The following is a 42,628-nucleotide window of genomic DNA, read 5'->3' as shown; positions in this document are numbered from 1 at the left end:
TGTTTTTTTAAGGAAAGTTGTAAGTGTTTAAAAATTCGCCGGATTTAGAGTTGCTTGAATGCATTTATAACCACTATCTGGCAGAGTTCGCACTGTATGATTCAGATGAGACAATTAGGGCTGGAAAAGTGTATGTGCCTATCGACTGCAAGCTCATTGCTGGGAAGTTGGGTGCAGATCCAGAATTGGTGTTTGGTCGATTGTACTACCACTTAGCTAATGTCTATAGATATCAGCAATCCAAAGGTGTTGAGGTTAAGTTGTTTGAGTTTGAAGTAGATAAACAGCTTCACTGTATACAGTTTCCTGTTTTGGCGCCAGCTGTAGCCAATCTAAAAGCTGAACACCAGCGCTATAAACACACGCTAATAGCTTCAATATTTGCGGTAGTAGTAGCTGTCGGTGCTGCAGCAATAACGGCATACGACGTATTTGGCTCCAAAACATAACAAACTGTTCAAGAGGGATTCGCAACGCGTGGCATTTTCACTACGCGTTGATTCTAGTGTTTAAGGTGGTATGCGGTCGCTTGGGTATTGCGTTGCTCCTCCCTAAACAAGGCATTAAATGTCTTTGGTTTATGTATAACAATCAGGAGGAGCAATGGCCCTAAAAATAACTGATGTAATGATCAAAAATTACAAGTCATGCATCAATACCAGTTTGCAACTTTCAGGGTTCACCCCTTTGGTTGGCTATAATAATGCTGGTAAATCAAATTGTTTGTCAGCACTACAATGGTTACTTCGAAAGTCGAGCTTATCTGAAAAAGATTTCAACGATACTGCCAATCCAGTTGAAGTTGAGGCGGATATTCAAGGTGTATCTCAGGTTTTGTTAGATAGCATGCCTGAAAAGCAAAAGAAATCGATCGAAAAGTACGTTGATAATGGTGCTCTGAGTATCAAACGAGTGCAGTTAGTACCAGCAGCTAAAGCTGCTGAAATCAAGCTATCAGTAAAAGATCCTGCGACTGGTCAATGGGTTATTAACCCAACAGGAATAGACAATGCTATTAATGCATTGCTTCCTGAACCTATCCGCATCGGAGCAATGGAAAACGCAGCCGAAGACGCATCGAAATCTAAAAATACTACGACGATCTGGTAAGCTATTAGCACAGTTTCTTGAACCTGTTAGACAAGCCCATGAGCAAGACCTTAATACTCATTTAACTGAGGTTAGCAGAAGAATCTCAAGCGATGGTGATTTGAGGTTTGGGGAGTTGTCCAATATCGACACTAGCGTAAACGCTAAGGTTACTGAGTTGTTCCCCGGAATGAGTGTAAAGTTACACTTCGAAACTCCTACGATTGATGACTTAATCAAAGCTGGGACACTAAAAGTATTTGAGGGACAAGGTGACGGTCGAGACTTTGCGTCTTATGGACACGGTGCACAGCGTTCTATCCAAATGGCATTAGTTCAATACCTCGCAGAAGTAAAACGCACTGTTCCTGATTTAACCACTTTGCTATTAATCGATGAACCAGAGCTATATTTGCATCCTTTTGCTATAGAACAAGTTAGAGAGGCGCTATCTACGTTATCAAACTCAGGCTATCAGGTAGTTATTACGACTCACTCAGCACAGATGGTAACGCCTGAACTCGCTGAAACGACATTACTTATGCGTAAGAATGATCAGCAAGGTACATATACTAGGTTGCGCCTATCTGATGCAATTCAACAAGTTGTGCCAAACTCAGTTCACCAAATGGAACAGTTGTTTAGTCTTTCTCACTCAACTCAAGTTCTCTTTGCTGAAAATGTTGTTCTTACCGAGGGTAAGACAGAACTTAGGCTACTCCCATTCTTGTTCAAACAAGCCTGTTCGAAAACGATGGGACAAGAGAAACATGCGTTGGTCGCTCAAAGCGGCGTAAATGATACTAAGAAGTCATTAGAAATTTTGGCTGCAATGGATTTACCCGCGAAAGCAATCTGCGACTTAGACTACGGGCTAACAGGTGCTATCCGAGATGGTTTTGTTGATGCTATATCACCTGAAGTAGTTGCAATTAAATCGCGTCTAGCTCAAATCGCTCCTGCAAACAACATTACTTTAAATGGCGTTGGTCTTCCTAAGAAAAATAATCATTGCACTGCAGCACAGGCGTTTGAGATTTTGGCAAATGATGCTGTTGCTAAGCCTGAAATATTATCTCTACATAATACCCTAAAAGCTCAAGGGATTTGGCTTTGGACTTTAGGTGCAATCGAAGCTCATATAGGTATTCAATCGAAAGATGAAAGCGCGTGGGCTCAGTTTAAGAATAATGTAAATCAAAATGGTTTAGCTGCGTCATGCCCAGATCACCAGTCAATATTAGATTTGGTCGAGTGGGTACGAAACTAGACATTCAACAAGCTGTTTAAGGTTGATTCGCAACGCGTGGCATTTATACCATGCGTTGTCTTTAGTGTTTAAGGTGGTATACGGCAGCACCGGTATTGCGCTGCTCACCCGTTAATAGAGCGTTATGTTTATAGGAGATTACCGTGAGTGGGGTAAAGATTCCATTTGGCTATGATTCCAATCGAAACCAAGTAACAATTCTAAACTACTTACCTTTTGGAAGACCTGATCCAATATTTTGTGGTGGTAAAGGCTGTGAAGCAGAGCTTTCGTATGTTTCAGCTAGTCAAAGGGTAGGTAGGTCAAAGACAACACAAGTTCCAGCTTATTTCAGATTGGCGAAGTATGAGGATCATTCAGTGACTTGTTCATTTGCTACGAAAGGCAAACAAGTTATTGATGCAGCAGGTTCAACCAATGAAGTTCATACTGCTCTCGCTAATGGTAGCCGGGTTTTTCGTATCCATTTGATGGATGATAATGACCAAGTAAGAATGAAAGGTAAGGAAAATGATTTTTTAAAAAATCATAACCATGACACTGTAAAACGAACCTATAAAACTCGTGGTAGAAAGTTACCTTATGTAAATAACCTTAATGGCTTATTTGAGCTTTACGAATATGGGCGTAAGAATCCAACGATGCGTCAGTTGATCTTCGTTATGGTGGATAAAGAAAAGTTAAGATGGGATGAATTCTTCTTTGATGTTAAGCATTATGATGAATTACACCAAAAGGTACTTGCTAGTGGTACAGTTAAAGCTGCAGTTATAGGTCAGGTCAATAAAGTTAACTTCAGTAGCCCAACTAGGCGCTTCTCATCGGCAGAGCTTTCCCCAAAGTTTCAAGGTCAAGGGAATAATATTTACCCGATCGCGCGCTTAAAATTTGGTTTAAGCCATAGCTTCATTACGCCCGGTAAGAAAGTATTGTGCTTTGGCTCGTTTAAGTTAGAGCATGATGTATCTAAACGTATAGTACCTTCTAATATAGGACATGAATTAGTTATGGGCTTAGCAGCACCATATCAGTGGTTAGAAATATAAATATAAATATAACAAGCATTTAAGAGTGATTCGCAAGGATTGTCAGTTTCGCTTGCTCAAGTATAGCCAAGCGTCGTCCACACCTTAATACGGTGTTAGCCGGATCATTATTTTGGAGTATTCATTAACAAAATGATAAGAATTTTATTAGATACTAATATATTACATCAGGAAGGCTTGCAGTCATCACGATTTCAAGTTTTGCAGAGGTTGATCAAAAGTAATGAAGTTTGCTTGTTTATTCCTGAAATGGTTTTAAAAGAATATAAAAGCAAAAAGCTAGATCAGGCTGAAAGCGAACTAAAGAAGATTAGCTCGGCTTTGGAGAGCTTGAATAGAAAATCAATTATAGATAAAGACAAGTTTGTCGTTCGGCAATTCACCAATTTTTTATCATCGTCTATAAAAGAAGTAAATCGTTCTGTAGATAGTTGGGTAGCAGAGAATAAGGTTGTCGTCCCTTTAATTGCGGAAACTTCAATTGAAGATATTTTCAAATCTTACTTTTCCGGTACGGGTGCGTTCCGTAACAAAAAGCAAAGAGAGGACATTCCGGATGCAGTAATCCTAGATGCTATAGCAAAATTGGCAGAAGAAGGCGAGTTGCTTGTTGTTGCGAAAGATGGAGCGTTAATAGAAGCAATTAAAGATATCGACAACGTAGTACTTTTCAAGGATCTCACAGAAGTCATCGATATTCCTCAGTTGAAAGAAACCCTTGCTGAATTAAATGCGAGTGAAAGGAAGGTCACATCTATAATAGAAACTCTTTCGACATATGATTCAAGCTATGAGATTTCTGAATATCTTACAAATAATTACATGGTCGAAGTTGAGGGCTTCTATGGTGAAGACTTTGTTGAACTCCCTTATGACCTAAGCAACATCAGCTTAACCGAGCATGAAGTGCGTGTTGTCAATCTAAATGATGTGTCAATCGACTCCCCAAGGTATTTAGGTAACGGAAAGTTTGCGTATGCTCTCTCTGCTGACTGTGATGCAGAGCTGTCCTTCTATTGCGAAAATGACGCGTATGAATCTCTGTCTTATGAATATCGAAAGGCACTTTCTAAATCGGAGGTGGAAGGTTTAAGCGATGTTAAGGTGACAGGTAGTGTTGAGGTTACCTTCAAAGGGGTTGTGGAATTAACTGGCATTGAAACTGACATTGAGACTAGTCAACTTCAAGTTCATTTGTCATATCTAGGTGCAGAGCAAAGCCACATTAGTTGTGATGTCAGTTTAGAAAAGCTAGAGGTGCAGGATATTTACTAGATTCGCCTAACAAACTGGTAAGAGTGATTCGCAGCGCATGGCATTTTTCCTATGCGTTGGGTGTAGTGTTTGAGGTGGTTGCAGAAGCACCGGTATTGCTTTGCTCACCCTTAACTGAGCGTTATATTTTCTAGGAGAGCTAGTTGGAAAAAAAAGATGTAATTGAAGCATTTAATACTTTGGTTGAGGTAATACGTTTAGCTAAGGAGCAACCGGATGCAGCTCTAGTTGCCGCCCAATATACAGTTTACGGTATGCTCGGTGTTGCTTTTATAACTTTACTTGGGCAATTAATATCAACACGGTTGTTAGTAAAGTCTGAAATGCGGAAAGCAATTGCACAAGTTTCGGCGGAGCGAGAAGCCGAGTTTAATATTGCATGGACCAAGTCAGTTCAAGAGCTAGTTACAGATCTTCTTATATATACAGACCCTGAAATTGCTCAACCAGAGGACTGTAAACGAAATATTGTACGATGCGCTCATAGCCTTAACCTTTTGCTAAATCAAAATAACCCAAAGCATAAAGAGCTGGATAAAGCGGCTACAACTCTAGCTTTAAGTTACAATGGTTGGGCGCAAACTGATACCGTTCTTAATCTTCATGACAGAGTGATCTCTGCCGCTAGAGAAGTGATATATCAGCCACAAATATAACAAACTGTTTTAGATTGATTCACAATGCTTGGCAGTTTCACCACACGTTGCTTTGTTGTTCAAGGTAGTTTGCTCTGGCTTCGATATTGCGTTACCTACTCGTCAACAAGGCGTGAGTAACGCAATTTGTGGTTTGTGTCATAGGTTGCATAATCTAGCTAAGTGTATGTTTACCATCATGTTAAAGTAACTCGTATATATCAAACTACGGGTAACCTTATTATGAAAAAAGTTCTATTAGCACTTACTTTTGCTTTGTCAGCAACATCATTCAACTCATCGGCTGCATTTGGGCTAAGTGATTTAAAGCAAGACAAGATCTGTCATTTTGCTAACGGTGATGAAGCGAATGCCAAATGTAAAGATGGTGATGTAGCTATGTGGACACCAAATTCATTCGGTAACGAACAGCTACCAATTTTGTATATCTCACTGTTTTGTGATTTTGAAGCTCCAATTACTCATACCGTGGGTGGTGTTTCTTGTATTTTTACCACCAAGCGTAAAGCTCAATGGAGTGATTTTGGTATCACAGTTAAGTAACAAAGCGTTATAACCCGCACTTAAGAGTAGAACCCAACGGCAGCAATCTATCGTTGGTTTTTTGTATTTCTAGAGTAGCGCGTTCTTGGATGATGATTTCTGGCTTGGAGGTTAGTATTCATTACCAAAACAACGTATTCGCTTATTTGGCTATTAAGGAAATAAAACCATGAACATGAAGGCGTTTTCTAGCTTGGTGGGTTTGTCGGCTCATACGCTTAGGTACTATGAAAAAATCGGTTTGCTTAAAAATGTTCAGCGTAATAGCAGTGGGCACCGAGTGTATACAGCGAAAGACGTAAAGTGGCTTGAGTTTGTCATTCGACTAAAAGAAACGGCCATGCCACTCGAAGAGATATTGGAATACGCTCGATTAAGGGAGCAGGGCAGCAGCACGGTACTTGAACGTCAAACTTTGCTAGAACAGCACCAACAGAGTTTAAAAGCGCATATTGCGCAGCAGCAATCCCACCTTTCCGCTCTGGAAGACAAAATTGACCTGTATAAAGATGGAAAAGTGCGTTGACTTAGAGTGAACTCTAACTTGTATGCTGCGCTCCTATTCAATACATAGGAGCAACACAATGAACACGTCACGTTTTGAAAAAGGGCTAGAGCTACTTAACCAGATTGATGGTGAAGCTGGGCAAAATGTTATCGAAAGCCTGCAAGACATTTGCCCCGATTTAGCCAAATACACCATCGAGTATCCTTTTGGTGATATCTATGCTCGCAAAGGCTTGGATTTGAAATCTCGCGAGATTGCGACGGTGGCAGCGTTAACCGCACTAGGCACCTGCGCCCCGCAACTTAAAGTGCATTTGAATGCGGCGCTTAATGTGGGTTGCAGTGAAGAAGAGATCAAAGAGGTGATCATTCAGATGTCTGTGTACGCTGGTTTTCCTGCTGCGCTGAATGGGATGTTCGCATTCAAAGAAGTGCTCGCTGAACGAACGGCTAAACACGACAGTGGACCTGATGCTTGATACTTGACACTTGGAGCTTAACAATCTGCACCTAACATCAGTGCCAAGTGGTGTTTTCATGAAGGTCATTTTAAAGGGCGCCATTAACGGCGCCCTTTGTGTTAGTTGGTAACGCTGTATGTGTCGTGGCCGCGTAGTAAGAAGAGTGCAGTACGCTGTGAGAGGCGGTTTTCGGCTTGCCTTTTTAACCGTTGGGTAAAATAAATACAGAACAAGCATAAAAAACACAGGCGTGACGCTCGGTTTTTAATGGAAGACATTGAAGTCATAGAGAGATAATTAAATTTTTAATTGAATAATTCAGTTGGAAATAGAATTAATACTCTAAATAATACCGTTTTATACATGACTCTTTCCCATGAATAAATTGTGACTTTAATTCAAAATAAAAATAAAACCCAACTTGGAGTTGGTACTGTTATTTTAATTTAAACGTCATATTAAAAGTTGGTATTTAGATGGGAGTTAATGATCCATGAACCTTTTTTAGCGAAATAGACTTCATGGTTCGTATGAGAGTTATTCTTTCTATAGGTGCTTTTAGATGAGTGGTTTTCATTTAAGTGATTGTTATATATTGATTTGTATGTGATTTTCTTTGTCTGTTAGTTATGCCGCCAAGACCCTTTCTTATCCAGGTTAATTTAATTATTTTTACCTTTTCTAAATTAGTCCAACCTAATTTAGTTCATTCTAAGTGGGCGGTTTAAAGGGGCCTTACATAATTGTATTTTCCGAAATTTTGGGCTTTATCTCATAATTAAATAAATTTTGACATTTATTCAATAAGTAAAAGTTTAATTCCTTGTTGGTTAATTTCTTGTGTAAATTAAGTGTACTTGCAAGGGGGGGATGAATTTCCAATTGCAGGTTTATTACAGAAATAAAATAATTAATATAAAGCTAAGGAATCAAGTATGTATCTAAGAAAGAGCAGTGCTAAACAGATTCACTCTTTTGGATATCGCGCGTTAGGGCTAACAATGCTTTGCTCTGGCTTATTGTTGAATCCAATTTCACAAGCCATGGCTAGTGAGTTCAGTACTGATGCGGTAGCTCAGTCAGAAAGTGAATACTGGAGCACCTATAAGCTAGATATCACAAACACGGGCTCAGATAGCGCAGACATGCGTGAAGCCGTGATCGAATTTTTATTGCCAGTAGCGATTAACGAGATCAACTGGGCGTCGAACCATCTTTCTTACCCATCATGGGAAATCTCTCATACGACGCAAGCGGATGGGGTATTGAACGCCGTGACGTTGACGTTCCCGGAAGGCTCTTGGGTTGATAGTGAGCTGGCCTCAGGTGAATCTGCGGCATTGACTATCTCTTTCGGTGGCGAACTGACAGATCTGAATGCGTTTGAGAATTCTGTTGTGGTTAAAGTGGATGGCGAAGTTGTTCCTCCACCAGAATTTTCACTGGATATTTTAGCGCCTGCTCAAAACTCAGTGGTTTACACAGGTACGAATGTTGACATCATTACGGGTGTCGAAGGTGAGGGTGCAAGCAAACTCGAGTTCTGGGCAAACAGTACCAAATTGGGTGAGCAAAACGTTGTAGAAGGTACAACAGAATACCAACAAGCTTGGCTTCCAAGCGAGGTTGGTGCAGCATCGATCACTGTGATGGCTTTCAATGACAGTGGCGATAAACTCACAGAAAAAGCAGTTCAAGTGACGGTAGAGTCAGAATCGACGGCGCCAAATCCACCTGTGATTGAGTTTATCTCGCCAGACGCAGGCTCTTCTCACCAAAAAGGTGACAGCATCACAATTTCAGCGCATGTAACAGATGCAGATGATGACTTAGCGACGGTTAAGTTCTTCGCTAACGATTCAGAAGTGTGTTCTCTTGATGCGAAAACGACCCAAGATTTCTCTTGTGACTGGACAACGCAAACGGCAGGCTCTATTACGCTTCGTGCGGAAGCAAAAGATGACGAGCAACATGTCTCTAGTAAGAACTTAACCATCACGGTGACAGATACAAGCACCAGCTGTGGTGACATACCTCAGTACCAAGATGGTGTGGCCTATAACGTCGGTGATGAAGTCACTAACATTGGCAATATCTACTCATGTACGGTAGCGGGTTGGTGTGGTAACCCTGTATGGACACCAGGAACCGGTCATCCAAGTTATCCTGATGCGTGGAAAGATGCATGGGATGAAGCGGGTGAGTGTGATCCGAACCCTGTGCCAGTGGTGGACGTTCAATCACCGCAAGATGGACAGAAAATCGCACCTAACCAAGCATTTGAAGTTGTAGTCGATGCATCGGATGATACTGAAGTTGCTCGCGTTGATGTTCAATTGAATGGTCAAGTGGTTGCGACATCAAACACGCCTTCACAAGGAGATACTTACACCATCACGGTGCCTGCCCAAGTTGAAGGCCAATACACATTGACGGTTGTTGCCTACGATGACCAAGGTGCGAGTGCGGAGGCGGCGCCAATTTCTTTAGCGATTACCGATAAAGACTTGGTTGTTTCTTTAGCATCTCCTGTGGATGGTTCAAGCTACTTCGAAGGTCGTGCGATTTCGATCAAAGCAGACGCGAAGAGTTACGAAGGCGATATTTCCTCGGTAAGCTTCATTGCGAACGGTAACGAGCTGTTTAAAGACACGGAAGCACCTTATGAATATGAGTGGCTAGGTGCTCAGCAGGGTACATATGCTGTCACGGCAAAAGCGGTGAATACGGCCAACCAAGAGCAAACCTCTGCAACGTCTAACATTACAGTCAAAGAAAGCACAGGTGGTGGCGGCTTAGTCGATAACCCTGATCGCTCTATCAGTTACCTAACGTCTTGGGGGTTGAATGACTACCAAGAGCTGTTCAACTCAGAAGGTGATGGTTACTTATTGTCATTTGGTAAGTGGGACGCGAGCGGTAACATCACGATCTCTGATGGCATGCTAACACCACCGAATTACAATCCGGACTGGATGCCAACACAGTACCTAGCATGGTCAACGCTCAAGCATGACAACGAAAATGCGACTATGATGGTTGCGTTTGGTGGTCAAACTTACGAGAGCATTTGGTCGGCGATCAGTACGCCTGAAAGCCGTGAATCGGTTGCGAATGGGTTAGTTGATTTGGTGCATACGCCATTCCCTGTGTACAAAAAGAACCTAAAACCTGAACAGGTGGAAGGCGAGTGTCTTGCAACAAACTCTGACGGTAGCTGTGATTACAGCAAGTACCAATTAGCGGGTTACGTGCACATTGATGGTCTGGACTTTGACTTTGAGAAAGCGGCACGAATCACAGACAAAGAGAACCAAGACTTAACGGCTTTGATCAAGCTTATCCGTGAGAAGGTGGGCAATACAAAGGTTCTTTCTCTGACGACTTACCACGTAGGCGCGGATCCTGTTGAATGTATGGATGCAAGCGTGTTTGAAAACTGCTCTTACATTGAAGAGTCTGGCCGTTCATCTCACCACGGTGAAGTGATTGATCTGTTGAAAGCGACCAAGAATGACTTCGATTTCTTCAACGTGATGACATACGACGCGGGTCGAAACTTCTTATACGAAGTCGCGATGGCAAACTACGCTGAGTACATTGGAGACAAGTCAAAGATTGTTCTAGGTAATACGATCAACAGTCAGTGGGCACCCGGTGGTAACTTTGTTGAAACACGTCAGAACAACCTAGACCGTGCTAAATGGCAGAAAGATAACGGTTACGGTGGCTTCTTTATGTGGACATTAGGTTCAAACAGCCAAAGTTTGAGCATGGCAGAGCAAGTGGACTACTTTAACGAGATGATTAGCGTAAGTAAGTAGTACTTACCTTATCACCTACTTGAACGACGGAAGGCGCTTATGCCTTCCGTTATTCTTTTAATCTCCATCATGGGAATGCTTTTCTCGCCTTATTCCCATACCAATCTCACATTTACTTTCACTTCAGACCTATCACATCTTGGAAAGTTTAAATGCTCACTTTGTGTTAGTTGGCAACGCTGTAAGTGTCGTAGTCGCGCAGTAAGAAGAGTGCGACACAAGCTGCAAGCATTGGCCAAGAGGCAAAGAACAGCAGGTTATTGAACGGGTCCATGTACTTAGCAAAAGAGGAGAAAGTAGAACCTGCATGAAGAACTAGAATTGCGCCGTAGGTGTACTTCTTCCACATACCTACGACGAACGCGCCTAAAAACCCGAGCTGCACGACACCTAAGGCCATCATCGCATTGGTTGATATGTCCAACCCGTAAAAGCCGGACAGCACCTTAACAGCGTGCTCTGGTACAAGAATCTTATCTAAGCCCCAGAACAAGAAGACGATAAAAATGCCGATTCTTAGTAGCAGTAGGCTGGTGGCCAGTTTGGTTTGAAGTGTCTTTTCCATGATATTCCTTTTATGCACTCACGGTGCGATGACGTTAAATGTTCATCAAAGGAGACCTATGGCTGTTGTGTTTTCTTTCGCGGTTTTTCAGTGCTTTATGTAACAAGGAATGTCTGGCTAGGTTTGTTGTTCGCGCTGCGTATGGGAGATAAGAAATAGAAAGGAGTTTTCTATTCTGGGTAAATCAGGAAAGCGCTGGCTGTCTCTTCAGCGCTTCCCTGCATCGGTTTACATTCATCGGTTAGGTTGGCGAGATGTGATACTCATGAGTGGTGGCTATGTGCTGTTGCTGCCTGAGCAGGCTGATGGTTAGGTTGATTGGCATCGGCTTATAGAAATAGAAGCCTTGGATATAGTCTACACCTAACTTAGACAAGACTTTCACTTGCGATTCATACTCTACGCCTTCCACGATAACCTGCATGCCTAAAGTACGGGACAGTTGCAGCATGGACTCTAGCAAAGGAACACCAAAGCTGGATTCGTCTGAAATGTTCTGCACGAAGACGCGATCAATCTTTAGGATGCTGAACGGAAATTGCCTTACGAAATCTAACCCTGAGTAGCCCGTACCAAAGTCATCAATCGCGACTTTCACGCCCATGTTCGCTAGCTTGGTTAGGTTCTCTTTTATCTTTGCCATATCCGCGTCTGAGCACTCACCATCTTCGGTTACTTCAAACACCACCTGCTTTAGAATCTCAGGGTTTCTTTTGAAAATCCCTGATACTTTGTGGGCGAAGTTACTGTTAGACACGACGTTTCGGCTGATGTTGACGCTGATGTATTTGTCTTCGAAAAGGTCTTGATTGTGTTTGATGGTTTTCAATACTTCGCGTAGCACAAAGTACGTCAGCTCTTCTATCAAACCTAGCTTCTCTGCGAGCGGTATGAAAATAGCGGGTGAGACGTTGCCTTCAATCGGGTGGTTCCACCTTAACAGTGACTCACAGCCCACGATTTGGGTGGTTTTCTGGTCAACAATTGGCTGCATGTGAACTTGCAGGTGTTTGTTTTTCAGAGCGCTAGAGAGGGAATATTCTAAACTGCGTTGGCTCTGTTTCTTATGTTTAGCGGACAACAGGGCAATGGTGGTGATTCCCGCCATAAGAAACCCAAACCAAGAGAAGCTCATTAAGAAGTTGATGTAGTACTGGTGCCCGATGTAGGAGGTGATAGCCAGAGGGTAGGCCTCTGATTGTATGCGAACCTTCGAAAGGTACACACCGGGATCGGTCGGGTGAATATCTCTTTTTATCACTTCTACTTTTGAGTTGATTCCATGGCTGCTCAGGTTGGACTCTACAAGATCGTAGATAAAGTGTGGCGGTATCATCAGGCTTACTCCCGCCTGCTGTTTGTCCGAGAAAATCAGCATGATGGACTGCACCTTGGTAATCGCAGCGTTGGAGTACGATAAGGTGGTTAAGTTTGGATCGTCGTTGAGCCTTTCTCGGATGCTGCTATAAAGGCGAAATGACACATCGCCATCGGTGGTAGAGCAGTAAAAGCGGTTATGTTTATTGAATACAGCGGCTTCTTTCACCCAATCGGCATTGAATACATTCTGGCGAAGCTCTGTCACGATGGCATCACAAGATAGAGCGGGTGTGATGCCTGCGAGAAAGCTGCCAAACCTGGCTTGGATCTCTTGAAGTCTGGTTTCAACTAATTGTGAAGATTCTTCGGTTAACGCATGATAATGAGACGGTGTAAAAGGAATGAGTAATGCCATCGACAAAACGAAAGAGATGGCAAAGTAGAATGTGGTCTTGGCAAAATGTTGGTACTTGATATCCATAATTGGAGAAGCGTTACCGATTGGATGAGCACTCGATTTAATTTATAAATTTAACGATTAGGTAGCAAGGAAAATAATAAATATTGTGAATGCACGCATGGATTATTGATAAAGATAATGTTTTTTTAGTTTCACCAGTAACATATTGATGTTAATCCGGTTTTCTTTGTGGATTTTACGTGTTTTTGCAGTAGTAATACGAATTAAAAATATTTATAACCCTATAAAGGTTAGAGTTATATACGATTGCAATATTGAAGAAAACTAACCGAATGATTAGGGATTAGTATGAAAAAAGCGATAGCACTGCTCTTACTGACTTACTTCTCTGGTTTGGCACATGCTGGCGAAGACGCGGTTGATTGCGACAATGCGATGAACACATTAGAGATCAATCACTGTGCCGCACTTGAGCTTGAATCTGCACAGGTAGAGCTTGATAAGTACTTAGCAACCAGCTTTGAACACAATGCTGAGGATACTGAGTTGGTGGGTGCCATCAAGGTCGCTCAGGAGAGTTGGCAAGCCTATATGACAGCGCATTGTGACTCTGTGTATACCCAATGGCGCGATGGTTCAATTCGTGGGCTGATGGCGCTTTCTTGTAAGACTAAGTTAACCAAGCAACGCACTCACGAAGTGTGGGAGAATTTCTTAACTTATATGGGCAGTACGCCGCCTGTGTTGCCAGAACCTAAGTTGATGGATTAGACAGGCGAAAATGAGCTTGAGAGTGTGCGCTTGCTTCAATGGTTTGGCTTGAAGTAAGAAAGCGAAGGGTGATTCTCTTACTCTGCATCTGATTTGTGTGACCCAGTAAGGATTCGATTTTGAATAATGTCAGTATCACCCTTGTTCAGCTTGAAGTTGAATACAAAAACAAACAGAAAAACCTCGCTCTGGTTTCGGAGCTTTTAGATGCGCAAGCCTCCGTCGGTGACATTACCCTGCTACCAGAATTGTTCTCTACGGGTTACATCTTTAACCAAGCGTCAGAAGTGCACGAATTAAGCGAAAACTTCGCCAATAGTGAGACCATTGATGCTTTGTCGAAACTGGCAGAAAAGCATGAAACCTTGATTGTTGCTGGCATTGCAGAGGAAGACCAAGGCGAATATTACAACAGCGTTGCTGTAATTGATGGAACTGGGCTTCGCCATAAGTATCGCAAAGTCAGTCAAACCAAATTCGATAAGCAGTATTTCTCACGGGGCTCTGAGCTTTTAACTTTCGAATATAAAGGGTTAACGTTTGGCGTGGCGATCTGTTTCGATATTTGGTTCCCTGAGATCATGAGAGCGTATCACTCTGTTGATGTTGTTCTTCACCCTGCCAATTTTGGTGGTCACCACAGTTTTGCCATCGGACAGGCGAGGGCGCTAGAAGAAGGGTGCCACATCGTAACGTGTAACCGTGTTGGGCAAGATGTGGTTGATGCCTTTACTGCAACCTATTGTGGTGGAAGCCGAGTCTATTCACCAAAGGGAGACTTGGTGCTTCAATGTTCGGACAAACAGTCGGTTGATACAGTGACTATTCGAGACTTGGCGATAGCGCCTCAATACAATGGGATAGAACTGTTGGATGAAATGCAGCGAATCACCTCTGCATTAAGCCGTTAGAATCACGCACCGCGGTATTTAATTAAAGAGGGCAAGGTATTTGGCCTTGCCCTTAGTCTTGAAGTGGTGTGTTCTTACGTTTTTTATCTATTTTCTCCAAACGCGCGATGGAATTAACGGCTTTCATTCGCTGAGCTTGATGAATATTTACCATCAGGCGGTTAAGCAGTTTTTGGAGCAGTTCTATATCAGGCAGCTGCTGGTTTTTTGTCTGTACTTCTAACTCTAATGCTTGTTTTGAAAGCATGTTAAGCCCCAAGTTAAGCGACATACCTTTAATGGAGTGCAAGGTTCTGTACAGTGGTTTTAGCTTTTTCGCGAGGTAGTATTCGATGACTTGGTCGACAGAGTTTTCGAACTCGAGAATCGTTGAGTCGATAAGCATGCTAAATCCTATTTTGTCATCTTTAAGCATTTTCAGAACTTCTGATTGGCTTATCTCTTCTTCGGTTAGTCTTAATGTGTCGATGGGCTTGCGAAGAAGCTCTATGACGTTCTCATACTTTTTAGTACGTTCAACCGCTGATTGTTTTGGTAAGCGGTTTGAGAACTGTTGCAGCGCATCGAAGAAGCTCTCTTGTTGTAGGGGCTTGGTAAGAACGTGGTCGACACCAGCATCGAGAAAGCTGTCATGAGCCTCGCGAAATACATCTGCGGTATAGGCGAATATTAAGGTGTTGAGTTTTAATTTATCTCGTATGTAATGTGTCGCCTCCACCCCGTTCATTTCAGGCATATGGTTATCCATTAATATAAGATCATATTGATGGGTGTCGAGACGTTCAATCGCCAGTTTTCCATTCTCTGCTAGGTCGACATGGTGACCTAGGTTTTCACAGAAGCCCTTAGCGACAATGGCGTTGATGCGATTGTCTTCGACTAACAGGATGTTGAGGGATTCGTAGGTGAGTTTCTCTGTATCAGCCAAACGTGGGATGTTCTCGCTGGCTACTTTACCTTCTTGCCATGCAATCGGAAGCGAGACTTCGAATTTTGTTCCAAGCCCAACAGCACTGGTTAATATGATGTCACCATTCATAAGTTTGACGAGGTTCTTAACGATGGCGAGGCCAAGCCCGGTACCGCCAAACTGTCTTGTTGTTGATGTGTCTGCTTGTTCAAATGAGTTAAATATTTGCTCGTGTTTGTTTTTGGGAATACCAACGCCGGTGTCTGTCACCGTGAGAATGAGCTTATTATTGGGGCGGTTGAGCTCAGCTTGAATGGCAACATGACCTTCTTTGGTGAATTTGGTCGCGTTGCCGCCCAAGTTGTAAAGAATTTGACGTAACCTTGCACTGTCTCCAATGAGCTGAATATGCGCCGGAACGTTATTTTCTATCAATAGGCGGATGCCTTTTTCGTCTGCTAATGGCTTGATTGCGCTACAAACGGGTTGTATCACTTGGACAAAATGGAAAGGTGCAACCTCTAGTTCAAGCTTGTTCTCTTCTACTTTAGAAAAGTCGAGAATGTCGTTGAGTATGGTCATTAAATGATGGCCAGAATCGAGAATAATATTAATGTTCTCTTTGGTTTCTGGCTCTTGAGTTTGACTGGCGATGATCTGAGAAATCCCGAGTACACCGTTCATGGGTGTCCTGATTTCGTGGCTCATGGTTGATAAAAACTCACCCTTGGCTTTTACCGCAGCTTCAGCTTTGGCGCGCTCCGCGACGAGTTCTTGGTTTTTTGCCCGCATTTCATTGTCGTTTTTTACTAGGTTGGTCGCCATTTTCTGAAAGCTATGTGTGAGGTGGGCAACCTCGTCTTGGGCGTTTGTTTTTGAATGTAGGTTAAGTGTCGAAGCGCCTTCTCTTAGATTACCTGCGGCAACTTGATTAGCGGCTGCGAGCAGTATGTCTATCCTGCGTTTAATACGGTTTGATGACCATGCCGCGATAACTAATGAGATGAAAACGGAAAGGAGTGTACCGACCAATAGAACGTAATCGGTTTGCTGAGCGGAGTTATCAGATTTAACAACACGAACGCTGATCAGCTGTTGCTCTATTTCGATAAATCGCGCGATTTCACGTCGTATTTGGTCGATCAGTTGTTTTCCCGTTTGCTGCTTGGTGAGAGCTACGACACTCTGCATATCTGCTTCACCTTTGTTAACGAGGTTGCGTTGTTGGATTTCCTTTTCTCCAGATTCTTTGAGCCAGGTTTGATGGATATCATCAATTCTGTTTAGGCGATCAACTTGCGGCGGGTTATCGCTAACTTGAGCAGCAAGGGTTTGAATTTTTTGACGCCACACATCGAGTGCAAGGTGGTAGGGCTCTAAAAAGACAGGGTCTCCTGTGATTAAGTAGCCCCTTTGACCGGTTTCCATATCTACGACTAGGTTGAGCAACTCTTGAGCTCGTGCAATAGCTTTGTGTGTGTGAACCACCCAGTGGTTGTCTTCTACCATTGATTGGGTGTTTTCATGAACTGAGAACGAAACGGTCACGATCAAAGCAATCGGAATACAAAAGCTGACGAATAGCTTTTTTTGAAGGGAAATATTGTCGAACCAGCCCAAAATCATAAAACAACGCTCTCCATGTCGATGTTAGTTATTGATAGTGTAGGTGAGAATGAGTTGTTGAGTGTGTAAATGCATATTTTGATTCGAGAATGTCTCTATTTAATGCATAAATACATGTTTGAGAGGTAGTGCGATAGTTTGATAGACGAAGCTTTTGTTGACCAACTAAATCTAAAAACAAAGAGCCAGTTTAATAAACTGGCTCTTTATGATGGGGTAAGGGTGATTGTGGGTTAAATCGCTTTCACGCTGCTTCGTTCCACGAGGGTTGGCTCTAACTCAACGACCTGTGGGTAGGCGTCTGGTGTTTGTAAGCGACTCAACAGTGTATCAACCGCTGCTTTACCTAAGCGGTGCTTTGGCTGGTGGACCGTGCTTAAAGCCGGTGTCATGTATTTAGACAAGTGGATGTCATCGTAGCCAATGATTGAGAGATCATTCGGTATTGATGTGCCATCTTGCGCTGCTGCGTGAATCACGCCCATTGCCATCATGTCGTTACTTACAAACAGTGCACTCGGCATTTTGCCACGAGATTTTAGCGTTTGGTATGAATCAAAACCGCCATCACACTCGAAGTTCGATTCGACAATCCAATCAGCGTTGATTTCTAATCCCGCTTCTTCCATTGCTTGTTTGAAGCCTTGGTAACGCGATGATGCCTGATTACGATGCAGCGGACCTGTGATACAGCCAATTTGAGAGTGGCCGTTATCAATCAGGTGCTTGGTCGCCATGTAGCCACCTTGATGCGAGTTATCTTGAATCTTGTCGCTCGCAAACAGCATTGGGCCCCAATCCATCACTACTACAGGCAGTTCTGGGTAACGTTCGAACACGTCGATATGTTCGCCTTCAAGGGTAGAGCACATCAGCATTAAGCCATCGACACGTTTTTGTAGCAGTGTATCGATCGACGATTTCATACGTTCGCTATCGCCTTCGGTGTTACACAAGATAAGGTTGTAGCCTTTTTCATAACAACGACGTTCAACGCCTTTTACTACTTCGCCAAAGAATGGGTTGGTAGAGGTTGTCACTAGCATGCCAAGCGTTTTGGTTTGCTTCATCTTCAAACTGCGAGCTAATGCAGAAGGCGCATAGTTAAGCTCTCTCGCGGCATTGTTGACACGCTCAGCTATCTCTTCACTGACAAAACGTGACTTGTTAATCACATGGCTCACCGTAGAGGTCGATACCTTTGCGAGCTTAGCGATGTCTTTCATTGTTGCCATAAAAAATCCTTGTGGGAGTCACTTGTCCACGTTGGGCGATATTCTGCCTGAAAACAGGGGCTTATGTTTAGTTATTTGTTGTTACATAACTTAATTAAGCTTCAACCTATTAGGCAGACAGTTGCTCTGCCAAAAATGCGTCTGTTTCATCACGGCTTGGAATAGACGTTTGAGCACCAAAGCGAGTTACTGAAATTGCCGCCGCAGCATGAGCAAACTTAATCGCGCGTTCCATTGGCATATCTTCAAGTAAGCCGGTAACTAGTGCTCCGTTGAAAGTGTCACCAGCGGCGGTGGTGTCTGTCGCTTCAACTCGGAAGCCAGCGATTAACTCACCCTCACCGTTTTTACTTACCCAAACACCTTTAGCGCCAAGAGTGATCATTACCGTCTCGATGCCTTTCGCATGCAGAGCCAAAGCTGCCTGATGAGCAGATGCGCTATCGGTTACTGTCACGCCTGTCAGCACTTCTGCTTCGGTTTCGTTTGGTGTAATCACATCCACACACGCTAATAACGTATCTGATAGTGGGCGAGCAGGGGCAGGGTTTAGAATCACGCGAGTGCCGCTCTCTTTAGCGGTTTTCGCCGCGTATTCAATGCCTTCGATTGGGGTTTCCAATTGAGTTAGAAGGAATTTCGCACCGCGGATCTTCTCTAGGTGTGGTTCGATTTGTTCGCAAGTCAGCTTGTTGTTCGCTTCTGGAGAAAGACAAATGCTGTTTTCACCCGCTGCTGATACTTGGATCATAGCGATGCCAGTTGGCGTGTTCTCTGCCACGATAACACCGTCGATGTTAATTCCGTCTCTAGCAAAATCTTGACGAATGTTGATGCCGAATGGGTCGTCACCGACACAGGCGATGAAGCCGATATCTGCGTTTAATCGTGCTGCGGCTACCGCTTGGTTTGCGCCTTTTCCGCCAGGGATGACCTGATAGTTACCGCCAATCAAGGTTTCACCCGGACGAGGGAACGAAGGAACTTGCAGTACGTGGTCAGCGTTAACGCTACCTAAAACAATCAGTTGAGTCATGATACGAGCCTTATGATATATCGTATTTGAAAATGCATGGGTCTTTCTCATGGTTAGCTATTCAGTCGCGAGAGAGTCGTCAAGTCGCGATAGAGGAATGAGAAACAGCGATGCACTGTCGGTTTTTGCTTTGAGCCAGTGAGTAAATACGCTATTGAGTGAAGAAAGCAGGGAGATAGGGGACTCCCTGCTTGGTATTACTCGTTTAGCACCGATTATTTAGCGATGATTTTTAGAGGTACTGGTACGTACTCGTCTACTTTTTCGCCTTTAAGCACTTTGTCTGCCATCTCGATACCTAGAGAACCGATTAGGTCTGGTTGTTGTGCAACGGTTGCGCCAAGTAGGCCACGGTTAACAGCAGCGATGCCGTCGTCTGTGCCGTCGAAGCCAACGATCATTACGTCTTTACCAGATGCTTGAACAGCGCGTAGTGCACCTAGAGCCATTTCATCGTTCTGAGCGAATACTGCTTCAACATCTGGGTTAGCTGCAAGTAGGTTTTCCATTACGTTCAGACCTTTAGTACGGTCGAAATCAGCAGGTTGGCTTGCAAGAAGCTCAAGGCCGCTGCCGTCTACTGCGTTCATGAAGCCTTCACCACGTTCACGAGCTGCAGAAGTACCAGCGATACCTTCAAGTTGGATTACTTTCGCTTTTTCGCCCACTTTTTCCATGATGAAGTGACCCGCCATTTCACCACCGATTACGTTATCAGAAGCGATGTGGCTTACAACGTCACCACGGCTTGCGCCACGGTCAAGTGTTAGTACTGGGATGTTAGAGCGGTTAGCCATGCGAATCGCGTTAGACACAGCATCTGAATCTGTTGGGTTGATCAGGATTGCCTTAACACCACGAATGGTTAGATCTTCAATGTTCGACAGCTCTTTGCTTGGGTCGTTTTGAGAATCAAGAACGATAAGCTTGTAGCCTAGCTCTTCAGCTTTCGCTTCTGCGCCATCTTTCATGGTTACAAAGAATGGGTTGTTCAATGTAGACAGAACGATTGCCATTGTATCTTGCGCCTGTGCAGACACAGATACGGTTGTAGAAAGAAGAGCAGCAGAAATAAGAGTCGCTAATTTTTTCATGGTGTAAGTCCTTTGTGTAGGGTGAGCTAGGAGGTGAGTCCTAGCTCGTTGTTATATTATTGATTTATTGGGGTGTTACGTTGACTCAAACTAGAGCCGTTCAAAGTGTTACTTGTTTTTGTTATCAACCAGTACTGCCAGAAGAATAACCACTGCTTTTGCAATCATCTGGTAGTAAGAAGAAACGTCTAATAGGTTTAGGGCGTTGTTCAGGAAGCCAATAATCAGTGCACCAATCAATGTGCCCATGATGCGACCACGACCGCCAGCTAAGCTTGTACCGCCAAGAACCACCGCTGCGATAGCGTCTAGCTCATAACCCATACCTGCGGTTGGTTGAGCCGATGACAAACGAGAAGCCACGATGATGCCCGCTACCGCTGCTAACAGACCACAGATTGCGTAAACGCCAATTTTTACTTTGTCTACGTCGATGCCTGATAGGCGGGTTGCTGATTCGTTGCCGCCAAGTGCGTAAACGTAACGGCCAAAGCGTGTGTGGTTAAGTAGGTACCAAACGGATGCGAATACTACGACCATGATCCAAACTGGAACCGGTACACCCATTGCGTAGCCTGTACCAAACCAAGCGAATGCGTCTGCTGTGTCCGTAAAGCCAGTAGAGATAGGGCGACCGTCGGTGTAAACCATGGTTACACCACGAAGTAGTGTCATGGTTACTAGCGTTGCGATGAAGGCTTGAACCTTACCTTTCGCGATGATCACACCACTTATTGCACCTAATGCTGCGCCTGCTACAAGAGCGGTTGGCACAGCGATCATCACAGGGATTTCCATACCAATCATGCTGGCAGCGAATGCGCCACAAAGTGCCAATACTGAGCCAACGCTCAAGTCGATACCTGCGGTTAAGATAACCAGCGTCATGCCTACAGCGATGATTGCGTTAACCGACGTTTGGCGCAGAATGTTTAGGATGTTGTCGACAGTAAAAAAGTTCGGGTTTAAGAAAGAAACGACAACAATCAGGAAGATCAAAGCAATCAATGACTTTTGATCAATCAGCCACTCTTTGCTGATTAACGGCTTTTTCTTCGGCGCTTCAGTTTCAGTTGTTTTGCTCATGGTTTTGGTACTCATGCTGCGTCCTCGTTAATCTTTTTACCGACCGCACACGCCAGTAATAATTCTTGGTTTGCTTCTTTAGCGTCAAATTCACCGCTGATGCGGCCTTCATGCATCACCATGATGCGGTCACTCATTCCTAATACTTCTGGCATTTCAGAGGACACCAAAATGATGCTCATGCCGTCGGCTTTAAACTTATTAATGAGTTGGTAAATCTCTTTTTTCGCACCGACATCGACACCACGGGTTGGCTCGTCGAGAATCAATACTTTTGGTTTGGTCATCAAGCCTTTAGCGATAGCGACTTTCTGCTGGTTACCACCAGAAAGGTTGCCAATGATTTGCTCGCGAGTAGGGGTCTTGATGTTGAATAGCTTGATGAAGTCATCGACTGCGATCACTTCGTCTTTGTGTTGGATTTGACCGCTTTTGGTCAGTAGGTCCAGTGAACAAAGAGACATGTTCTCTTTCACTGAAAGCCCAAGCACTAAGCCGTCACCTTTACGGTCTTCAGAGATGTAAGCGATGCCATTAGCAAGGCCATCTTTAGGACTCACAGGGTTGATGGTTTTATTTTCTAAATTGATAACGCCGCGCTCACTTGGAAGGGCACCGTAAATCACTTTCATCAATTCAGTACGACCAGCACCCATTAGCCCTGATATACCTAGGATTTCACCGCGCTTTAGGGTAAAGCTAACGTCATGAACACCAGAGCCAGTAAGGCCAATCACTTCTAAGCAAGTCTCACCATGGCTTGGTGCGATGCGAGGGTATTGTTCGTCGAGCTTACGACCAACCATCATTTCGATTAAGCCGTCTTCGTCTGTGTCTTTTACTTCACATTGTCCAATGAACCTGCCGTCACGAAGTACGGTGATGTCGTCACAGATCTCGAAGATCTCTTTCAAACGGTGAGAGATGTAAACAATGCCGCAGCCTTCATCACGTAGCTCGTTGATTACTTTGAACAGAGATTCGGTTTCAGTATCGGTTAGGGCATCTGTTGGTTCATCCATGATGATGACCTTAGATTCAAACGATAGTGCTTTTGCAATCTCTACCATTTGTTGCTCGCCTAGGCTGAGTTCTCCAAGTGGTGTTTTTGAGCTGTGTTTTACGTTTAGGCGCTTCAGTAGCTTGTCGGCTTCTTGGTACATCTCGTTCCACAAGATACGTCCCATGGTGCTGGTGATTTCACGACCTAAGAAGATGTTCTCGGCGATGGTCAGCTCTGGGATCAGGTTCAGTTCTTGGTGAATGATACTGATACCAGCTTGTTGAGAGTCTCGAGGCCCTTTGAATGCAGCAGGCTTACCTTGGTACGCGATAGTGCCGCCATCCAAGTGATAAATGCCTGTCAGCACTTTCATGAGGGTTGATTTACCTGCACCGTTTTCGCCCATTAACGCCATCACGCGTCCTGGGTAAACGTTGAGGCTTGCCTTGTCTAGTGCTTTCACACCAGGGAAGGCCTTCTCAATTGAGCTAAGTTCTAAAATGGCTTGAGTCATGTCGGTTCCTTTACTCGGGGCCAGTTGTATTTGGTTATTCTTTCTTTCAGCTGTCACGCTGGGCTGTCGTTATTTTTCGCTTGAGCTAGAACGTTACGCCAGCTTGGAAAATGACATTCGCGTAAGGTGTGCATTCACCGGTACGAATCACAGCGCGGCTTTCATGAGTGCGCTGTTTAAACTCTTCATGAGTGATGTAAGTAATCGCAATTTCTTTACCACAACGCGCTTCTTCTGTTTTGATTTGATCAATCAGCGCTGCATGATGCTCTGGGCTTACTTTTTTAAATTCTTCCGCGATAACCACACCTTCAATTTGAGATTCATCAAGCATGGTTTTTACTGTTTGAGCAAAGCTCGGCACACCGTGAGTTAAAGCAAGGTCGATACGAGATACATGATCTGGAATCGGTAGCCCTGCATCACAAATCGTAATTTCGTCTGTGTGGCCAAGAGTCGCCACTAAGTAGGAGAGTTCAGAGTTTATTAGAGTACTTTTTTTCATATCACGACCTATCGAAAAAACACGCTTGATGGGATGAGAAACAACTCAAGAAAAGCCATCGAAACGTTTCGATAGTGATAATAGTGTGTGATTTATCATTTGCACCTATGAGAGCTTTAGAGTGTGATAGCGATCATCGAAACGTTTCGATGAGGTGTTTTTTGGTGATCTCAATCACCGTGATTGATTGCATAAATTCGAGGGAAGTAGGGGGCTAGGTTCGTTTTTGTGGAGCCCGATCGTTGGCAAAGCTAGGAACAGGTTTACTCGATGTGTGGCTTTACCGTTGGCTCGAATAGGGCAAAGCCTAAACGAGTTCACCTTCTTTTATTGATAGAGCGTAACCAAACTTGGTGACTGTGAGAATTTGGATATGAGGCGTTCTTAAGCGAGCGAATACGTTACGCAGGTTATAAATAACGTTAGCTAGGGCGTGAGGTGATGAGAGCTCTCCCTCCCAACACTCATCAATAATATGTTCTTTAGTGATTGGCTTTCCTACGTTCTCTACTAGTAGACAGAGCACAGCCAATAACTGAGGGCGTAATGCAATACGGTTACCTTGCTGATTGGTAATCGTTCGAGAGTTGGTATCAATGAGTAGGCCGCTGAAGTCTATGGTGTGGTTCATCGTATTTATGTTCATTTGTTCGAATAGAAAAGATTGGTTTATGACTTGTTGTGCATCGAAAGTGAGCAATCAAAGCGCGCGGATTATGCAAAATCACACCTCTCTTGAAAGTAAGCGCACGTAAGCCACGCGAGAAAAAATATAAAAAACCGTTGGTTTGAAAATGGATGTGGGATTTTTTGTGAAAAATGAAGATGTTTTATTTCTTTGTTATTCAGTTGGTTATTTGTTTTTACTGATTGTGTTGTTCGAAGTTACTAAGTGATTATATTTTTATTTATTTTTTTGTTTTCTGTGAGCGTAATCTGATTGCCAATTCGACGGGGTGTCGGATAACTCTAAAAAGATTGTGCGGTTTGGGAACGCTTAGCAATCTTGATTTGAAATAAGTAAGGTCAAGCAGTAATGAATAACAAACTAATTTTAGGCGTGGCATTGATGTCAGCGGTAGCGACAAACAGTGTAATGGCAGAGGACAGTGGTTTTTACCTTGGCGGTGCAATTGGTACCGTTGATTTTGAAGATGATGACTTAGTTTCATCAAAGACAGAACCTGTGACTTTTGAAGCCGAAGATAACTCTTACCGTCTAATTGCAGGTTACAAGTTTAACCGCATTGTATCGCTTGAGGTTCAATACACAGACTATGGCGATCTAGTTGCAAAAAACCACGCTGATAAAACAGAAGGGTTTACATGGACTCCTCAAACAGTATCAGTAGCTGCAAACCTAGGATACACATTTGATAACGGCATGCGTCCGTTTGGTATTATCGGTTTATCTTCTATCGACCTAGATATGAAAAACGCAGACGGTTCTCGTCCTTCTGGTTCTGACTTCGATGATACTGGCACTGGTGTTCGTTTCGGTGTTGGTGTGGAGTATACCCCGCCTAAGTTAGCAGCATTAAGCCTACGTCTTGGTTATGAAGCGGATGCATTCACTCTCGAGACTTACGAAGGTAGCTTTTGGAATCGCAGAAAAGTAGAAAAAGACATCGTACTAGAGTCGTTCTATCTAGGTGCAACATACAACTTTTAAGTTTCACACTTTGTTAAACGGTAAATCGATTTCTAAATGGGGCGTCGGTTGGCTCAACCCGTTTAGCTAAAGTGAAAGCTGCCGCAATCGTCGGCAGCTTTTTTATACATCGACCAACGCAATATCAAAGCTGTTGGTTTAAAGACTCAAGGCAAAATGAAGATGAATAAATCTATATTAAGTGCAGTATTGCTTCTGTCGTCATTTACAATTCATACGGCATCAGCCTCGGTATTGGATAGCGGCTTTTATCTAGGTGGTGCAATTGGTTCGTCAGATATTGACGACGACGGCTTAGTATCAAAAAGTAATTCAGCCAAAACAGCGACATTTGAAGCGAAAGATAACGCTTATCGCATTATGGCTGGCTATAAGTTTAATCGTATTGCTTCTATTGAGGCTCAATACACGGATTACGGTGATGTAGTTGCGCACAACGCAAAAGTAAACTTTGCTCGCGCTTACAACTTCAGTTGGGCACCAAAGGTTATCTCTTTAAGCGCAAATCTTGGTTACACGTTTGATAACGGATTACGTCCTTTTGGTGTGGTTGGTTTGTCTAGCATCGACTTAGATTCTAAGGACGGAAGATACAGCGCTTCTCAGATCAAGTCTGATGCCGATATCGGGGCTCGCGTAGGCTTTGGCTTAGAGTACACACCTCCAAAAGCACCGGCTTTCAGTATCCGTTTAGGATACGAAGCTGATGTGTTTGATGCCGAAATTAAGGAGACAAGGTGGAAGGGCTCGGTCGCAGAAAAGAGTAAAACATATAAAAAGACAGTAACTTTGGACTCTTTCTACTTAGGCGCGATGTACACCTTTTAAACTATTCAGTTTTGCCTAAAAACAGGTCCATTTCTAAATGGAACGTCGGTTGGCTAAACCCGCTTGGCTAGGCTAAAAAGCCGCAGTGTTTGACTGCGGCTTTTTTATGTCTAACGTTAGGCCTCGCGGATATGAGCGGTGACGGAAACGACAGCGTGATCGGTACTGAATTGGTCGTGTTCGAAGCTTGGGTTAATCAGGTGATGATCGAGCACGGTGTAGTGTGATATTTCCATCAAACTTGAGGAGTTCTGGCAGTCAAATTCGTTCGACATCAATATGTAGTCCAAGACTGAGCCTGATGCGCCGTAATAGTGAGTTGGTTTACGTTGTTCGAGCAAGTCTTCTTCGTGTAATTGATGGTAGAGATCCCAGCTGTCTCTCAATCTAAAGTGTGAAAGCCAATGTTGGCTGGTTTCATCTCGATTCAACGAATAGCTCAACAGCCCTTTGAATTCATCGTTAAATAGGGGCTTGTTAAAGTCGCCCATCAATACAACGGGTTGATCGGTTTTGTAGCGTTGATTGGTGATGTATTGATGCAGCATTTGAGCCTCTAGGCCACGTTGAACGCTCGATAGCCAAGAGCCTAGTTGTTCCTGATGAAGTTTAATCAGTGTGTCACTCTGAGGTTTCTGCTCTGCTGAACTGTCGCTGGGTTCTGCTGGCTCAACTTTTGGCTCAGTTGGGCGTTGTGACTTAAAGTGTACGACATAACAATCGGTTGAGCCTAAGTGAGGTAATTCAATGGTGGCGTGCACTGGCGTGCGGTTGAATGAAAAATTGTCGCTAAGGTTAAAGGCGGCAAGTAGGCTCGAATCCGGTGTTACAGGCTGAACATTTTCAATCGGGTAACGGGAAGCAATACCCACTACAGGGGAGGTGTATAGGTAATCATCTTCAACGTGTGCACTATCGACCACGGCAAAGTAGGGGTAACCCAGTTCATTCATTAGCTGCTGTAAAGATTCTGGGCTGAAGATCTCTTGAAAGCCAATCACATCGCAACCTGTTGAACGAATCGCTTCAGCAATCCAATGCTGTTTCTTTTGCCATTCATCGAGGCTGTAGATGTTCTCAAAATCATAATAAGCATTCGGCGGCTCAAGGTAGTTCAAAAGGTTGAACGTTGAGAAGGTTACTTGGTTTGGTTTGTTCAAGGTTGAATCCTATTGAAATCACTCTTTTAAGGATATCTAAAATATGGAGATATTGTTCGTATTTAGTCAGTTATTTTCATTTGATCTAGCGAAGGTCGTCGCTTTCTGCTTAGATTCTCTCCATTCGATGCGGTTAAGGTGTCGAGTTTAATTTTCTCTACGATCAATCGGTCGTTTTCTTATGGTTTCACTATGAAAAAATATACCTCTCTCGCTCTTGTATTGTTGAGCGCCTTTTTCTCTGCATCGTCATTGAGTCAATCCCTTACGCCTGAATCGATTGAGCAAATTGAATCTCGTGTTTCGGCACGCATTGGTGTGGCTGTCTATGATTCGGCGACCAAGAAAGCGTGGAGTTACAAGGGCGACGAACGTTTCCCGATGATGAGTACCTTCAAAACTCTGGCTTGTGCGAACCTTCTTTATGATGCTGAAAACAAAGGGCTGGATTTGGATTCAAAGGTCAGCATTAAGTCTGAGGACCTCATTGTTTGGTCTCCAGTGACTAAAGAGCTAGTCGATAAAGGCATTTCACTTAGAGATGCGTGTAACGCAACCATGACGATGAGTGACAATACCGCCGCAAATATTGTGCTAGGTGGAATAGATGGACCCAATGGCTTAACTCAGTTCCTGCGTTCTATTGGAGACAGCAATACTCGCCTTGATCATTTGGAGCCAGAATTGAATCATGCTCGACCTGGTGATGCTCGCGATACCACAACAGCGAATAGTATTGTGATGACGTTGAATGAGTTGATGTATGGCGATACGTTGTCACAAGCGTCTAAAGCGACGTTAAAAGGCTGGATGATGGACAATAAAGTGTCTGACGGAATGTTTCGTTCTATCTTGCCTAGTGGTTGGAATATTGCGGATAGATCAGGGGCGGGCGCTTATGGTTCTCGCGCAATCACGGCTATTGTGTGGAGTGAACATAGAGCTCCGTTGATCATCAGCGTCTCTCTCACAGAAACTGAATTCACTCTCCAACAACGTGACAAGGTGATCAACGAAGTGGGTCAACTTATCTTTGACGCGTATCTGGTGCAGTAGTTAATAGTACAGTAATCCTACACAATCACGTGCTAGCCACAGGTTCAGCCATAGCGCTAGCGCGTGATATTTCTTAGAACAGTCCCGAGTAATTTGTAAATAAAGCGTAAGACTTATGGTGCTGATGGTTTTATTAGTTATTACATGATGTTAGATTTGATTCTATACTTGTTTTAACGGCATGCATTCAAAGCCGACAAATCAAGCTGAATATTGAATTCATGACATTTGAAGGGAGAGTCAAATGGGAACAGATCTTCGACGCAAGGCCTCGCAGCGCACTCAGTTTTTCAGGTTAAAGTTAGCCTCATGTGCAGTTATGCTGCCGCTTATTGCTCTACAACCCTCCGTTACTTACGCATCCGATACCGAATCCACTCCCGCCGTCACCGTTATTGAGACCACACAACTGGTTGGTTTTGGTGAAGCAAAATACCCAGCCGATTTTACTCACTTCGATTACGTTAACCCGAATGCCCCTAAATTCGGCAAAGTGACCTACGGCAGCATTGGTACCTACGATAGCTTTAATCGATTCGGTTCCCGCGGCGTTGCTGCAAGTTATACCGGAGAGATTTACGATACCTTGATGTTTTCTCCGAGCGACGAGATTGATGCGTACTATCCATTGATTGCTTCAAAGGTTCGCTACGCCAGTGATTTCACTTGGATGGAAATCGACATCAACCCGAATGCTAAATTCCATGATGGTCAGCCCATCACAGCCCATGATGTGGCGTTTACCTTCATGAAATTTTCGACAGAAGGTGTGCCTCAATATCGTGTGTACTACAAAGACATCGAATCCGTTACTGCGGTTTCTGACTTGGTTGTTCGTATCGAGATGAATAATCCTAACCGTGAGAAGTTGTTTAGCTTTGCTCAAAGCACTCGCGTGTTACCAAAGCACTTTTGGAAAGACAGAAAACTCTCTGAGCCGCTAAGTGAACCGCCGGTAGGCAGCGGTCCTTATAAGATCATCAGTTATAAGTCGGGTCAAAGTGTTACCTACGGCCTTGATGAAAACTATTGGGCAGCAGACCTACCCGTTAACGTTGGCCGTAATAACTTCAAGCAGGTGCAATACGATTACTACCGTGACGACACGGTAATGCTGGAAGCCTTTAAAGCAGGGGAGTTTGACCTTCGTACTGAAAACTCAGCTAAGTTCTGGGCCAACTCTTATACAGGCGCAAACTTCGACAAAGGCTATATCGTCAAAGAAGAGATCAATCACGAGAAGCCAGAGTCGACCCAAGGCTTTGTCTACAATATTCAATCTCCGGTGTTCTCAGATCCTAAAGTTCGTGAAGCGTTAACGTACGCGATGGACTTTGAGTGGATGAATAAGAACATGTTCTACGGCCAGTACAAACGTACTCGTAGTTACTTCCAAAACACTGACTATGAAGCGAAAGGCTTGCCAAGTGAAGACGAAGTGGCGTTGTTGTCTCAGTACAAAGACCAGATCCCACCGCGAGTGTTTACCGAAGAATACCAACCACCAGTCACCGATGGCAGTGGTCGTATTCGTAGCCAAATGCGCACGGCATTTAAACTGCTGAAGGAAGCGGGTTGGGTACTAAAAGACAAAGTAATGACTAACGAAAAGACTGGTAAGCCAATGTCGTTTGAGTTGTTGATTTACAGCCCAACGACGGAGCGTATTGCTACACCTGTTCAAAAGAACCTTAAGCGAATGGGGATCGAGATGAAGATCCGCACGGTCGATACCACGCAATACATCAAGCGTCTGCGTGATCGAGATTTCGATATGGTCTCTTCATCGTTTTCGCCAAACCCTTACCCAAGCCCGAACTTAATGATTGTTTGGAACTCTAACTACATTGATTCTACTTACAATACAGCAGGTGTGATGGATCCTGTGGTGGATGCGTTAACTGAAGAAATCGCACGTAACCAACAGAACCCAGAAAAGCTCCTTACGCTAGGTCGCTCTCTTGACCGTGTGTTGCAGTGGAACTTCTACAACATTCCTCAATGGCACGTTGGTGAATACCGAGTGGCAATGTGGGACAAGTTTGAGCGTCCGGATGTGCTGCCTAAATACGATTTAGGTATCGATACATGGTGGATTTCAGAAGAGAAGGCGGCATTGCTTCCTGAGAAACGTCGCTAGGAGTTAGTTAGCATGGCTGCGTATATATTTCGACGTTTGTTGTTGGTGATCCCCACGCTGTGGGCGATCATCACGATTAACTTTTTCATCATTCAGATTGCGCCGGGCGGGCCTGTAGAGCAGGCTGTGGCGCAATTAGAAGGGCATAACTCTGGTATTATGGAGCGCTTTTCTGGTGGTGGACAAGAGGTTGATTTAAGCGAGAGTGATCAAGCGTCTGCCAGTGGCTATAAAGGCTCACGCGGGCTGGATCCGGAAGTGGTTGAAGAGATCAAAAAGCAGTTTGGTTTTGATAAGCCGATTCACGTTCGCTACTTTGAGATGTTGAAAAACTACGCGACCTTTAACTTTGGTGAAAGCCTGTTTAAGGGCGGTAATGTTATCGATTTAATCATCGAGCGCTTGCCCGTCTCTATTTCTCTGGGGCTTTGGAGTACGTTAATCATTTACGTGATTTCGATACCTCTGGGCATTATGAAGGCGATACACCACGGCTCTCGTTTTGATATTTGGTCGAGCGCGGTGGTGATTGTCGGTTATGCGGTCCCTGGCTTCTTGTTTGCTATCATTCTGATTATCTTATTCGCGAGTGGTAACTACTTCAGTTGGTTCCCTTTGCGAGGGTTAGTATCGAGTAACTTCGATCAACTCAATTGGTATCAGCAAATTGGTGATTACTTCTGGCATTTAGCTTTGCCTATTTTCGCTATGGTGATCGGTGGTTTTGCCACGCTCAGCATGCTGACCAAAAACTCCTTCCTTGATGAAATCAATAAGCAATATGTGGTAACGGCACGAGCGAAAGGTTTGGACGAGAACAGTATTCTCTACAAGCACGTTTTCCGTAACGCAATGTTGATCATCATTGCCGGTTTCCCAAGCGCATTTATTAGTATTTTCTTCACGGGTTCTATGTTGATTGAAGTGATGTTTTCACTCGAAGGCATTGGTTTACTTGGCTTTGAGTCGACCATTCAACGTGACTATCCCGTGGTGTTCAGTTCTCTCTATATCATGACCTTATTAGGCTTGGTTCTGAGCATTATCTCCGACCTGACTTATACCTGGGTTGATCCTCGAATTGATTTTGAAGCGCGTTAATGGCGAACGAATAACAAGGTATTGATAATAAATGTTTAACAACCCTTTAGCTGAAGCTCGTTGGTTACGTTTTAAAGCAAATAAGCGTGGTTTTATCTCCCTTTGGATATTTACCATCTTGTTTGGCTTGAGCCTGTTCGCTGAGATTATCGCGAACGATAAGCCATTATTGGTTTCTTATGACAATCAATGGTTTGTGCCTGTCATTAATGAATACGCAGAGACAGAATTCGGTGGGGAGTTTGAAACCGAAGCCGACTATAAAGACCCGTATGTAATCGACCTCATTGAAGAGAGTGGCTATATCGTATGGCCTATCATTCCTTTTAGCTACGACACTATAAACTTTGATATCGCAGGCGCGGTACCATCGGAGCCTGACTCGGTTAACTGGTTAGGGACAGATGACAAAGGGCGAGATGTGTTGGCTAGAATTATTTACGGCTTTCGTATCTCGGTACTCTTTGGTTTTGTTCTGACGATTGTTTCAAGTGTCATTGGTGTGGTCGTTGGGGCGACACAAGGTTATTACGGCGGTTGGGTTGACCTGTTTGGGCAACGTTTCATCGAGGTGTGGTCCGGAATGCCGACCTTGTTCTTGCTGATTATTTTGTCGAGTTTTATCGAGCCGAATTTCTGGTGGTTGCTTGGGATTATGGTGCTATTCAGTTGGATGAGTTTGGTGGGGATCGTTCGAGCCGAATTCTTACGCTGCAGAAATTTTGATTATGTAAGAGCCGCGCAAGCGATGGGCGTCGATGACAAGCGCATTATGCTTCGTCACATGTTGCCGAACGCTATGGTTGCGTCCCTAACTATGATGCCGTTTATCTTGTCTGGTTCGGTGACCACGCTGACGTCATTAGATTTCTTGGGCTTTGGTCTTCCTGCGGGGTCGCCCTCGTTAGGCGAGCTTCTGGCGCAAGGTAAAGCCAACTTACAAGCGCCTTGGCTTGGTATTTCCGCGTTCGTTGTACTTTCTTTGATGCTTACGTTACTTGTCTTCGTCGGTGAAGCGGTACGTGATGCCTTCGACCCACACCAACAGAAGTAAGGATAGGTTATGACTTCAAATACAGCTCCTGCTTCTCCAGTTCTAACCATAGATAAACTGTCTGTGGGTTTTGGAAGAAAGAAGGCGATAGAGCAGGTAACACACGATGTTTCGCTCGAAATATACAAAGGTGAAACACTGGCGCTGGTGGGAGAGAGTGGCTCGGGTAAATCGGTGACGGCTAATTCGATCTTAAAGCTACTGCCTAAAGGCTCGTCGCATTACTTGAGCGGAAAGATTAACTTCTCTGGTAGCGACATCTTGAGTTGTTCTGAGAGGCAACTGCGCGGTATTCGTGGTGGTCGCATCGGGATGATCTTCCAAGAGCCGATGGTGTCACTGAATCCGCTTCATCGAATCGGCAAGCAGTTGGTTGAAACCCTCGCTATTCACCGCGGTATGCGCACCAATAAAGCGCAAGCCTTGGCGATAGAATGGCTTTCTAAAGTAGGTATCCGTCATCCAGAGCAAAAAATATTAGCCTATCCGCATGAGTTATCTGGAGGTGAGCGTCAGCGTGTGATGATCGCGATGGCACTGATTAATGAGCCAGAGCTGCTTATTGCTGACGAGCCAACGACTGCACTGGATGTGTCGGTGCAAGCGCAGATCCTCGACTTGTTGAAAGATCTACAACAAGAGCTTGGCATGGCGATGCTGTTTATCACCCATGATTTGAGTATTGTTCGTAAGATTGCCGATAGAGTTGCGGTGATGAAAGATGGTCGTCTTGTCGAAAGCAACGACTGCCAGACACTGTTTAATGCGCCAGCTCACCCTTACACACAAAAGCTAATCAATTCAGACCCGAAAGGCTTGCCTGTCCCTGTGTCACCCGACAGCAAACCGCTACTCGATGTAGATCAACTTCGAGTTTGGTTCCCGATCACGGGTGGCCTATTTAAGCGTACTATTTCGCATATAAAAGCGGTCACTGATATGGAGTTCACCCTTAAGAAAGGGCACTCAATTGGCTTAGTGGGCGAGAGTGGTTCAGGTAAGTCGACCACAGGTATGGCGATATTAAAGCTGGTGGAGAGTGAAGGTTCGATCACTTATGAAAGCGAGCAGCTTCAAGGGCTAAACCGCCAGCAGATGCTACCATTTCGAAGTCGTATGCAAGTCGTCTTTCAAGACCCATTCTCAGCCTTGAACCCAAGAATGTCGGTGGCACAAGTGATTGGTGAAGGCTTACGAGTTCATCAACAGCTGGATGAGACCGAACTGGACCAACGTATCTGTGATGTGATGAAAGAGGTCGACCTTGACCCTGAAACACGTCACCGTTACCCAAATGAATTTTCGGGCGGTCAAAGACAGCGCATTGCGATTGCGCGAGCACTGATTCTGAAACCAGAGTTTATCTTGTTAGATGAGCCTACATCTTCGTTAGACAGAACCGTTCAAGCGCAAGTACTGGATTTGCTGAAGTCACTACAAGAAAAGTACGATCTTACGTACCTGTTCATCAGTCACGACCTGAACGTCGTCAAATCCCTATGTCATTACACTATCGTGATGAAAGCGGGCGAGGTAATAGAGAAAGGTGACACTGAAACGTTGTTTAGCGCTCCTAAACACGAATACACCAAGCAGTTGGTGAGCCTCTCGAACGTGGGTGGCGTGTAAGTCGCCAATAGAGGCACTATTCTTTATAACAAGGGCGATCAGGTTGAATTCAACATGGTCATTTAGTGGTTTTAAGATTACACTGCGCCCAATATTTCAGAAGTACATATTTAGGTAGAGGTCACCATGGACCAAGAACATTACGAAGACGCTGACTACGAAGGTTACGAGCACGGCGAAGAAGGCGAAGAGATTGAAATCGAGGCGATTGGTGTCGATGTATCATCTCAGCCAATTGAGCTTTACAAGGTGTTCAAGATCGCGAACCTAGTGAGTGGCGGTGGCGAAGCCAAGCATGTCATCTCTGAAGGCTACGTTGCGGTGAATGGCGAGCTGGAAACACGTAAGCGTCGTAAAATGTACGATGGTGACTTCTTTGAGTTTAACCAAGAATACTATGTAGTGTGCTGTGACCAGCCAGTACAAGAAGTAGAAGATAAACCAAAGAAAAAAGAAGCGGCTAAGAAAGACAGCAAGTCGAAGAAAGGCCAGTCTAAAAAGGGTTCAAGCAAGAAAGAACCACAGCGCAGCACTGCAGATATGCTAAGCGCTAAAGCTGAACCTAAGAAACAGAAAAAAGAGAAGAAGAAAGAAAACAAGCCGAAAAAGAAAGCGGACACGCCAAAGCCAACACGTGACGACAAAAGCGGCCGTAATTCGATTGAGTTCTTCTAATTTCAGCTTTAAACTGCTGGTCTGAAAACTCTTCGATAGTTTAGCTGCGCTACATGTTTTTAGCGCTTGCGAGATACTAAAAGGCTCACTTTGATAGTGAGCCTTTTTTGTTGTCGCTAGGTTAAGCTTGAGGAGACCCTTAGCTGACCTGTTCTACTTCATTTGACGTCTTAGAACGCTTGAATGAGTAAATCATATAACCGATGATACTTGCCGCAACAATAACCGAGCAGACTCGAATAAAGTTAATCAACATTGGTGCGTTCTCAATGAACTCGTTAATTCCCCAAAGTAGAACGAGCGAGAATACAAACATGACGAGTAGTCCCCAACAAGGTGCATCGACTTTACCCGGAACAACATACCAACCATCTTCTTTGATCGGTTTGTTCAAGCGTGCATATTCTGCTTGCTGACCTTTGACGGTGTAGAGGTGCATTTCTGTTTGTTTGCCAGTTAGCAGCAAGCTTGCAGCATAGGCGACAATCGCATTGACGAAAACACCGATGACACAGTACCAAGGCCAAGCAATATCAGTCGCAACCGCAACATACCAAATCGCCAAGAAGCTTGCTGCGACACCAATTAATAGTCCCTTTTCTGTAATATGTTTGGAGTAGAAACCAAGCACGAACATACAGAAGTTTGCGCCTACAAAATAGGAGCCCGCTTTACTCAGTATTTCTAAAACTGAGCCTGTGCTGGTTGCAAACATGAAGGCTGGAATGATGATACATAGCGCCCACATAACTGTGAAGAAACGCGATGCTTTGAGGTAATGTTCCTCTGACTCGTTTTTCTTGTAGAAGCGTTTATAGAAGTCAGTAACAGAGACGGTAGCCATAGAGTTAAAAGCGGAGTCTAGGCTCGACATACTTGCTGCAAGAATAGCTGCGGCGATTATTCCCATCAGCCCTGGCATACCGTATTCGCTGGCATAGTGAAGGATAATGGTATTACCATTCTCAAACTCTTTACCATCGTAGTAAGCGTTAAATAATACGCCTAATAGAATGAATACGAAGTAGATGAAGAAAGCAACGTAACCCATCATTAGCATCGCTTTTTTCGCATCACCCATATTCTTAGCCGCCATACAGCGTTGAACCATCATTTGGTTACCGCCATACACAGTCGTGTGGAACATTGTCATTGCGATAACGCCGGCCCACACCGTGGTCACTTGGCTTAAATCTAAATTGGTCTGCAACGCATCGGTCATGCCGTCTGACTTAAGGTTTTGCATCACTTCAGTCATTGGTTGTGGCATGCCATTCCAAACGGCTTCGATGATGATGAACGCGCCAAGAAACAGAATGACCGCTTGAATGACATCTGTCCAAATAACGGCGGCAATTCCCCCCATCACGGTATAGATCAGCGCGATAACAGTAACAATAATGATGCAGTAAGTGACGTCGATACCGGTAATGAACTCGAGAATCAACGAGGTCGCATATAATACCGCAGCTGAGCTTATCGCCTGTTTAATCAAGAAAATCAAAGACAGAGTGATACGAGAAGCTTTACCAAAGCGTCGTTCTTGATACTCATAAATTGAAGTGAGACCGTTGTTGTAGAAAAACGGCATAAACACAGCAACGATAAAGAAAATCACCAAAGGGTAGTTTAGGTGGATAGCGATCACCGACAAGCCTTCTTTGTAAGACCAAGCTGGTCCCCCCAAGAAAGACATCGCACTGACATAGGTACACACAACAGAGATACCTATGGCCCACCATGGAATATTTTTATCACCCAACGCAAATTGGTTAGCGGAAGTCACACGTCTGCCAACTAGTGCACCCATAACTAAAGTCAGGACGATATAGGTACCGAGAATTGTCCAGTTTAAAGCGCCAAACTCATACATGCTCACGTCCTTTTAATTGTTCTTCCATTTGCTCAAACAGATCGTAACCAAGCTGTTTTAAGATGTGTGCGATATCGATAGCGACCCAGTTCTCCTTGAGTAGTTCGCCTTCTCGTCGCCAGATATCCATAACGCGAAGCTCGATGTGCTTGCCTGTCGGTGCTAAACCTAACCAGCCACTGGTGCCAGTATGTGTACCGTGCATATGTGGCCAACCACCTGTGGATACGTAGTCATTTTTGGACAAAATATTGAGCTCTATATCGACACTTCGATCAGGGAAGGCAAATACAAATGGCCCTTGATGGTGGTCGCGGAAGCCTTGGATACCTCGAGTCGTACCAATCCCAGCCGGTCCGTACCACATGAAGTCGTCATGCCAGTAGTTTTCTAGATCCATTGAATCAAGGCGTTTACCATCAAATCGACCCAAGCAAGCCAACATATCTAGCACGAGCTTTTGACTTTTCTCGCTCTCTTCCGCTGCGATGCTACCGGTCTGTATTCCGTCTTGAGTTGCTGGAGCTGGGACTAATCCAGCATGGCCTAGACTCTTGCGTAACGGATTCACGCCAGCTTGGTTCATTACATCAATAAAATCTGGTATTAGGTAGGATTCGACAATTTGACCGTCTTGGGTGCAAACCATTTCTGTGTAGCGTAAGTAGAGTGTTTTTCCTGTTGCTGGGATACCAAACAACGGTTTTGCAAATGTGCCGACAAAATAGCCCGTAGAGTTTACCCAAGTGCGACCTTCGTATTCACCTTGCATAATGATTGAAGGGCGTCGTTCAACATCAGGTAGCGAGTTTATTAGCGGTAATAGAAACGCTTGCTCAGTCGCATCGACACCAGAGATGTCGTTAATCGGATGAGCGACACACCATTTAACGTCAGTATTTAGCATCTCGTGGGCTACTTGCGTCCGTTCTGATGAGTGAGCGTTAAAATAGGATTTGTAGAAATTTTCTATCAAGCTGTTCAACATAATACTTCCTTATATAGTTAACCGATTTGGACTAAAATCTGTTTCCAGACAGCACTTTCATCAAGTAGCGTAAATTCTCTGCGTAGGCCCCAAGGTCCAAACTCTGCATGGCTGATTCCCATGATGTGAACGTCTTTTCCTGTAGGCTTTCCAAACATGCCGTAGCCTTCATGCTTGCCTTGTAGCGACCAACGAATAGCCGCACGTGGTGACATCATTTCGTCATTGCGGCCAATACGGTGATGAATCTTGAACTCAGCGTTCGGAAAGGAAGAGCGCAGTGACATCCAAAATTGGTCGATTTCATTATGAGAAAGCGCAGTTTGTCCACCTGTGTATTCACCGATACAAGCTCGGTCGTATTCTTTTGGTATGACTGAGAACTCAGCGCTCATTACACGGCGCAGTACGTCTTCATAACGCTGACCGTATTCATTGTCATTTCCTACACCAAGGTAAGGGCCTTGAATGTCGACTTGGGGAGTGAAAGGGAAGGGGCATTGCTCAACGCCACCCTCTATTTCGATTTGTTGACGAGCGTACTCTTCTGACGTCATACCCAGTTGGTTTGCAATCGCAGCGATGTCTCGGATCATCCACTCATCATTGATTTGGTTATTGATGGCATGGCAGTCAGCGATGATTCGAAACTTAAGTGTTTTGTTTGTGGCTTTGCCAAATACACCATCATTAATATGAGTAGCTGTAGAAATGATTCGGTGTGATGAAAGCATGCCTTGCTCAGGAGTCCCTGACCAAATAACGTCTTCACCCAATAAGGTACGGTTCGGGAACTCGGCTAGTGTGCCCATGGTCGCGCTGATGACCTTTTCGTTTCCCTCGGTGATGGAGAGTGGTGTACGGACGATAATGTCAGGTGAGTAATAGTTATGTAGGGTACTCAGACCTCGATCTTCCCAGATTTCTTTAGTGATACCTAATATGTAATCCGGAAAATCATGCCATTTAGAATCAAAGCCAACCATAGCCATTAATCACCTCCTGATGCGTCATAAAATTAGTTATTGGATTGTTTTTGGTTACGTATCCAATATTGCCTTTTGTTACCACTGTGTCAATGAGGTGTTTTGCATATGTTTCTTTATTGTGGGTTGGATCTGTTTTTTAACAAATCTACAAATACGGTTATCTTTGAGGTGATTGAGTGATGATTCACTATTTATCGAGTGTATATGAACCACATGATTGGGTTTTAATATAGCAGGATTTAATTTAAGTTATTGTATTGATGTGATAATTATTATTCTGGAGAAATTATTATAGAATCAGAGAACGTGCTGTGGCGATCTGCTATATCAAAGTCATGACGAAGAAAAATTTAGAGTAATGATTCTTATACGAAGAGATTTTACTCGGTTTGTTAATTTTTTGTTTAGATTTATTTAATGAGAAATGAATTCGCATGCAACGATAAGTTTGGGAATGGTTGGATTGAAAAAGCCACTCAAAGATGAATATTGCGTGGCCTTGTTGATGGGTGCGCTTAAGACAATAATTCTGGAAGGAACAGTGATATCGCTGGCACAAAGGTGATGATCATCAAAGCGACGAGCATGGCACCAATCCAGCCTAAAATCTCCCGAGACAAGGATTCAATCGGCACATTACCTACTTGGCTGGCCATAAATAAGTTGGCGCCGAGTGGGGGAGTGACAAACCCGATGGCTAGGTTCACGATCATCACGATACCAAAGTGAATTGGGTCCATTCCTAATGCGGTCACGATAGGTAGCAGAATTGGAGTTAAGATAACAATCGCCGCTAATGTCTCCATGAATGTACCAACGATCAGTAGCAGTGCGGTGATACATAGCAAGATGAGCAGCTTGTTTTCCGTGATAGAGAGAATGAACTGTGCGATTTCAGTTGGTAGACGCTCAAGCGTTAGGATTCGGCCAAAGGTAACTGAAGCGCCCACAATCACAAGTACTGCACCTACCAATAACGAAGACTCCAAAATGATCTTCACGACCTTTTTGTAATCCAGCTCTTTGTAAACAAACATGCCGAAAAACAAGCCGTATAACACACCAATCGCTGCAGATTCAGTTGGCGTGAATACACCAGAGTAGATGCCGCCAAGAATGATTACGGGTAATAGCATTGCCCAAATCGCTTCTTTAAGCGCTGCCAGTCTCTCAGGCCATGTTGCTTTCTTATCGTTACCTTTGTAGCCGCGGATTTTAGATACGATCAAACAGTAACCGATAAGGACGAGTCCGACGACAACCCCAGGGAGAATACCAGCCATGAACATTTTCGTTACGGACACTTCTGCAGTAATGGCATACACGATCATTACAACAGACGGTGGAATAATTACACCGATACCGCCGGAAGAGGCAATCAATGCACCAGCAAAGCTTCGGTCGTAGCCTTTTTTCACCATAGACGGAATCATGGTTAAGCCAATAGCCGCAACGGTTGCTGAACCTGTACCAGAGATGGAGGCAAAGAACATACACGCAACGATAGCTACAATCCCCAAGCCACCGGTGAAGTGACCAAAGAAGACTTCAGCAACATGCAAAAGACGTTTTGATATACCGCCTTGGCTCATTAGGTTACCGGCCAATGTGAAGAGTACTACCGCCAATAGTGGGAAAGAGTCTAGGCCTGTCACCAAGCCCTGAACTAAAAATTCGATATTTAAGAAGGGTAGGCTCAAGATTGCCAGCATGCTGGCTCCTGCGAGTGCGATACCTACGGGAACGCCAATAAGAAGCAGTACTCCGAAACTACCAAATAACAAAGCAGAGGTCATAAGCTTAGCTCCAACAAGCGGTTAGAAGTGCGGTGTTTTGCTTTCAAGTGACGGTAACGGTGTTGCGTTAGTCGAACCGACTTTGGCGAGTAAGCAATAATTGAAATGCGCTTATTGATGCTAACGACAAGGCGAATGGCACTGAGCACGGCACAAACAAGTACAGACGCATATAGGCATGCAATCGGGATTTCCATTGCTGGAGCGATTTGGCCCAGTTTCAGGCTTCGACCAATCACTTTGAAACCAAACCAGGCAACGGTACAGCTGAAGGCAAGGTAGATAAGGTCTGAAAGAATCAAACTGTAGTGGGTTAGATTACCCGGTAGTTTGTCGATGAATAGGCGAATGCGAATATGTCGATCATCACGAATACAGTAGCTGATGCTTAAGTACATCGCCCAAACGAAAAGGTAGCGGGCAAGTTCTTCTGCCCAAGCAATTGAAGCGTCAAATAGGCGCAATGCTATCTGTAAACAGAGTAGCGCGGTCATCAACGAGATAGAAAGTACGATTAGTGTTGGTTCGAAGTATCGGTCGAACAGGCGAAACCATTTCATACGTAACTCCAAAGAGTGTTGAAAAGGGCATTGAATGCCAATGAATGAACTGCATCTCAGGCTTTAAAGCGGTGTGTCTGTAAAGCAATAAAGCTGCTTTAAAACGAAGCCTCAAAGCCTGAGTCAATAACGGGCACCCATGAAGGGCTAGCAATCGTGATCAGTGAATTAGAGTTGCTCTATTTCTGTAATCACACTGTCGAATAGCGCTTCGCCAGTTTTGCTACGAAGTTCTTGGTAAACCGCTGCATTCATCTTTTCTTTCATTTGAGCACGAACGTCGGTTGGCACTACGTTTACTGTCATGCCTTTTGCTTCAAGCTCTTTGATGACTTCTTGGTTCTGTTTCGCTGCAAGATCACGCTGTACCGCGATGGTTTCTTGACTTACTTCATTGATAAGCGCCTGTTGATCACTCGGTAGAGAGTCCCAGAACTCTTTATTCATGAATAGCACGTAGTTAGTGTAAATATGGTTGGTTAGCGATAGGTACTCTTGTGCTTCATAAAAACGCTCAGCGTAAATAGAGTAAACCGCGCTTTCTTGTGAATTGATTAAGCCTTGTTGTAACGAAGTGAAGATCTCACCCCAAGAAAGCGGTGTCGGTGCCGTGCCTACCGATTTCCATGCACTGATTTGCGTAGGGTTAGACGCTGAACGAATCTTTAAGCTGTTCAAGTCTTCAATACTGTTAATAGGTTGCTTGTTATTAGTGATGCTGCGGAAGCCAACTTCCATGAAGCCTAAGCCATGAAAGCCTTTTGATTCCATTGAATTAAGAAGTGGTTTGCCGATCTTGTCACTGTCTAACGCCTTGTGTGCTTGCGCTTCGTCTTCAAATAGGTAGAAAACATCAAGTACGTTGAACTCAGGTACGTAAGGTGAAAGCAGCACCGATGCACCAAACGTCATCTGTAAGTTACCTTGCTGAACAAGCTCTGTGGTTTCTCTTACATCGCCCAGTTGACGGGCTGGGTAGATTTCAACTTCAAGCTCTCCGTTAGAGCGAGATTCCAACTCTTTTTCGAAGTGAAGCATTGCTTTATGGACGGGTGATGTTTCTTGGCTGTCGTGAGCAAGGCGGATCACATTGCTTGCAAAGGTATTCATGCTAGACAGCGTTAAGCCGAGGGCAGTAATCGAGGTAAAGATTGCGCGTTTCATCGTTCTTCCTTGTTCATCACATGGCTTTTATGTGCATTCATTTGAGCCATGTTGGTCAGTGGGTTATTTATCCGCACTTCATATCCTAATTTTTGCATACGAATCCAAAATATAAACACAGAGCTAACAAGTCAATAACAATTGGGGCGATTTGATAGTGCAGTTAATATGAATCGGCGAATTTTTAGACGAGATCACAGAAAAAAGCCCTAACTTGAGATTAGGGCTTTTAGTCTAAATTTATCGGTGTTGAGTAGGTTGGTTTGCAGCAAGCT

At 44.1% G+C, this 42,628-nt stretch carries 37 protein-coding genes; 20 read left to right on the top strand and 17 right to left on the bottom strand.

Translation table 11 applies throughout. The features are described 5' to 3' along the window. The first annotated feature begins 23 nt into the window (after positions 1-23). From OH460_RS04135 to OH460_RS04075, 10 genes are all read left to right on the top strand, one after another. Complete coding sequence (locus OH460_RS04135) at positions 24-449, top strand: hypothetical protein (protein ID WP_269995333.1); 426 nt, start codon at positions 24-26, stop codon at positions 447-449. 154 nt (positions 450-603) lie between these two features. Further along, complete coding sequence (locus OH460_RS04125; RefSeq protein ID WP_269995331.1) at positions 604-1,110, top strand: AAA family ATPase; 507 nt, start codon at positions 604-606, stop codon at positions 1,108-1,110. Continuing rightward, entirely contained in the window at positions 1,010-2,359 is a 1,350-nt protein-coding gene (locus tag OH460_RS04120) for an ATP-dependent nuclease (protein WP_333482703.1), read from the top strand. The genes OH460_RS04125 and OH460_RS04120 overlap by 101 nt, the downstream gene beginning before the upstream one ends. 143 nt (positions 2,360-2,502) lie before the next feature. Further along, positions 2,503-3,405 (top strand): hypothetical protein, encoded by a 903-nt coding sequence (locus OH460_RS04110; RefSeq protein WP_269995327.1) that lies wholly within the window; start codon positions 2,503-2,505, stop codon positions 3,403-3,405. A gap of 132 nt (positions 3,406-3,537) precedes the next feature. Further along, positions 3,538-4,680 carry a PIN domain-containing protein gene (locus tag OH460_RS04105; protein WP_269995325.1) on the top strand — a complete coding sequence of 381 codons (1,143 nt, stop codon included), beginning with the start codon at positions 3,538-3,540 and terminating at the stop codon, positions 4,678-4,680. A gap of 143 nt (positions 4,681-4,823) precedes the next feature. Then, entirely contained in the window at positions 4,824-5,336 is a 513-nt protein-coding gene (locus tag OH460_RS04100) for a hypothetical protein (RefSeq protein WP_269995323.1), read from the top strand. 222 nt (positions 5,337-5,558) lie between these two features. Next, positions 5,559-5,879: a hypothetical protein gene (locus OH460_RS04090; protein ID WP_102432414.1), complete on the top strand. Its 321-nt coding sequence runs from the start codon at positions 5,559-5,561 to the stop codon at positions 5,877-5,879. A 169-nt stretch (positions 5,880-6,048) separates the two neighbouring features. Then, a complete protein-coding gene (locus OH460_RS04085) occupies positions 6,049-6,405 on the top strand; it encodes a MerR family transcriptional regulator (protein WP_269995319.1) in 357 nt (118 codons plus the stop codon). 58 nt (positions 6,406-6,463) lie between these two features. Further along, positions 6,464-6,865 carry a carboxymuconolactone decarboxylase family protein gene (locus OH460_RS04080; protein ID WP_269995317.1) on the top strand — a complete coding sequence of 134 codons (402 nt, stop codon included), beginning with the start codon at positions 6,464-6,466 and terminating at the stop codon, positions 6,863-6,865. A gap of 917 nt (positions 6,866-7,782) precedes the next feature. Continuing rightward, positions 7,783-10,671 carry an Ig-like domain-containing protein gene (locus OH460_RS04075; protein WP_269995315.1) on the top strand — a complete coding sequence of 963 codons (2,889 nt, stop codon included), beginning with the start codon at positions 7,783-7,785 and terminating at the stop codon, positions 10,669-10,671. A 166-nt stretch (positions 10,672-10,837) separates the two neighbouring features. Here the strand turns inward: OH460_RS04075 and OH460_RS04070 are convergent, their stop codons facing one another. Beyond that, positions 10,838-11,236 carry a hypothetical protein gene (locus OH460_RS04070; RefSeq protein WP_269995313.1) on the bottom strand — a complete coding sequence of 133 codons (399 nt, stop codon included), beginning with the start codon at positions 11,234-11,236 and terminating at the stop codon, positions 10,838-10,840. A 241-nt stretch (positions 11,237-11,477) separates the two neighbouring features. After that, entirely contained in the window at positions 11,478-13,037 is a 1,560-nt protein-coding gene (locus tag OH460_RS04065; RefSeq protein WP_269995311.1) for an EAL domain-containing protein, read from the bottom strand. A gap of 288 nt (positions 13,038-13,325) precedes the next feature. On the opposite strand from OH460_RS04065, the gene OH460_RS04060 reads away from it, so the two are divergent. Then, complete coding sequence (locus OH460_RS04060; RefSeq protein ID WP_269995309.1) at positions 13,326-13,748, top strand: lysozyme inhibitor LprI family protein; 423 nt, start codon at positions 13,326-13,328, stop codon at positions 13,746-13,748. 119 nt (positions 13,749-13,867) lie between these two features. Then, positions 13,868-14,659 (top strand): carbon-nitrogen hydrolase family protein, encoded by a 792-nt coding sequence (locus OH460_RS04055; protein WP_269995308.1) that lies wholly within the window; start codon positions 13,868-13,870, stop codon positions 14,657-14,659. Positions 14,660-14,711: 52 nt separating this feature from the next. On the opposite strand, the gene OH460_RS04050 is transcribed toward OH460_RS04055, so the two are convergent. The 8 genes from OH460_RS04050 to OH460_RS04015 form a co-directional block, all read right to left on the bottom strand. Next, the gene (locus tag OH460_RS04050; protein WP_269995307.1) at positions 14,712-17,195 is read right to left on the bottom strand and encodes a CHASE3 domain-containing protein; all 2,484 of its coding nucleotides are present in this window, start codon (positions 17,193-17,195) and stop codon (positions 14,712-14,714) included. Between the two features lie 233 nt (positions 17,196-17,428). Beyond that, positions 17,429-18,430 (bottom strand): substrate-binding domain-containing protein, encoded by a 1,002-nt coding sequence (locus tag OH460_RS04045; RefSeq protein WP_105058079.1) that lies wholly within the window; start codon positions 18,428-18,430, stop codon positions 17,429-17,431. Between the two features lie 109 nt (positions 18,431-18,539). Next, positions 18,540-19,466: a ribokinase gene (gene rbsK, locus OH460_RS04040; RefSeq protein ID WP_269995304.1), complete on the bottom strand. Its 927-nt coding sequence runs from the start codon at positions 19,464-19,466 to the stop codon at positions 18,540-18,542. A gap of 215 nt (positions 19,467-19,681) precedes the next feature. After that, positions 19,682-20,560 (bottom strand): ribose ABC transporter substrate-binding protein RbsB, encoded by an 879-nt coding sequence (gene rbsB, locus OH460_RS04035; RefSeq protein WP_061031106.1) that lies wholly within the window; start codon positions 20,558-20,560, stop codon positions 19,682-19,684. A 108-nt stretch (positions 20,561-20,668) separates the two neighbouring features. Continuing rightward, the gene (rbsC, locus tag OH460_RS04030) at positions 20,669-21,661 is read right to left on the bottom strand and encodes a ribose ABC transporter permease (RefSeq protein ID WP_171731062.1); all 993 of its coding nucleotides are present in this window, start codon (positions 21,659-21,661) and stop codon (positions 20,669-20,671) included. Beyond that, the gene (gene rbsA / locus OH460_RS04025; protein WP_269995301.1) at positions 21,658-23,163 is read right to left on the bottom strand and encodes a ribose ABC transporter ATP-binding protein RbsA; all 1,506 of its coding nucleotides are present in this window, start codon (positions 23,161-23,163) and stop codon (positions 21,658-21,660) included. Before rbsA ends, rbsC begins: the two co-directional genes overlap by 4 nt. Positions 23,164-23,248: 85 nt before the next feature. Next, positions 23,249-23,668 carry a D-ribose pyranase gene (gene rbsD / locus OH460_RS04020; RefSeq protein WP_239937285.1) on the bottom strand — a complete coding sequence of 140 codons (420 nt, stop codon included), beginning with the start codon at positions 23,666-23,668 and terminating at the stop codon, positions 23,249-23,251. 307 nt (positions 23,669-23,975) lie between these two features. Beyond that, positions 23,976-24,299, bottom strand: coding sequence for a winged helix-turn-helix domain-containing protein (locus OH460_RS04015; protein WP_061031102.1), 324 nt, complete (start codon positions 24,297-24,299; stop codon positions 23,976-23,978). A 405-nt stretch (positions 24,300-24,704) separates the two neighbouring features. On the opposite strand from OH460_RS04015, the gene OH460_RS04010 reads away from it, so the two are divergent. Further along, positions 24,705-25,340 (top strand): porin family protein, encoded by a 636-nt coding sequence (locus tag OH460_RS04010; protein WP_269995296.1) that lies wholly within the window; start codon positions 24,705-24,707, stop codon positions 25,338-25,340. 162 nt (positions 25,341-25,502) lie between these two features. Then, positions 25,503-26,168, top strand: coding sequence for a porin family protein (locus tag OH460_RS04005; protein WP_269995294.1), 666 nt, complete (start codon positions 25,503-25,505; stop codon positions 26,166-26,168). Between the two features lie 116 nt (positions 26,169-26,284). Here OH460_RS04005 and OH460_RS04000 read toward each other — a convergent pair whose 3' ends face one another. Beyond that, positions 26,285-27,328: an endonuclease/exonuclease/phosphatase family protein gene (locus tag OH460_RS04000; RefSeq protein WP_269995293.1), complete on the bottom strand. Its 1,044-nt coding sequence runs from the start codon at positions 27,326-27,328 to the stop codon at positions 26,285-26,287. A gap of 192 nt (positions 27,329-27,520) precedes the next feature. Between OH460_RS04000 and bla the strand changes: the two genes are divergently transcribed. The 6 genes from bla (at position 27,521) to OH460_RS03970 (ending at position 34,983) form a co-directional block, all read left to right on the top strand. After that, a complete protein-coding gene (gene bla / locus OH460_RS03995) occupies positions 27,521-28,384 on the top strand; it encodes a class A beta-lactamase (protein ID WP_269995291.1) in 864 nt (287 codons plus the stop codon). A 244-nt stretch (positions 28,385-28,628) separates the two neighbouring features. Next, positions 28,629-30,524, top strand: a complete 1,896-nt coding sequence (locus OH460_RS03990) for an extracellular solute-binding protein (protein WP_269995289.1) — start codon at positions 28,629-28,631, stop codon at positions 30,522-30,524. A 12-nt stretch (positions 30,525-30,536) separates the two neighbouring features. Then, the gene (locus OH460_RS03985; RefSeq protein WP_061031098.1) at positions 30,537-31,625 is read left to right on the top strand and encodes a microcin C ABC transporter permease YejB; all 1,089 of its coding nucleotides are present in this window, start codon (positions 30,537-30,539) and stop codon (positions 31,623-31,625) included. Positions 31,626-31,656: 31 nt separating this feature from the next. Continuing rightward, the gene (locus OH460_RS03980) at positions 31,657-32,679 is read left to right on the top strand and encodes an ABC transporter permease (protein WP_017068487.1); all 1,023 of its coding nucleotides are present in this window, start codon (positions 31,657-31,659) and stop codon (positions 32,677-32,679) included. A gap of 9 nt (positions 32,680-32,688) precedes the next feature. Then, a complete protein-coding gene (gene yejF / locus OH460_RS03975) occupies positions 32,689-34,308 on the top strand; it encodes a microcin C ABC transporter ATP-binding protein YejF (RefSeq protein ID WP_269995284.1) in 1,620 nt (539 codons plus the stop codon). A 126-nt stretch (positions 34,309-34,434) separates the two neighbouring features. Continuing rightward, positions 34,435-34,983 (top strand): RNA-binding S4 domain-containing protein, encoded by a 549-nt coding sequence (locus OH460_RS03970; protein WP_269995282.1) that lies wholly within the window; start codon positions 34,435-34,437, stop codon positions 34,981-34,983. A 139-nt stretch (positions 34,984-35,122) separates the two neighbouring features. On the opposite strand, the gene OH460_RS03965 is transcribed toward OH460_RS03970, so the two are convergent. The 6 genes from OH460_RS03965 to OH460_RS03940 all read right to left on the bottom strand — a co-directional run bounded on the left by OH460_RS03965 (position 35,123) and on the right by OH460_RS03940 (position 42,353). Continuing rightward, the gene (locus tag OH460_RS03965; protein WP_269995280.1) at positions 35,123-36,856 is read right to left on the bottom strand and encodes a sodium:solute symporter family transporter; all 1,734 of its coding nucleotides are present in this window, start codon (positions 36,854-36,856) and stop codon (positions 35,123-35,125) included. Next, entirely contained in the window at positions 36,849-37,844 is a 996-nt protein-coding gene (locus tag OH460_RS03960) for a nuclear transport factor 2 family protein (RefSeq protein WP_269995278.1), read from the bottom strand. Before OH460_RS03960 ends, OH460_RS03965 begins: the two co-directional genes overlap by 8 nt. 17 nt (positions 37,845-37,861) lie before the next feature. Beyond that, entirely contained in the window at positions 37,862-38,836 is a 975-nt protein-coding gene (locus OH460_RS03955) for a nuclear transport factor 2 family protein (RefSeq protein ID WP_269995276.1), read from the bottom strand. Positions 38,837-39,348: 512 nt separating this feature from the next. Then, positions 39,349-40,629 carry a TRAP transporter large permease gene (locus tag OH460_RS03950; protein WP_269995274.1) on the bottom strand — a complete coding sequence of 427 codons (1,281 nt, stop codon included), beginning with the start codon at positions 40,627-40,629 and terminating at the stop codon, positions 39,349-39,351. Next, positions 40,626-41,189 carry a TRAP transporter small permease gene (locus OH460_RS03945; protein WP_108082751.1) on the bottom strand — a complete coding sequence of 188 codons (564 nt, stop codon included), beginning with the start codon at positions 41,187-41,189 and terminating at the stop codon, positions 40,626-40,628. The genes OH460_RS03950 and OH460_RS03945 overlap by 4 nt, the downstream gene beginning before the upstream one ends. Before the next feature lie 168 nt (positions 41,190-41,357). Further along, positions 41,358-42,353: a TRAP transporter substrate-binding protein gene (locus OH460_RS03940; RefSeq protein ID WP_060981473.1), complete on the bottom strand. Its 996-nt coding sequence runs from the start codon at positions 42,351-42,353 to the stop codon at positions 41,358-41,360. Between the last annotated feature and the right edge of the window lie 275 nt (positions 42,354-42,628).

Source organism: Vibrio sp. Makdt (assembly GCF_027587015.1).
GTDB lineage: Bacteria > Pseudomonadota > Gammaproteobacteria > Enterobacterales > Vibrionaceae > Vibrio > Vibrio chagasii_B.
This window is presented reverse-complemented; position numbering and strand designations above follow the sequence as displayed.

Bases quoted from the DNA above. Each gene is read 5' to 3' on its own strand.
- OH460_RS04125 (WP_269995331.1), top strand. From the start codon at position 604: ATGGCCCTAAAAATAACTGATGTAATGATCAAAAATTACAAGTCATGC.
- OH460_RS04120 (WP_333482703.1), top strand. From the start codon at position 1,010: ATGCTATTAATGCATTGCTTCCTGAACCTATCCGCATCGGAGCAATGG.
- OH460_RS04105 (WP_269995325.1), top strand. From the start codon at position 3,538: ATGATAAGAATTTTATTAGATACTAATATATTACATCAGGAAGGCTTG.
- OH460_RS04090 (WP_102432414.1), top strand. From the start codon at position 5,559: ATGAAAAAAGTTCTATTAGCACTTACTTTTGCTTTGTCAGCAACATCA.
- OH460_RS04085 (WP_269995319.1), top strand. From the start codon at position 6,049: ATGAACATGAAGGCGTTTTCTAGCTTGGTGGGTTTGTCGGCTCATACG.
- OH460_RS04080 (WP_269995317.1), top strand. From the start codon at position 6,464: ATGAACACGTCACGTTTTGAAAAAGGGCTAGAGCTACTTAACCAGATT.
- OH460_RS04075 (WP_269995315.1), top strand. From the start codon at position 7,783: ATGTATCTAAGAAAGAGCAGTGCTAAACAGATTCACTCTTTTGGATAT.
- OH460_RS04070 (WP_269995313.1), bottom strand. From the start codon at position 11,236: ATGGAAAAGACACTTCAAACCAAACTGGCCACCAGCCTACTGCTACTA.
- OH460_RS04065 (WP_269995311.1), bottom strand. From the start codon at position 13,037: ATGGATATCAAGTACCAACATTTTGCCAAGACCACATTCTACTTTGCC.
- OH460_RS04060 (WP_269995309.1), top strand. From the start codon at position 13,326: ATGAAAAAAGCGATAGCACTGCTCTTACTGACTTACTTCTCTGGTTTG.
- OH460_RS04050 (WP_269995307.1), bottom strand. From the start codon at position 17,195: ATGATTTTGGGCTGGTTCGACAATATTTCCCTTCAAAAAAAGCTATTC.
- OH460_RS04045 (WP_105058079.1), bottom strand. From the start codon at position 18,430: ATGGCAACAATGAAAGACATCGCTAAGCTCGCAAAGGTATCGACCTCT.
- rbsK (WP_269995304.1), bottom strand. From the start codon at position 19,466: ATGACTCAACTGATTGTTTTAGGTAGCGTTAACGCTGACCACGTACTG.
- rbsB (WP_061031106.1), bottom strand. From the start codon at position 20,560: ATGAAAAAATTAGCGACTCTTATTTCTGCTGCTCTTCTTTCTACAACC.
- rbsC (WP_171731062.1), bottom strand. From the start codon at position 21,661: ATGAGTACCAAAACCATGAGCAAAACAACTGAAACTGAAGCGCCGAAG.
- rbsA (WP_269995301.1), bottom strand. From the start codon at position 23,163: ATGACTCAAGCCATTTTAGAACTTAGCTCAATTGAGAAGGCCTTCCCT.
- rbsD (WP_239937285.1), bottom strand. From the start codon at position 23,668: ATGAAAAAAAGTACTCTAATAAACTCTGAACTCTCCTACTTAGTGGCG.
- OH460_RS04015 (WP_061031102.1), bottom strand. From the start codon at position 24,299: ATGAACCACACCATAGACTTCAGCGGCCTACTCATTGATACCAACTCT.
- OH460_RS04010 (WP_269995296.1), top strand. From the start codon at position 24,705: ATGAATAACAAACTAATTTTAGGCGTGGCATTGATGTCAGCGGTAGCG.
- OH460_RS04005 (WP_269995294.1), top strand. From the start codon at position 25,503: ATGAATAAATCTATATTAAGTGCAGTATTGCTTCTGTCGTCATTTACA.
- bla (WP_269995291.1), top strand. From the start codon at position 27,521: ATGAAAAAATATACCTCTCTCGCTCTTGTATTGTTGAGCGCCTTTTTC.
- OH460_RS03990 (WP_269995289.1), top strand. From the start codon at position 28,629: ATGGGAACAGATCTTCGACGCAAGGCCTCGCAGCGCACTCAGTTTTTC.
- OH460_RS03985 (WP_061031098.1), top strand. From the start codon at position 30,537: ATGGCTGCGTATATATTTCGACGTTTGTTGTTGGTGATCCCCACGCTG.
- OH460_RS03980 (WP_017068487.1), top strand. From the start codon at position 31,657: ATGTTTAACAACCCTTTAGCTGAAGCTCGTTGGTTACGTTTTAAAGCA.
- yejF (WP_269995284.1), top strand. From the start codon at position 32,689: ATGACTTCAAATACAGCTCCTGCTTCTCCAGTTCTAACCATAGATAAA.
- OH460_RS03970 (WP_269995282.1), top strand. From the start codon at position 34,435: ATGGACCAAGAACATTACGAAGACGCTGACTACGAAGGTTACGAGCAC.
- OH460_RS03965 (WP_269995280.1), bottom strand. From the start codon at position 36,856: ATGTATGAGTTTGGCGCTTTAAACTGGACAATTCTCGGTACCTATATC.
- OH460_RS03960 (WP_269995278.1), bottom strand. From the start codon at position 37,844: ATGTTGAACAGCTTGATAGAAAATTTCTACAAATCCTATTTTAACGCT.
- OH460_RS03955 (WP_269995276.1), bottom strand. From the start codon at position 38,836: ATGGCTATGGTTGGCTTTGATTCTAAATGGCATGATTTTCCGGATTAC.
- OH460_RS03950 (WP_269995274.1), bottom strand. From the start codon at position 40,629: ATGACCTCTGCTTTGTTATTTGGTAGTTTCGGAGTACTGCTTCTTATT.
- OH460_RS03945 (WP_108082751.1), bottom strand. From the start codon at position 41,189: ATGAAATGGTTTCGCCTGTTCGACCGATACTTCGAACCAACACTAATC.
- OH460_RS03940 (WP_060981473.1), bottom strand. From the start codon at position 42,353: ATGAAACGCGCAATCTTTACCTCGATTACTGCCCTCGGCTTAACGCTG.